This is a genomic window from Actinomadura rayongensis (genome assembly GCF_009831215.1).
Classification (GTDB): Bacteria; Actinomycetota; Actinomycetes; order Streptosporangiales; family Streptosporangiaceae; genus Spirillospora; species Spirillospora rayongensis.
Genome location: NZ_WUTW01000009.1, coordinates 55,896 through 113,566, shown reverse-complemented (window position 1 = coordinate 113,566; position 57,671 = coordinate 55,896). Strand labels below are relative to the sequence as shown.

At 74.5% G+C, this 57,671-nt stretch carries 43 protein-coding genes (2 of these 43 cut by a window edge); 25 read left to right on the top strand and 18 right to left on the bottom strand.

What is annotated here, in order from left to right; genetic code table 11:
* The 5 genes in view from hpnE to hpnH are tightly spaced (each overlapping or abutting the next) and all read left to right on the top strand, a layout consistent with a single transcriptional unit that may run on beyond the window.
* On the top strand, positions 1-378 hold the 3' portion of the coding sequence (hpnE, locus tag GQ466_RS28245; protein WP_337193656.1) for a hydroxysqualene dehydroxylase HpnE. Its footprint begins 939 nt before the window's first position; the window shows 378 of its 1,317 coding nt (coding positions 940-1,317); its start codon lies off the left edge, out of view; the stop codon is at positions 376-378.
* A complete protein-coding gene (locus tag GQ466_RS28240; RefSeq protein WP_161106105.1) occupies positions 375-1,388 on the top strand; it encodes a polyprenyl synthetase family protein in 1,014 nt (337 codons plus the stop codon). Before hpnE ends, GQ466_RS28240 begins: the two co-directional genes overlap by 4 nt.
* Positions 1,388-3,289, top strand: coding sequence for a squalene--hopene cyclase (gene shc / locus GQ466_RS28235; protein ID WP_161106104.1), 1,902 nt, complete (start codon positions 1,388-1,390; stop codon positions 3,287-3,289). Before GQ466_RS28240 ends, shc begins: the two co-directional genes overlap by 1 nt.
* Entirely contained in the window at positions 3,286-3,891 is a 606-nt protein-coding gene (locus GQ466_RS28230; protein WP_161106103.1) for a phosphorylase family protein, read from the top strand. Before shc ends, GQ466_RS28230 begins: the two co-directional genes overlap by 4 nt.
* A complete protein-coding gene (hpnH, locus tag GQ466_RS28225; RefSeq protein ID WP_161106102.1) occupies positions 3,891-4,895 on the top strand; it encodes an adenosyl-hopene transferase HpnH in 1,005 nt (334 codons plus the stop codon). Before GQ466_RS28230 ends, hpnH begins: the two co-directional genes overlap by 1 nt.
* Positions 4,896-4,920: 25 nt before the next feature.
* Here the strand turns inward: hpnH and GQ466_RS28220 are convergent, their stop codons facing one another.
* Entirely contained in the window at positions 4,921-5,709 is a 789-nt protein-coding gene (locus GQ466_RS28220; RefSeq protein ID WP_161106101.1) for an SDR family NAD(P)-dependent oxidoreductase, read from the bottom strand.
* Complete coding sequence (locus GQ466_RS28215; RefSeq protein WP_161106100.1) at positions 5,706-7,697, bottom strand: phosphatase PAP2 family protein; 1,992 nt, start codon at positions 7,695-7,697, stop codon at positions 5,706-5,708. Before GQ466_RS28215 ends, GQ466_RS28220 begins: the two co-directional genes overlap by 4 nt.
* Positions 7,698-7,843: 146 nt before the next feature.
* Here GQ466_RS28215 and GQ466_RS28210 point away from each other — a divergent pair, with 146 nt between their 5' ends.
* The 3 genes from GQ466_RS28210 (at position 7,844) to GQ466_RS28200 (ending at position 12,490) form a co-directional block, all read left to right on the top strand.
* Positions 7,844-9,166, top strand: a complete 1,323-nt coding sequence (locus GQ466_RS28210; RefSeq protein WP_161106099.1) for an MFS transporter — start codon at positions 7,844-7,846, stop codon at positions 9,164-9,166.
* 100 nt (positions 9,167-9,266) lie between these two features.
* A complete protein-coding gene (locus GQ466_RS28205; RefSeq protein WP_202421248.1) occupies positions 9,267-10,028 on the top strand; it encodes an IclR family transcriptional regulator in 762 nt (253 codons plus the stop codon).
* 326 nt (positions 10,029-10,354) lie between these two features.
* Complete coding sequence (locus tag GQ466_RS28200) at positions 10,355-12,490, top strand: ATP-binding protein (protein WP_161106097.1); 2,136 nt, start codon at positions 10,355-10,357, stop codon at positions 12,488-12,490.
* Here the strand turns inward: GQ466_RS28200 and GQ466_RS28195 are convergent.
* Genes GQ466_RS28195 through GQ466_RS28185 form a run of 3 tightly spaced genes read right to left on the bottom strand, consistent with a single transcriptional unit; the run spans position 12,471 to position 15,263 of the window.
* On the bottom strand, positions 12,471-13,400 hold the full coding sequence (locus GQ466_RS28195; RefSeq protein WP_161106096.1) for a carbohydrate kinase family protein: 930 nt from the start codon (positions 13,398-13,400) through the stop codon (positions 12,471-12,473). The genes GQ466_RS28200 and GQ466_RS28195 overlap by 20 nt on opposite strands.
* Positions 13,397-14,041 (bottom strand): hypothetical protein, encoded by a 645-nt coding sequence (locus tag GQ466_RS28190; protein WP_161106095.1) that lies wholly within the window; start codon positions 14,039-14,041, stop codon positions 13,397-13,399. Before GQ466_RS28190 ends, GQ466_RS28195 begins: the two co-directional genes overlap by 4 nt.
* Before the next feature lie 10 nt (positions 14,042-14,051).
* The gene (locus GQ466_RS28185; RefSeq protein WP_202421247.1) at positions 14,052-15,263 is read right to left on the bottom strand and encodes a hypothetical protein; all 1,212 of its coding nucleotides are present in this window, start codon (positions 15,261-15,263) and stop codon (positions 14,052-14,054) included.
* 238 nt (positions 15,264-15,501) lie between these two features.
* On the opposite strand from GQ466_RS28185, the gene GQ466_RS28180 reads away from it, so the two are divergent.
* Positions 15,502-18,615 carry an AfsR/SARP family transcriptional regulator gene (locus GQ466_RS28180; RefSeq protein WP_161106094.1) on the top strand — a complete coding sequence of 1,038 codons (3,114 nt, stop codon included), beginning with the start codon at positions 15,502-15,504 and terminating at the stop codon, positions 18,613-18,615.
* A 329-nt stretch (positions 18,616-18,944) separates the two neighbouring features.
* Here GQ466_RS28180 and GQ466_RS28175 read toward each other — a convergent pair whose 3' ends face one another.
* From GQ466_RS28175 to GQ466_RS28150, 6 genes are all read right to left on the bottom strand, one after another.
* On the bottom strand, positions 18,945-20,195 hold the full coding sequence (locus tag GQ466_RS28175) for an APC family permease (RefSeq protein ID WP_337193655.1): 1,251 nt from the start codon (positions 20,193-20,195) through the stop codon (positions 18,945-18,947).
* A 14-nt stretch (positions 20,196-20,209) separates the two neighbouring features.
* A complete protein-coding gene (locus tag GQ466_RS28170) occupies positions 20,210-21,643 on the bottom strand; it encodes a gamma-aminobutyraldehyde dehydrogenase (RefSeq protein WP_161106093.1) in 1,434 nt (477 codons plus the stop codon).
* On the bottom strand, positions 21,640-22,713 hold the full coding sequence (locus GQ466_RS28165; protein WP_161106092.1) for a beta-eliminating lyase-related protein: 1,074 nt from the start codon (positions 22,711-22,713) through the stop codon (positions 21,640-21,642). The genes GQ466_RS28170 and GQ466_RS28165 overlap by 4 nt, the downstream gene beginning before the upstream one ends.
* Entirely contained in the window at positions 22,698-23,381 is a 684-nt protein-coding gene (locus GQ466_RS28160; RefSeq protein ID WP_161106091.1) for an SDR family NAD(P)-dependent oxidoreductase, read from the bottom strand. Before GQ466_RS28160 ends, GQ466_RS28165 begins: the two co-directional genes overlap by 16 nt.
* Positions 23,378-25,450: a DUF6421 family protein gene (locus GQ466_RS28155; protein ID WP_161106090.1), complete on the bottom strand. Its 2,073-nt coding sequence runs from the start codon at positions 25,448-25,450 to the stop codon at positions 23,378-23,380. The genes GQ466_RS28160 and GQ466_RS28155 overlap by 4 nt, the downstream gene beginning before the upstream one ends.
* A 218-nt stretch (positions 25,451-25,668) precedes the next feature.
* Positions 25,669-26,823: an acyl-CoA dehydrogenase gene (locus GQ466_RS28150; RefSeq protein WP_161106089.1), complete on the bottom strand. Its 1,155-nt coding sequence runs from the start codon at positions 26,821-26,823 to the stop codon at positions 25,669-25,671.
* 88 nt (positions 26,824-26,911) lie between these two features.
* Between GQ466_RS28150 and GQ466_RS28145 the strand changes: the two genes are divergently transcribed.
* From GQ466_RS28145 to GQ466_RS28135, 3 genes are all read left to right on the top strand, one after another.
* Positions 26,912-27,625, top strand: coding sequence for a TetR family transcriptional regulator (locus tag GQ466_RS28145; protein ID WP_161106088.1), 714 nt, complete (start codon positions 26,912-26,914; stop codon positions 27,623-27,625).
* Between the two features lie 116 nt (positions 27,626-27,741).
* Positions 27,742-28,716 carry an endonuclease/exonuclease/phosphatase family protein gene (locus GQ466_RS28140; RefSeq protein WP_161106087.1) on the top strand — a complete coding sequence of 325 codons (975 nt, stop codon included), beginning with the start codon at positions 27,742-27,744 and terminating at the stop codon, positions 28,714-28,716.
* Positions 28,717-28,741: 25 nt separating this feature from the next.
* Entirely contained in the window at positions 28,742-29,500 is a 759-nt protein-coding gene (locus GQ466_RS28135; RefSeq protein ID WP_161106086.1) for a hypothetical protein, read from the top strand.
* Positions 29,501-29,504: 4 nt separating this feature from the next.
* Here GQ466_RS28135 and GQ466_RS28130 read toward each other — a convergent pair whose 3' ends face one another.
* Positions 29,505-30,125, bottom strand: a complete 621-nt coding sequence (locus GQ466_RS28130) for an NAD(P)-dependent oxidoreductase (RefSeq protein ID WP_161106085.1) — start codon at positions 30,123-30,125, stop codon at positions 29,505-29,507.
* Positions 30,126-30,208: 83 nt separating this feature from the next.
* Here GQ466_RS28130 and GQ466_RS28125 point away from each other — a divergent pair, with 83 nt between their 5' ends.
* Positions 30,209-30,562: a winged helix-turn-helix transcriptional regulator gene (locus tag GQ466_RS28125; RefSeq protein WP_161106084.1), complete on the top strand. Its 354-nt coding sequence runs from the start codon at positions 30,209-30,211 to the stop codon at positions 30,560-30,562.
* Between the two features lie 6 nt (positions 30,563-30,568).
* On the opposite strand, the gene GQ466_RS28120 is transcribed toward GQ466_RS28125, so the two are convergent.
* From GQ466_RS28120 to GQ466_RS28100, 5 genes are read right to left on the bottom strand one after another with little or no spacing between them, the layout of a single operon-like run.
* Positions 30,569-31,381 carry a class I SAM-dependent methyltransferase gene (locus GQ466_RS28120; protein WP_161106083.1) on the bottom strand — a complete coding sequence of 271 codons (813 nt, stop codon included), beginning with the start codon at positions 31,379-31,381 and terminating at the stop codon, positions 30,569-30,571.
* A 17-nt stretch (positions 31,382-31,398) separates the two neighbouring features.
* Positions 31,399-32,019, bottom strand: coding sequence for a response regulator (locus GQ466_RS28115; RefSeq protein ID WP_161106082.1), 621 nt, complete (start codon positions 32,017-32,019; stop codon positions 31,399-31,401).
* Positions 31,943-32,611 carry a sensor histidine kinase gene (locus GQ466_RS28110; protein WP_237418461.1) on the bottom strand — a complete coding sequence of 223 codons (669 nt, stop codon included), beginning with the start codon at positions 32,609-32,611 and terminating at the stop codon, positions 31,943-31,945. The genes GQ466_RS28115 and GQ466_RS28110 overlap by 77 nt, the downstream gene beginning before the upstream one ends.
* Positions 32,611-33,303, bottom strand: coding sequence for a class I SAM-dependent methyltransferase (locus GQ466_RS28105; protein ID WP_202421246.1), 693 nt, complete (start codon positions 33,301-33,303; stop codon positions 32,611-32,613). The genes GQ466_RS28110 and GQ466_RS28105 overlap by 1 nt, the downstream gene beginning before the upstream one ends.
* A gap of 12 nt (positions 33,304-33,315) precedes the next feature.
* On the bottom strand, positions 33,316-34,182 hold the full coding sequence (locus GQ466_RS28100) for an SAM-dependent methyltransferase (protein ID WP_161106080.1): 867 nt from the start codon (positions 34,180-34,182) through the stop codon (positions 33,316-33,318).
* 517 nt (positions 34,183-34,699) lie between these two features.
* Between GQ466_RS28100 and GQ466_RS28095 the strand changes: the two genes are divergently transcribed.
* From GQ466_RS28095 to GQ466_RS28010, 12 genes are all read left to right on the top strand, one after another.
* Positions 34,700-34,954, top strand: a complete 255-nt coding sequence (locus GQ466_RS28095) for an acyl carrier protein (protein WP_161106079.1) — start codon at positions 34,700-34,702, stop codon at positions 34,952-34,954.
* Positions 34,951-36,228 (top strand): beta-ketoacyl-[acyl-carrier-protein] synthase family protein, encoded by a 1,278-nt coding sequence (locus tag GQ466_RS28090; RefSeq protein ID WP_161106078.1) that lies wholly within the window; start codon positions 34,951-34,953, stop codon positions 36,226-36,228. The genes GQ466_RS28095 and GQ466_RS28090 overlap by 4 nt, the downstream gene beginning before the upstream one ends.
* Entirely contained in the window at positions 36,225-37,460 is a 1,236-nt protein-coding gene (locus GQ466_RS28085) for a beta-ketoacyl synthase N-terminal-like domain-containing protein (RefSeq protein ID WP_161106077.1), read from the top strand. The genes GQ466_RS28090 and GQ466_RS28085 overlap by 4 nt, the downstream gene beginning before the upstream one ends.
* A gap of 273 nt (positions 37,461-37,733) precedes the next feature.
* Complete coding sequence (locus GQ466_RS28080) at positions 37,734-38,447, top strand: LuxR C-terminal-related transcriptional regulator (RefSeq protein ID WP_161106076.1); 714 nt, start codon at positions 37,734-37,736, stop codon at positions 38,445-38,447.
* A 78-nt stretch (positions 38,448-38,525) separates the two neighbouring features.
* Entirely contained in the window at positions 38,526-39,251 is a 726-nt protein-coding gene (locus GQ466_RS28075) for a cupin domain-containing protein (protein WP_161106075.1), read from the top strand.
* A complete protein-coding gene (locus GQ466_RS28070; RefSeq protein WP_103565112.1) occupies positions 39,248-39,577 on the top strand; it encodes an antibiotic biosynthesis monooxygenase family protein in 330 nt (109 codons plus the stop codon). Before GQ466_RS28075 ends, GQ466_RS28070 begins: the two co-directional genes overlap by 4 nt.
* Position 39,578: 1 nt before the next feature.
* Positions 39,579-39,968 (top strand): nuclear transport factor 2 family protein, encoded by a 390-nt coding sequence (locus GQ466_RS28065; RefSeq protein ID WP_161106074.1) that lies wholly within the window; start codon positions 39,579-39,581, stop codon positions 39,966-39,968.
* 6 nt (positions 39,969-39,974) lie between these two features.
* Positions 39,975-40,874: an MBL fold metallo-hydrolase gene (locus GQ466_RS28060; protein WP_161106073.1), complete on the top strand. Its 900-nt coding sequence runs from the start codon at positions 39,975-39,977 to the stop codon at positions 40,872-40,874.
* A complete protein-coding gene (locus GQ466_RS28055) occupies positions 40,822-41,268 on the top strand; it encodes an ester cyclase (RefSeq protein WP_161106072.1) in 447 nt (148 codons plus the stop codon). The genes GQ466_RS28060 and GQ466_RS28055 overlap by 53 nt, the downstream gene beginning before the upstream one ends.
* A 65-nt stretch (positions 41,269-41,333) precedes the next feature.
* Positions 41,334-54,713 (top strand): type I polyketide synthase, encoded by a 13,380-nt coding sequence (locus GQ466_RS31100; RefSeq protein ID WP_202421245.1) that lies wholly within the window; start codon positions 41,334-41,336, stop codon positions 54,711-54,713.
* Positions 54,710-56,713 carry a type I polyketide synthase gene (locus GQ466_RS28015; protein ID WP_161106070.1) on the top strand — a complete coding sequence of 668 codons (2,004 nt, stop codon included), beginning with the start codon at positions 54,710-54,712 and terminating at the stop codon, positions 56,711-56,713. Before GQ466_RS31100 ends, GQ466_RS28015 begins: the two co-directional genes overlap by 4 nt.
* Before the next feature lie 11 nt (positions 56,714-56,724).
* On the top strand, positions 56,725-57,660 hold the full coding sequence (locus tag GQ466_RS28010; RefSeq protein WP_161106069.1) for an AfsA-related hotdog domain-containing protein: 936 nt from the start codon (positions 56,725-56,727) through the stop codon (positions 57,658-57,660).
* On the opposite strand, the gene GQ466_RS28005 is transcribed toward GQ466_RS28010, so the two are convergent.
* Positions 57,657-57,671, bottom strand: the 3' end of a protein-coding gene (locus GQ466_RS28005) for a vWA domain-containing protein (protein ID WP_161106068.1). Its footprint extends 1,359 nt past the window's final position; only the last 15 of its 1,374 coding nucleotides appear in the window; its start codon lies beyond the right edge, outside the window; its stop codon occupies positions 57,657-57,659. The genes GQ466_RS28010 and GQ466_RS28005 overlap by 4 nt on opposite strands.

The following is a 57,671-nucleotide window of genomic DNA, read 5'->3' as shown; positions in this document are numbered from 1 at the left end:
TTCGACCGGACCGAACCGAGCGGCCTCGAAGACGGCCAGTACCTCGCGGTGTCGGTCTCGGCGGCCGACCGCTGGATCGACCGGCCGGTGGCCGAGCTGCGCGCGGTGTTCGAGCCCGAGCTGCGCCGCCTGCTGCCCGCCGCGCGCGGCGCCCGCGTCCGCGACCTGTTCGTGACGCGGGAGCGGCGGGCGACGTTCCGGCAGCGTCCCGGCTGCGGGGCGCCGCGTCCCGGGGCCGCCACCGGCGTCCCCGGCCTGTTCCTCGCCGGCGCGTGGACCGACACGGGCTGGCCCGACACGATGGAGGGCGCGGTGCGCAGCGGCCTGACCGCCGCCCGCCTGGTCCGTCGCCATCTGGAAGGGGTGAAGGACCGGTGACCACTCTTCCGGTCTCGATGACCGGTACGCGCGAACTCGTGGACGGGGCGCTGCGCGCCGCCGTCGGACGGCTCGACCCGCGCACGTACCGCGTCGCAGCGCACCATTTCGGCTGGGCGCAGGCCGACGGCCGGCCCGTGAACGGCGGGCAGGGCAAGGCGCTGCGGCCCGCGCTCGCGCTGCTGTCGGCGCGCGCGGCGGGCGCCGCGCCCGAGGCGGCGCTGCCGGGCGCGGCGGCGGTGGAGCTGACGCACGCGTTCTCGCTCCTGCACGACGACATCATGGACGGCGACCGCGTCCGCCGGCACCGGCCCGCCGCCTGGACGGTCTTCGGCGAGCCCGCCGCGATCCTCGCCGGCGACGCGCTGCTGGCGCTCGCGACCGAAATCCTGCTGGAGGCGCCGGGCCCGGGCGCGGCGACGGCGGCGCGCAACCTCGCCGCGACGACCCGCCGGCTCATCGCCGGGCAGTCCCTGGACCTGGAGTTCGAGACCCGGCAGAAGATCACGCTGGACGAGTGCCTGGCGATGGTCGAGGGCAAGACCGCCGCGCTGCTGGCCTGCTCCTGCTCGATCGGCGCGGTGCTCACCGGCGCGCCCGAGCCGGTCTGCGCCGCGCTGGACGCGTTCGGCGCCGAACTCGGCGTCGCGTTCCAGCTCGTGGACGACCTGCTCGGCATCTGGGGCGACACCGACACGACCGGCAAGCCGACGATGTCGGACCTGCGGGCGCGGAAGCTGTCGCTGCCGATCGCCGCCGCGCTCCAGGCCGGGACGCCCGAGTCCGCGCGCCTCCAGATGCTCTACCGGCGCCCGGTGCCGTCCGGGACGGCCGAGCTGGAGGAGATCGCGCGCCTGATCGAGGCGTCGGGCGGACGGGCCTGGGCCGAGAAGGAGGCGCGGCTGCGCGTCGAGCGGGCCGCCGCGCACCTGGACGCCGCCGCGCCGCCCGACGACGTCCGGGCCGAGTTCCTGCGCATCGCCGACTTCGTCACCCGCCGGGACCACTGATGACCGCCACCGCACCCGTCGAGCCCGCCGGCGAGCCGCTGGAGACCGGCGCGCCGCGCACGGCCGCCGACGCGCTCGCCGCCGCCCGCGACCACCTGCTCGGCCTCCAGGCCAAGCAGGGCTGGTGGAAGGGCGAGCTGCAGACCAACGTCACGATGGACGCCGAGGACCTGCTGCTGCGCGAGTTCCTCGGCATCCGCTCCGACTACGACACGCGCGAGGCCGCGCGCTGGATCCGCTCCCAGCAGGCGCCCGACGGCACGTGGGCGAACTTCCACGGCGGCCCGCCGGACCTGTCCACGACGGCCGAGGCGTACGTCGCGCTGCGGCTCGCCGGGGACGCCCCGGACGCCGAGCACATGGCCCGCGCGGCGGCGTTCGTCCGCGCCGAGGGCGGCCTCGCCGCGACGCGCGTGTTCACCCGGTTCTGGCTGGCGCTGTTCGGCGCCTGGGAGTGGGACGACCTGCCGGTCATGCCGCCGGAGATGATCTTCCTGCCGGCGTGGTTCCCGCTCAACGTCTACGACTGGGGCTGCTGGGCGCGGCAGACGATCGTCCCGCTGACCGTCGTCGCCGCGCTGCGCCCCGTCCGGCCGCTGCCGTTCGGGCTGGACGAGCTGCACGCCGAGAGCGCGCCGCGCCGCCGCCCGCGCCTCGGCTGGGACGGCGCCTTCCACGCGCTCGACAAGGCCCTGCACCTGTACGAGAAGCGTCCGCGCAAGGGTCTGCGCCGCGCCGCGCTGCTGCGCGCCCGCGACTGGATCGTCGCGCGGCAGGAGCAGGACGGCTGCTGGGGCGGGATCCAGCCGCCGTGGGTGTACTCGCTCATCGCGCTGCACCTGCTCGGCTACGGCCTGGACCACCCGGTGATGCGGCGCGGCATCGCGGGCCTCGAACGCTTCACGATCCGCGACGCGCAGGGACGCCGCCTGGAGGCGTGCCAGTCGCCGGTCTGGGACACCGTCCTCGCGATGAACGCCCTCGCCGACGCGGGCCTGCCCGGCGACCACCCGGCGCTGCTGCGCGCCGCCGACTGGGTGCTCGGCGAGGAGGTCAGGGGGCCGGGCGACTGGAGCGTCCGGCGGCCCGACCTCGCGCCCGGCGGGTGGGCGTTCGAGTTCGACAACGACCTCTACCCCGACACCGACGACACGGCCGAGGCGATCCTCGCGCTGAACCGCGTCCGGCACCCCGGCGCGGAACCGGCGATCGAGCGCGGCGTCCGGTGGATGGCCGGGATGGCGTCCAAGGACGGCGGGTTCGCCGCGTTCGACGCCGACAACACGAGCCGGCTCGTCGCGCGGCTCCCGTTCTGCGACTTCGGCGCGGTGACCGACCCGCCGTCCGCCGACGTCACGGCCCACGTGGTCGAGGCGCTGTGCGCGCGGGGCATGGCCCGGACGCCCGTCGTCCGCCGCGCCGTCGTGTGGCTGCTCAAGCACCAGGAGGACGACGGTTCCTGGTTCGGCCGCTGGGGCGCCAACCACGTCTACGGCACCGGCAGCGTCGTCCCGGCGCTGGTCGCGGCGGGCGTCCGGCCGGACGCGCCGGTGATCCGCCGCGCCGTCGGCTGGCTGGAGCGCCACCAGGGCGCGGACGGCGGCTGGGGCGAAGATCTGCGCTCCTACCGCGACGCCGCGTGGATCGGCCGGGGAACGTCCACCGCCTCGCAGACCGCGTGGGCGCTGCTGGCGCTGCTCGCGGCGGGCGAACGCGGCCCGGCGGTACAGCGCGGGATCGACTGGCTGGTCGCCCGGCAGCGTCCCGACGGCACCTGGGACGAGGACGAGTTCACCGGCACCGGCTTCCCCGGCGACTTCTACATCAACTACCACCTCTACCGGCTCGTGTTCCCGGTGAGCGCGCTCGGCCGCTACCTCGCGGCCCAGGACGCCCGGTGACGCGGCTGGTGGTGTGCGCCGCGCTCGGCGTCGAGGCCCGCGCGCTGCGCGACCCGGCCTACACGGTCGTCCGGACCGGCATGGGCCCGCGCCGCGCGTCCGCCGCCGCCCGGCTGCTGCCCGCGTTCGACGCGCTGGCGGTCGCGGGCTTCGGCGGCGCGCTGGACGACCGCGTCCGGCCCGGCGACCTCGTCGTCGCGACCGAGGTGCGCACCGCCACGGGCGTCCTGCCCTGCCCGCACGCCGACGACCTCGCCGACCGGCTCGCCCGGGGCGGCGCGACCGTCCGGCGCGGCCCGGTCGTCACGGTCGGGCACACCGTCACCGGCCGGGAGCGCCGCGCGCTCGCCGACCTCGGCGCGGTCGCGGTGGACATGGAGTCCGCGCCGCTGGCCGCGTCCGCCGGCGACCGGCCGTGGGCGGTGGTCCGCGCGGTCGTGGACGGCCCCGGCCACCCGCTCGTCTCGCCCGGCACGCTCGCGCGCGGCCTGGCCGCGCGGCGGCGGCTGCGGCGGTCCGCCGCCGCGCTCGCCGCGTGGGCCGCCGCGTCCGCGCCGTGCCGGACGACCGAAACCCATCTTCCTGAGGAGGCTGGTCCCTGATGGGCATGCCACTGCGCCAGAGCCTGCGCATCGGCGGGTACATCCTGCGCAACAAGCTCACCGGCCGGGACAAGTTCCCGCTGCTGGTCGAACTCGAACCGCTCTACGCCTGCAACCTCGCCTGCGCGGGCTGCGGCAAGATCCAGCATCCGGCGTCGGAGCTGAAGAAGCGGATGCCGGTCGAGCAGGCCGTCGCCGCGATCCGCGAGTGCGGCGCGCCGATGGTGTCGATCGCGGGCGGCGAGCCGCTCATGCACCCGCAGATCGGCGAGCTGGTCGCCGAACTCGTCAAGCTCAAGCGGTACGTGTTCCTGTGCACCAACGCAGTGTTGATCCCCAAGCACATCGACAAGTTCACGCCGTCGCGGTACTTCGCGTGGGCCGTCCACATCGACGGGCTGCGCGAGCGGCACGACGAGTCGGTCTGCAAGGAGGGCGTGTTCGACGACGCCGTCGCGGCCGTCCGGATGGTGCAGGAGCGCGGGTTCCGGGTCACGACGAACACGACGGTGTTCAACAACGACACCCCGCAGAACGTCATCGACGTCCTCAACTACCTCAACGACGACCTGCGCGTCGACCAGATGATGATCTCGCCCGCGTACGCGTACGAGAAGGCGCCCGACCAGGACCACTTCCTCGGCGTCGAGGAGACGCGGACGCTGTTCCGCAAGGCGTTCGCGGGCGGCAACCGCAAGCGCTGGCGGTTCAACCACTCGCCGCTGTTCCTGGACTTCCTCGAAGGCAAGGTCGACTTCGACTGCACCGCCTGGGCGATCCCGTCGTACTCGCTCAAGGGCTGGCAGCGGCCGTGCTACCTCATGGAGGACGGGTACGCCGACAGCTACCGCGAGCTGACCGAGACCACCGACTGGAGCGCCTACGGGCGCGGCAAGGACCCGCGCTGCGAGAACTGCATGGCGCACTGCGGGTACGAGCCGACGTCGGTGTTCGCGACGCTCGGCTCCCTGAAGCAGACGCTGCGCGCGATGCGCAGCGCGTGACCCGCGCGGGACCGGGTCCGCGCCGTCAGCCGGACCCGGCCCGCAGCGCGACCGTCCGCGCGCCGAACCGTCCGTCCAGCGCCCGGTAGGCGCCGGGGAACAGGCCCCGGACGACGACCGGCAGCCGCAGCCAGCCCGGCGCGAAGATCTCGGCGCTGCCCGCGACGATGCCCGCGACCAGGGCGTCGGCGACCCGGTCGGCCGGGATCGGACGGGGCCGGCGCCGCGTGTACGGCTCGCCGCGCCGCTCGAAGAACGGCGTGTCGACCACGCCGGGGACGAGCACGCCGACGCCGACGCCGCTGCCGCGCAGCTCCTGCCGCAGGCTGACGGCGAACATGTCCAGGCCCGCCTTGGTCGCCGAGTAGACCGCCTCGCCCGCGACGCCGAGCCGTCCGGCGATGGACGTGACGTAGACGAGCCGTCCGCCGTTTTCGAGCATGCCCGGCAGCAGCAGCCGGGTGAGGGCGACGGGCGCGGCGAGGTTCACCGCGACGAGCCGGGCCGCGTCCGCCGCGGGCATCGCGGTGAACGGGCCGGACCAGCCGACGCCCGCGTTGCACAGCAGGACGTCCACGCGTCCCGCGACCGCGAGCGCCGCCGCCGCGAGCCGTTCGGCCTCCGCCGGGTCGGCGAGGTCGCCGGTCAGCGCCGTCCCGCAGACCTCGCGGGCGACGGCGGCGAGCCGTCCGGCGTCGCGGCCGTGGACGATCACGTGCGCGCCCGCCCGCGCCAGCGCCACCGCGCTCGCCCGGCCGAGCCCCGACGACGCGCCCGTCACCAGGGCGACCGATCCCGTCAGCGGACCGGTCATGCGACCCCACCGCCGTCCAGCTCGGCCACGATGGCGCGGAAGGCGGTGAGCAGCGCGTCCGCGTCGCCGAGCGCCGGGTCCAGCGAGACGCTGACGCACAGCTCCCCGGCGATGCTCAGCGCCCCGACGGCGAGCGGCGCGCCCGGCACCAGCGGGATGACGGGATAGACCTCGTCCAGCGGCGCGCCCGCGAACCGGGGCCGCGTCACCGGGCCCGGCATGTTCGACACGACGCCCTGCAAGAAGCGCGGGCCGTAGACGGCGCGCGCGAACCGCCGGTGCAGCGGCGCGGGCATCAGCCGCGCCACGTCCCGCATGACGAACCACGCGGCCTGCGCCCGGGTGCCGGTGCGCAGCGCGCGGCAGCGGCGGGCGACGCGCGCCAGCCGCTCGTCCTCGGGCAGCGCGCCGATCGGCAGGTCGACCATGACGGCCGTCGTGTGGTTGCCCTCGGCGCCGCTGTCGGGGGAGCGCATCATGAGCGGCACCGCGAACCGGGCGAGCGCGCCCGGCGCGGTGTCCGGGCCGACGCGGTGGACCGCGCCCGCGACCGCGCTCAGCACGACGTCGGTGACGCGGGTGCCGTGCCGCCGCGCGACGTCCCGCAGCAGGGCGAGGGGGAGCGCGGCCGTCCCGAACCGGCGGTCGGCCGTACCCGTGACGGGCAGCCGGGTGCGCGGCGGGGCGTCGGCGGCGAGCTGGGCGAACCCGACGACCGTCGCCGCCGCGCGTTTCAGCACGCCCGGACGGCGCGGGGCGCCGCCGGGCGGCGCGGCGGGCGGCGCGTCCATGAGCAGCAGCGCCTGCGCGACGACCCCGATCCCGTCGGCGACGACGTGGTGCATGAGGAACACGACGGCGGTGCGTCCGGGCGCGACGCCGCGCACGAGCACCATCCGCCACAGCGGCCGGTCGCGCGGCAGCGGCTCGCCCTCCAGCGCGGCCACGATCGCGCGCAGCCCCGCGACGCCGTCGGCCTCGCGCTCCACGACGTGCCAGTCCCAGTCGATCGCGGGATGGTCCGTCCAGACCGGACGGCGCAGCCGCGACGGCGCCACGAGCCGCTGCCGGAACCGGGGCACCCGGTCCAGGCGGTCCAGGACGAGGCCGACGACGTCCGAGCGCCGCACCTCGGCCGCCGAGGTGTCCAGCATCATCACGCCGCCGACGTGCTGCGGCGCGCGCGGCGTCTCGACCGCGAGGAAGAACGCGTCCGTCGCGGCGACGCGTTCGGGACGGTCCGCGACGCGCTCGGTGCGGCGTCCGGCGTAGACCGCGACCGCCACCAGCGGGACGGCCGCCACCGCGTCCAGGACGTAGTGGTTCGCCGTCGCCAGGATCACGTACAGCGTGACGAGGACGTGGGCGGCGTTGAGGAGCTGGATCGACCGCAGCGCCGAGATCCGCGCCAGCTCCACGCCGACCCACAGCGTCCAGGCCATGTGCAGCGACGGCATCGCGGCGAGCTGGTCGGCGTTCTCGACCAGCGGCGAGCCCCAGGAGCCCCACGTCCGGCCGAGCCGTACCGTGTCGATGAACCCGAGGTCGGGCATCAGGCGCGGCGGCATCAGCGGGTACAGGGTGAAGCACGCGAGGCCGAGCAGGTTGAGCAGGACGAACGCGTTGCGCGCCGTCCGGTACTTGTCGGGGTGCTTCACGTACAGCCAGGCCAGCAGCCCGATCGCGCTGGCGATGTAGGTGACGGCGTACTCGTAGTTGGCGAGCACCCGCAGGACGGACTGGTCGGCCAGCCACCCGTTCAGCGTCCGCTCGACGTCGAGGTGGAGGGCTTTTTCCCAGCCGAACAGCGTCTCGGCGTGCGCCCGGGCCGCCCGGCGCCGCGCCCTCTCGGGCAGCATCACCACGAGCGCGTACAGCCCGAACACCGCGAGGCCGAGCAGCACCTCCCGCCAGGCGCGCGCGCCCGCGGCGTTCCCGCTCCCGGGCAGGACCCGATCGGGAGCGGTCACCACGTCCTGTGTCCCCACGTCACGCACCGTACCCACGATGTCACTCCGCCAGACCCCATCGTTGATCTTGCCGTTCACCCGGTGTTGCGACGACCGGACGGGGGGTATCGGACGGGGACGGAAAGATCACCGGACCTGCGGCGATGGGCGGACGAGGGGGCTGAATGCGGGAATTGCTCCGGCTGGACGGCTTTCGCCGCCTGCTCGCCGGGCAGGCGGTCTCCTCCCTCGGCGACTGGATGGGCACGCTCGCGCTGATGTACTTCGTGCTGAAGCTCAGCGGGTCGACCACCGCGATCGGCGGCGTGCTCGTGCTGCGGCTGTTCCCGTCCGCGATCGGCGCGCCGCTCGCCGCCCGCGCGGTGACGCGGTGGAACCGGCGCCGCGTGATGATGGCCGCCGACGTGATCCGCGCGGGAATGGCGGTGCTGCTGCCGATCGTCCCGTGGCTCGGCTGGGTGTTCTTCTGGGCGTTCGCGATGGAGGTCGCGAGCCTCGCGTTCCTGCCCGCGCGCGACTCGTCGGTGCCCGTCCTCATCGGGGAGAAGGACGACCCCGACCATCCCGCCGCCGGGCGGCTCGCGCTCGCCAACGGCCTGGTCATGGGCTTCTACTACGTCATGGTGCCGCTCGGCGCGGCGGCGTTCGGGCTGATCCACCTGATCTCGGGCTCGGCGGCGTGGACGGGCCACCTGGAGTACGTCGCGGTGTTCTGGGTGGACGCCGCGACGTACGTGGTGTCGTTCTTCGCGATCCGCTCGCTGCCCGACCTCGGCCCCGACCCGGCGGCCGTGCGCGCCGCCGAGCAGGAGGCGGCCAAGGACGGCAGGAGCACCCGGCAGGGGCTGCTCGCCGCGATGCGGATCCCGATCGTCCGGGAGATCCTGCTCGCCGTCGGGATCGTGGCGCTCGGGCTCGGGTCGCTGTTCTCGCTCGGCGTGGTGTTCGTCCGGGAGGTGCTGCACGCGGGGCCGCTCGGGTTCGGCGCGCTCGTCGCGCTGTTCGGGATCGGGTTCGTGGTCGGCCTCGCGCTGCTGCGCCGCCGCACGGACGCCAACCTGCCCGCGCAGATGCGGATCGGCATCGCCGGGCAGGGCCTGGTGATCATCGCGATGGGGCTGTTCGCGTCGCTGATCTGGGGTTATCTGGCGGCGCTGCTGTTCGGCATGGCCGCCACGACCGCGCTGGTCAGCGCGATCACCCACCTCCAGGACGGGCTGACGGGCAACGTCCGCGACGTCGCGCTCGCCGCGTTCCACGGCACGCTGCGGTTCGGGCTGGCGGTGGCGGCGCTGATCACCGGCGCGGTCGCGGACGCGCTGAAGGGCGGCGAGTACCACCTCGGGCCGCTCGGCGCGGTGGACCCGATCCAGCTCGTCCTCATCGGGTCGGGGGGCGTGGCGCTGCTCGGCAGCTTCTTCATCCGGTCGCATCCGGACGACGCGGTGCCGGCGTCCGGCCCCGACGACGGCCCGAAGGCGTCCTGACCCACGGCGCGGGAACCTTTTCCGTCCGCCCGCCGCGCGATCCGCAAATTCCCCTATCCTGGTAGGCAAAGTTCTATCCATGATGCGGGAAGGACCGGGGATGTCCGTAGAAGGCGCGCAGGCGGTCCGCCGGGCGCTCACGATCCTGCACTGCTTCCGCGACAACGGCCCGGCGCTCGGCGCGTCCGACCTCGGCCGGCGGCTGGACCTGCCGACCTCGACCGCGCACCGGCTCGCCCGGACGCTCGTCGCGTCGGGCTTCCTGGAGCAGGACCCGGCGACGTCCCGGTTCCGGCTCGGCCCGTCCATCGTCGAACTCGGCCAGCTCTCCTTCCACCAGCGCGGCCTGCACCGCGCGGTGCCCGAACTGACGCAGCTCGCCCGCGTCACGTCCACGACCGTCGACCTCGCGCTGCGCGGCGGCAACGAGGTGCTGATCCTCGTCGGCGACTCGGTGCGCCGCGAGGCGGGCATCGGCCTGCGCCGCCCGCTGCACTCGACGGCGCTCGGCAAGGTCCTCCTGGCGTGGTCGCCCGACCCCGACCTGGCCGGCCTCGGCCCGCTCCCGGCCCTCACCGACCGGACGATCGTGGACCCGTCCGAGCTGAAGTCCGAACTCGACCTCGTCCGCGACCAGGGCTACGCGGTCAACGACGGCGAGTCCGCCGCGGGCGTCCGAACCCTGGCCGTCCCGATCCTCGACCACGCCGGCAACGCCCGCTACGCCCTGGCCCTGCGCGCGACCCCCGAACTCATCACGATCCGCCGCCTCGACTGGTACCTCACCCAGGCCCGCACCTGCGCCAAGGCCCTGGAGATCCTCCTGCTCCCCCCAGAAGAACGCCCCACCCCCGCCCTCTAACGCCGACGGTCCACGCATGGCGTGATCGGAAACTTGGGGCATTCGTTATTCGATGCTATAAGGGTGACGGCGTGGCCGTTTGAGGCCACGGGGCGGCACGCTTTTCGGTCGTATCACGACGACTCGCGAGTTCGCTGCGTCGCAGTTCAGCCATGCTGTAGGCTCGCCCGGCCATCGATCGAAACTTCGCGTGTCACGTGCGGAAGAACTCGCTTAGTTGCGTTGCGTAAATGAATGAGACCTTGACTCAATCCGGTTGCGAAGTAGAGTAAAAGGTGACAATGGAGTCGGATGATCTCTCCGATTCCGCATTGGCTGGTGGGGCGATGAACAGGCCGTCCGGCGACCGCGACTCCCAGGCCAACGAGTTCACGGGAGACGTGACCGGGTCGGTCGTCCAGGCCAGGGACGTTCACGGCGGTCTGCACGTGCATCCGGCGGCGACCACGCGGGTCCCTCCCCGGCAGCTCCCCGGCGTCGGCATGGTGGTCGACCGCGACGACGTTCTGGACGCCTTGGACGACGCGTGCGCCGACGCGGCCTGCGTCGTGGTGAGCGGCCCCGCAGGCATCGGGAAGACCGCCGTCGCCCTGCGCTGGGCGCACGATCACGCCCGGGACTTCCCCGACGGTCAGTTGTACGCCGACCTGCGAGGCCATGCCCCGGTCGCCCCGGCGCCGCCGAGCGAGGTGCTCGGCGGGTTCATCCGCGCGCTCGGCGAGCGCCCGGAGACGATCCCGGACGGCCTGGCCGAACGCGCCGCCCTCTACCGCTCGCTGACGGCGGGCCGCCGCCTCCTGGTCGTGCTCGACGACGCCCATTCGGCGGCCCAGGTGACGCCGCTGCTCCCCGGCGCGGCGACGGGCGCGGCGGTGGTGACGAGCCGCTGGCGGCTCGGCGGCCTGATGGCGCGCGGCGCGCGGGCCGTCCAGATCGGGCCGCTGGACCCCGCGGCGGCGACGAAGCTTCTCGTGAGCCGGCTCGGCGCGGACCGGGTGAACGCGGAGGACGGGGTGGCCGCGCGGCTGGCGGAACTCTGCGCCTACTCGCCGCTGGCGCTCAGCGTGGCCACCGCGCGACTCGCCATACGACCGAACTGGACGCTCGAAAGAATGGCCAGTGCGCTGGACGAGGAACGCCGCAGATTGGGGGTGCTGTCCATGCCGGGAACGCCGGACGAGGACGACGCCGTGACCGTGCGCGCTGCACTGGAACTCTCCTATCGGAATCTTCCGGAACCGATCCGGCGTCTCTACCGTGTGCTGGGACTTTATCCGGGCAGAACTTTCGACCGGTACAGCGCCGCCGCGCTCACCGCGCGGCCGGTCGAAACGGTGGCCGAGGAACTGGAACAATTGACCGATGCGAACCTGGTCGATGATTCGCCGGACGCGCACTATCGATTTCACGAACTGACCCGGTTGCACGCTCTGGAGACCGCCGACACGGACGAGCCCGAGCCCGAGCGCGCGGCGGCGATACGGCGGCTGGCCGACTGGGCGGTCGCGGCGACGCTCGCGGCGAGCCGTGCGGCGGCGCCGTACCGAAGGCTCGCCGTCCCGACGGCGGGACCGGGCGTTCCCGAAGCGCCCCGGTTCGAGGCTCCGGCGGACGCGCTCGCCTGGCTGGAGGACGAACTGGTGAATTTGCGGGCGATCGCCCAACGTGCCCATGAAACGGGGCTCCACCGGCAGGCGTGGCTGATCGTCGACGCCGCGTGGCCGCTCTTCCTCCTGCGCGGACACGGTGATCGGCGTCTCGACTTCGACCGGCTCGGGCTCGCGGCGGCGCGTGCGGGCCGCGACCGTACGGCCGAGGCGAAGATGCTCAATCGCACCGGATTGGCGCTCCGCGAACTCGGACGCCTGGACGAGGCCGCCCGGGACTTCGCGAGCGCCTCGGACATCTGGCGGGACCTCGGGAACCGCGCCCGCATGGCGGGAGCGGACCGGCGGCTCGGCTGGGTCGAGCACGACCGGGGCGACCTCGGCGCGGCGCGCACGCGGTTCCGCGCGGCCCTGGCGGCCTATCGCGACCTCGGTGAGGGTCGGCGCGTCGCTCTGACGCTCTGCGATCTCGCCTCCGTTCTCGTTGAGGACGGACAGACCGCCGGTGCGGTCGCCGCACTGCGCGAGGCCGGCACTCTGCTGGAGTCCGAGGCCGACCCGTATAACCGGGCACGCGTGCTCGTCCTGCTCGCGCGAGCTCATCTGGGGGACGCCGACCCGGCGGTCGCACGCGATCTGGCCGACCGGGCGCTCGCCGCCATGCGCGCGATCCCGTCCGCCGTCGGCGAGGCCGACGCGCTGGAGGTGATCGGTGATCTCGAACTGCGCGCGGGCCGGACGGACGCCGCCCGGGACCTGTTCGAGCGCGCGCGCTCGGCCCTGGCCGACGCCGGAGCGCCGACCAGGGCCATCGACCGGAGGCTGGCGGGGCCGACTAACGATCCCAGCGCGTGACGGCCGTCGGGGCAGCCGATGCGCGCTGCATCTCGTCCAGGTCGCCGGCGTCGAGCGTCGCCTCGACCGGAAGCCGGTGCGCGATCTTCCAGCTCGCGTGCACGACCCCTGATCGCAGCGCCGTGACGGGGTCGCCCGTCCGGAGCAGGACGCTCAGGAACGTCGCGAAGAGCGCGTCGCCCGCACCCGACGTGTTGACGGGTCCCCGCCGGGCCACCGTTCTCACCTCGATCAGCCGTCCGTCCCGGAGCCCGAGCACCGCGCCCCGCGCTCCCATGCCGACGCCGAGCAGACGGATCTGCCGACGCCGGGCGAACATCTCCGCGATCCAGGTCCGCGGATCGCCCATGCGCTCGTGACTGCCGAAAACGATCTCGGCGTGTTCGAGCCACGGACGGTCGTAGTCGTCCCCGAGGCCGGCGATGCGATGGACGTCGACGGCGATCGGCACGCCCAGGCCGGCGGCGCGCCCCACCAGAGGGCGGACGAACCGCGCGTTCGTGAGCACCAGCAGGTCGGCGGCGCACGCCTGACCGCGCAGCACGTCGAACGGATACGGGAAGCCGTCCACCGGATCGAGATGGGGCATTCCCATGCGGCGACCGTCGGTGTCCGCGAGGACCAGGCCCGTCGACGAGACGGGGACGTCCACCGTTCCCGGTCCGACGAGCCCGAGCCGATCCAGCTCGGCGCGGATCAGCGTCCCCGCCAGGTCGCGGCCCACCGGGCAGCACAGCCGAACGTCGTCGCCGAGCGCCCGCTGGATCCGCGCAACGTGGGTCGCCGCGCCGGACACGCTGATGCCCATCCATTCCGGTGCCGTGGACGCCGCGTACTCCAGCGGAAACGCTCTGACCCCCACGGACGCGTACAGGCTCGCGACGCCGATCACCGCGATCGCGGCGCTCATGACGCGGCCCTCCGGACCGACGGGCCGTTCTCGTCCCGCACGGTGAACGCGACCCGTCCCATCACCTCCAGAACGCCGCCCGCGTCATCGGAGGGCGGGCGGAGGCGACCCGCGATGATCACCGCCGCGGTCAGACTCTCCAGCGGCAGGCCCGCCGTGGACCACGCGTAGAGGAAGGACCCGCACAGCGGTGACCAGACGACCCCCGTCGCGTGGTCGCCCACCGCGCGGACGATCGGTCGTCCGCGAACGGCCGCGTGACATCGGCCGGCTTCCGCCGTGACGGCGACGGAGCAGCCCGGATAGTCGTCCAGCACGTGGGGAAGGCGCGCGTGAGGCGCCCGATCGTGGAGGAGGACGTCGGCGGTCTCCGGGTCGGCGGGGTCGGGGGTCGAACCGACGCGGACGACCGTGTGCGCGTCCGCGTCGAGCAGCCGGCCGATGTCCGGGCCCGCCGTGCCGCCCTTCGTCGTGAAGGTCGCGAGCCGGGGCGGGCACGGCCCTCCGCACCGGGGGATGAACAGCACTGACAGGATGCCGCCGTCGAGGCCGTCCTTCTCGGCACCGGACCGCGTGAGACGCAGGAACCGGTCGACGCGGTACAGCCGGGTGTAGACCCGGCCGGTGAGTCCTTCGATCATGACGACTCCCTCACGCGATCAGGAACGGCTGCGCGGCGGGCTGCGCGGTGGGCACGGACGCCGGCTGGCGAAGGCGCAGCAGCCGGTACATCAGGCGGCGCATGTTGCGGTTGAACGCCCCGGGCTCGGACGTGATCCGTCCGACCACCTGCGCGTACGCGTCGGGGTGGAAGTCGGCCGCCGCCTGGAGGAGCTGCCGCCGGAGGGTTCCCCGCCCGCTCAGCCGCGGCGCCGCCGCGCCGAGGACGGCGGCGGGCGACCCCGCGCTGACATCGGCGGCGTGGAACGTGCCGAGCAGGACGGGCGCACCGGCCACGGCGCCGTAGACCGTGGCGGAGCCGTGGTCCCCGATGACCCAGTCGGCCGCCGCGAGGACGGCCCGCCAGTCCGCCTCCGGCGGGACGAGGCTCAACCCGCGGCGCAGGTACTCGGCCATCCACGTCCTGATCTGCCAGTGGCCGTAGGTCGACCAGACGGCCGGATGCAGCATGGTCACGATGCGGAACTCGTCCTCCGGCAGCTCGGTGAGCAGCCTGGCCCACAGCGCGGGCCGCCGCGCGAACAGCGAGTGGGGTCCCCATGTGGAGGTGACGACGACGAGCTTGCGACCGTCGCCCGCCCCCAGCGCCACCTGGTAGGACGACCGACGCGCACGGCTGGCGAGCAGCGTGTCGTGGGCCGGGTCGCCGACGACGTCGGCGACCGGAAGGGCCTCCGGGCACGTCCGGGCGAGCGTCGCGCGGTCGTCCTCGTGCGCCAGGGCGATCGCCGACGGGATGAGCGATCCGTCGTGGACCAGCCGCTGCGGGTCCAGCCCGTACACCATGCGGCTGCCCGCCGCCCGGCCCGCCCCGCGCATGACGAGCTTGTTGAAGCCCGCTCCGTGCGGCATGACGATCAACGGCGCGCGCACCTCGTGGGTGCCGCCGTCGCTCGCCGCGATGGCCAGGTCGAACCGGGTGGCCGTCGCCTGGCTCCACGGGATCGTGATGACCCCGAGCCGGGCGAAGAACTCCCCGACCCCCTCCCCGAAGACGTCGGGTCCGCGCGTGAAGACGACCTGGACCCGGAGGTCGTTCTCCAGCAGTTTCGCCGCGTCCATGAGACGTTGCCCCGACGTCACGGTGTGGACGACGAGCAACACGGTCCGCGACGCTTCCCTCGTCGCCAACCGGTCCGCGTCGGGTCCGATCGGGACCCGGCGCCATTCGATCTCTGACATTCTGCTCCTGCCCCCTGTGGTGTGCCGGCCGCGCGTCGTTTCGCGGCACTCCGCCGATAGTCCGCACCGAGCCTTGCGGCGGGCCTTGCGGAAACCCTCACGGAACCGCTTGCGGTCGATGTTCCGTGCGGCCCATACCGGCCAGGGGAGAGAGGGCTTACTCCTGGAAAGAATCACTTGACAATGAGATCATCGGCAGCGTCAAAGAAAGCGGGGTCTATTTCCGCAGGGAGCGCGGATGGAATTCCGCATACTGGGTCCGATGGAACTGTGGGCGTCCGGCGCGAGCCGGCAGCCGGGCTGGGCGAAGGAACGCGGCGTGCTCGCGGTCCTGCTGATGGCGCCGGGACGCCCGGTGGCGGTCGAAAGCCTGATCGAACGGGTCTGGGAACACGATACGGAGACACGGGTGCGCGCGGCTCTGCACACCCAGATCGCCCGGCTGCGTCGCCGTCTCGAAGCGATGGACGACCAGGTCCGGTTGCATTACCGGGCCGGCGCGTACACGTTGGACGCGGACCCCGAGCAGGTCGACTACCACCGCTTCGCGCGGTTGTGCGCGCAGGCGCGTTCCATCGCCGACAGCGGCGACACGGAACACGCCGCCGCGCTGTTGCGCGAGGCGTTGCGGCTTTGGCGCGGCACACCGCTGTCCGGCATCGAAGGCGCGTGGGCCGAGAGAACACGCCGCACCATCGAGGACGAATTGGTGGGTGGGGCGCTGGACCGTTTCAAAATTGAATTGGCGCGCGGTCGCCATGCCCAGGTGATCAACGAGCTCGATCGGCTCGCCGCCCGGTTTCCCCATCACGAGAAGCTCGCCGAGTCGCTCATGCTGGCGCTCTACAGGGACGGCCGTTCCGGTGACGCGCTGCATGTCTTCCACCGGCTTCGCGAACGTCTGGCGGCCGATCTCGGTGCCGTACCGCATCCCGAGACGAGCCGTCTGCACCGCCGTATTCTCGCCGGAGATCCCGGCCTCACGCTCCCTCGGCGCCCGTACGCCGCGCAAGCCCCGAGCAGCCTGCCCCGTGACCTCCACACGTTCACCGGCAGGACGGCGGAACTCACCCGGTTGACCGCGCTCGCCGAGGGCGGCCCGACCGTCACCGTGATCGCGATCGACGGGATGCCGGGGGTGGGGAAGTCCACGCTGGCCGTCCACCTCGCCCACCGCCTGGCCGACCGGTACCCCGACGGCCAGATCTTCCTGCATCTGCGGGCGCACCACGCCGACCACGAACCTCTTGACGGAGGTCTGGCGCTCAAGCATCTCCTCCTCGCCGTCGGAGTCCCCGCGGACGAGATCCCCACCGATGTCGAGGCGCGGGCGGCGCGCTGGCGCGGGGCGGTCGCCGCGCGCCGGATCCTGCTCGTGCTGGACGACGCGCTCGGCAACGACCAGATCCGATTGCTGCTTCCCGGCACCCCCGGCTGCCTCGTCATCGTCACGAGCCGGCGCCGACTCGTCGGCCTGGAAGCCGTGCGGCCGGTCAGCCTCGGCGTCCTGCCGCCGGCGGAGGCGGTCGCGCTGCTCGCCCGGGTCGCCGAGCGCGCTCTCGATCCGGCGGATCCGGCCGTCCGGGCGGTCGTCGGGCTGTGCGGCGGGCTGCCGCTCGCCGTCCAGCTCGTGGGCGGGCGCCTGCTGCACCGGCCCGGCTGGACGGTCGGCGACCTGGCCGAACGGCTGTCCGGCGGTCGCGGCAGGCTCGCCGAGATCCGCGCCGAGAACCGCGATCTCACCGCCGTCTTCGCGTTGTCCTACGAGGGGCTGGACGAACGCCTGCGCGTCGCCTTCCGGCTGCTCGGCCTGCACCCGGGCCTCGACGTCACGGCGGACGACACGGCGGTGCTCCTCGGCACGGACCGGGCGACGGCCGGGGCGATGCTGGAAGAACTCCTCGACTACCACCTCATCGAGGACCCGAGCCGGGGCCGCTACCGCTTTCACGATCTGATCGGTGAGTACGCGAGCCGGCTCGCGGCCCTCGACCCGCCGCCGGACGCCGAGGCCGCGCTCGACCGGCTGACCGACCACTACCTCGCGACCGCAGCGCGCGCGGACGCGTTGCTGTACCCGCGCGGCGACCGTCCCGCGGTCACCGCCGTCTCGCCGTGCCCGCCCTCGTTCGCGGACGCGGACGGCGCGCGCGGCTGGCTCGACGCCGAGTCGGACAACCTCCTTCGCGTCGCGTCCGATGCCGTGGAGCGCGGCCGGGGCGGGCGTGCCGCGGGGCTCGCCGCCGTCCTCGCGCCGCACCTGGAGTCCACCGGCCGGTGGGCGGACGCCGCGCGGCTGCACGAGCGTGCCGCCGCCGTCTGGAGCGACCTCGGGGAACACGGGAGCCGGATCCGCGCTCTCGCCGACCTGAGCAAGATCTACTGGCGTTCGGGCCGGTACGCGGAGGCCCTGCGCCGTGCGCACGAGGGACTGGAGTCCGCCCGGTCGCACGGCGACGGCCGCGCGGTGGCCGGCTTCCTGTTGCAGATCGGGCAGGTGCACTGGCATCTCGCCGAGTTCGACGTGGCGCTCGGATACCTGCAGCAGGCGCTGGCCGGGTTCCGGGAGTGCGCGGATGAGGGCGATGTGGGGGAAGCCCTGAACAATCTGGGCATCGTCCTGTGCCATCTGGGCCGGTACGGCGAGGCGGCGGACCATTTCCGGGCCGCCCTCGACACGCACACCCGCCTGGGCGCGGATGAAGGGCGCCAGATCGCGCTCAACAACATCGGCGACCTCGAGCAGATGCTCGGGAACTATGACGTCGCCCTGGACTTCTACCTTCGGGCGCGTGATGTCAAAGAAATGCGCCGGCAGCACCAGGCCGTCTGGCTGTCGAACGTCGCGACGGTCTACCGCAGGACGGGCCGCGCCGCCGAGGCGATCGGAGAATACCGCAAGGCGCTCGCCATCTATCGGGAGATCGGCGATCTTCGCGGTGAATGTGATTCGCTCAACCACATCGGCACCTGCTTCACCGCGCTGGGACGCGACGGTGAGGCGCTGATCCACCATCAGAAGGCGCTCCAGTCGGCTCGGGAGCTGTCCGAGCGGTACGAGCAGACGCTGGCTCTGCTGGGCATCGGCGAGCTTCATTTGCGCGCCGGCCGGTACGCCGCCGCCCGCGAGCGTTTCGAGGAATCCCTCGCGCTGGCGCGCTCGATCGCCGACGTCCGCCAGGAGGCGTCCGCCCTGGCGGGCATCGGCGAGGTCGTCGCGCGGACCCGGGGCGCCGCGGTGGCCGAGCCCTACCGGCGGCAGGCACTGGAGCTGTTCTCTTCTCTCGGCGTCCGCGAGGCGGATGTTCTCCAGGACCGCCTTCTCAGCCCGGATGACATTCCGGGTGCCTGATCGTCCGCTTTGGCGGACTTGATGCCCTTTTTGACTTCTAGTTCCGAGCGATCTTCGCGTTTGTCGTTCCGTTTTGATCTACGCTCGACCTTCTGGTACGTTCATACCGGCCGATCGGTGGGCATAGTCGATATTTCTGGAAAAGACGGCGAGGAACACACTATCGTGCGGTTGATTTTTGGGTCCGTCATGTTCATGACGGCTGCACTTGGCACGTGGGAAATGTTCTCTCGCTTCGCGGGATGGCACATCGTCTAGCCGTACGTCACGGCACCGGCCGACGGGAAATCCCGTCGGCCTTTTTCATTTCTCGTGCGCCGGATGTCGGATCAAAAAGCGCTTGCCCGGCGGGTGGTGGCGTAGAGGAGGGCGCCGGTGGCTAGGACGGCGGAGCCTGCCAGGACGGACGTGAGGGGGAGGGCGAAGGCGAGGGTGAGGCAGCCGGTCAGGCCCAGGGCGGGGACGAGGCGGGGTGGGCGGTTTTCGGCGGGGGTCAGGGTCCAGGCTGAGGCGTTCGCGATGGCGTAGTAGACGAGGACGGCGAAGGACGAGAAGCCGATCGCGCCGCGTACGTCGGCGGTGGCGGCGGCTAGGGCCGTGATCGTGCCTACGGCGAGTTCGGCGTGGTGGGGGACGGCGAAGCGGGGGTGGACGGCGGCGAGGAAGCTCGGGAGGTGGTGGTCGCGGGCCATCGCGAGGGTTGTGCGTGAGACTCCCAGGATCAGGGCGAGCAGGGAGCCCAAGGCTGCGATGGCGGCGCCGGTGCGGACTACCGGGGCTAGGGCGGGCAGGCCGGCCGCATGGACGGCGTCGGCGAGCGGGGCGGTCGTCGCGGCCAGGCGGTCGCCGCCCAGGACCGACAGTGTCGCGATCGCCACCGCCGTGTACGTCGCCAGCGTGATCGCCAGGGCGATCGGGACGGCGCGCGGGATCGTCCGGGCCGGGTCGCGGACCTCCTCGCCGAGCGTGGCGATCCGGGCGTATCCGGCGAACGCGAAGAACAGCAGGCCCGCTGACCGCAGGATTCCGCCCGGCGAGGTGTCCGTGCCGAAGGAGAGGCGTGCCGCGTCCGCCTCGCCGGACGTCAGCAGTGACACCGTGACGACCGTGAGGACTATCAACACGATCGCGACGATCGCCCTTGTCACCAGCGCCGACTTGTGGACGCCGACGTAGTTCACCGCCGTCAGCGCCAGCGCCGCGCCCGCCGCGACGGCGTGGGCGTGCGCGGGCCACGCGTACGCGCCGACGGTCAGCGCCATCGCCGCGCACGACGCGGTCTTGCCGACGACGAAGCCCCAGCCCGCGAGGTGGCCCCAGAACGGGCCGAGGCGCTCGCGGCCGCAGACGTACGTCCCGCCGGACGCGGGGTAGCGGGCCGCCAGCCGCGCCGACGACGTGGCGTTGCAGTAGGCGACGACCGCCGCGAGCGCCAGCCCGGCGAGCAGCCCCGACCCGGCCGCGCGCGCCGCGGGGCCGAGCGCCGCGAACACGCCCGCGCCGAGCATCGCGCCGAGCCCGACCAGGACGGCGTCGGACACGCCGAGCCGCCGCCGCAGTTCGCCGGGGGCCGAGGTCACGCGGCGACGATAACTCAGCCGAGCGCGGTCATCACGTGCTTCACCCGCGTGTAGTCCTCCAGCGCGTAGACCGACAGGTCCTTGCCATATCCGGACTTCTTGAACCCGCCGTGCGGCATCTCCGCGACCAGCGGGATGTGGCAGTTCACCCACACGCAGCCGAAGTCGAGCCGGGCCGTGCAGCGCATGGCGCGCGCGTGGTCGCGCGTCCACACCGACGACGCCAGCCCGTACTCCACGTCGTTGGCCAGCGCGATCGCCTCGGCCTCGTCGGCGAACGGCTGGACGGTGATGACCGGACCGAACACCTCGTTCTGGACGATCTCGTCGTCCTGCCGCACCCCGGAGACGACCGTCGGCGCGTAGAAGAACCCGCGCTCGCCCACCCGCGCGCCGCCGGTCTCGACGCGGGCGTGCGCGGGCAGCCGGTCCACGAACCCGGCGACCTTGGCCAGGTGCGCGGCGGAGATCAGCGGGCCGTAGAGGATGTCCTCGCCGGGCGCGCCGGTGCGGGTCCGCGCGGCGACCTCGGTGAGCGCGGCGGTGAACTCGTCGTGCGCGCTCCGCTCCACGAGGACGCGGGTCGCGGCCGTGCAGTCCTGCCCGGCGTTGAAGAACCCCGCCTCGGCGATGGCCTCGGCCGCCGCGCCGAGGTCGGCGTCGGCGAACACGACGACGGGCGCCTTGCCGCCGAGTTCGAGGTGGACGCGCCGGACGTCCGCCGCCGCCGTCCCCGCCACCTCGATCCCGGCCCGCACCGAGCCCGTCACCGACGCGATGCCGGGGACGGGATGGGCGACGAGCGCGCGTCCGGTGTCGCGGTCGCCGCACACGACGTTCACGACGCCCGGCGGCAGGTGCTCGGCCATCAGCTCCGCCATGAACACGGTCGTCGCGGGCGTGAGGTCGGCGGGCTTGAGGACGACCGTGTTCCCCGCCGCGAGCGCCGGAGCCCACTTCCACACCGCCATCAGCATCGGGTAGTTCCACGGCGTGACCTGCGCGGCGACGCCGATCGGCTCGCGCCGGACGAACGAGGTGAACCCGTCCATGTACTCGCCCGCCGACCGGCCCTCCAGCGTCCGGGCGGCCCCGGCGAAGAACCGGATCTGGTCGAGCAGCATCGGCAGCTCCTCGGACGCGGTCAGCCCGAGCGGCTTGCCGGTGTTCGCGCTCTCCAGCCGGACGAGGTCGTCGCCCCGCGCCTCCAGGGCGTCCGCGATCCGCAGCAGCGCGAGCTGCCGTTCGCCGGGCGTCGTCCGCGCCCACCCGGCGAAGGCCCGCTCCGCCGCGCGGACGGCCGCGTCCACGTCGGCCGCCGACGACAGCGGCGCGGTCCCGTTCACGGTCCCCGTCACCGGGTCGACCAGGTCCGTGGTGCGGCCGTCGAGCGTGTCGGTGTAGGCGCCGTCCACGAAGTTGCGGACGGTCAGTTTCTGGTTGCTCATGCGCCGGTCCCTCCCGCCAGTTCCGCGGCGATCGCCGCGGCGAACTCGCCGATGTCCTCCGGTGTCGTGTCGAAGCTCGTCATCCAGCGGACCTCGCCCGTCCGCTCGTCCCAGACGTAGAAGCGGAACCGCTTCAGCAGCCGCGCCGTCACGTCCGGCGGCAGCACCGCGAACACGGCGTTCACCTCGGTCCTCTGCGTGATCCGCAGGCCGGGCAGGCCGTCGACGGCGGCGGCGAGCCGCGCGGCCATCGCGTTCGCGTGCGTCGCGCTGCGCAGCCACAGGTCGCCGCCGAGCAGCGACGCGAACTGCGCGGCGGCGAACCGCGACTTGGACGCCAGCTGCATCGACGTCTTGCGCAGATACGGCACGCCGCGCGCCGCCCGGGGGTTCAGGACGACCACCGCCTCACCGAACAGCAGCCCGTTCTTGGTGCCGCCGAACGACAGGACGTCCACGCCGACGTCGGTGGTGAACGCGCTGAACGGCAGGCCGAGCGCAGCGGCGGCGTTCGGCAGCCGCGCGCCGTCCACGTGGACGGTCATGCCGAGCCGGTGCGCATGGTCGCACAGCGCGGCCAGCTCGTCGGCCGTGTAGAGCGTCCCGAGTTCGGTCGGCTGCGCGACGGACACCACGGCCGGACGCGCCCGGTGGACGTCGTCGAACCCGTACGCCTGCCGGTCGATCAGCTCGGGCGTCAGCTTGCCGTCCGGCGTCGCGACGGTCAGCAGCTTCAGTCCGCCGACCCGCTCGGGCGCGCCGCACTCGTCCACGTGGACGTGCGCGGACTCGGCGCAGATCACCGCGTCCCACCGCTCGGTCATGGACTGCAGCGCGACGACGTTCGCGCCCGTGCCGTTGAAGACGAGGTACGTCTCGGCCTCCGGCCCGAAGTGCGTCCGGAAGATCTCGCGGACGGCCTCGGTGTAGACGTCCTCCCCGTAGGCGACCTGGTGCCCGCCGTTCGCGGCGGCGAGCGCGGCCAGCACCTCGGGGTGGACGCCCGCGTAGTTGTCGCTGGCGAACCCGCGCGCGTCCGGGTCGTGGCGGGGGGTCAGGGCGTCAGCCACAGGCGGGCTCCGTTCAGGTCGGCGGCCGGCTCGGACCACAGGGACGCGATCCGCCCGGCGACCGCGTCGACGTGGGTGAGGGAGGTGAACTTCGCGTCCGGGCGGGCGGCGCGCATCGCGTCGGTCAGCAGGCCCCGGACGACGAGGATCGACGCGGCGGCCGGACCGCCCGTCCAGGACTGCGCGACGGCGAGCGTCCACGCCTCGGCGGCGGCCTTGGCGGCGGCGTAGTGCGCGTTGTTCGCGGTCGGCCTCGTGGCCTCGGCGGCGGAGACGATCGCGAGCCGTCCCGCGTCGCTCGCCGTCAGGTGCGGGTGGAAGGCGCGGGTGGTGTGCTGGAGGGTCCGGACGATCCGGTCCGACAGCCACGTCCAGTCGGCGGGGTCCTCGGCGGTGAACGGCGTCCCGCCGCGCCAGCCGCCGACGAGATGGACGAGCCCGTCCACCCGTCCGTGCCGCTCCGCGACGGACGCGGCGAAGCGCGCGGTCGCCGCGTCGTCCAGCAGGTCCACCGCGTGCCGCTCGGCCGGTCCCGCGACGGCGGCCAGCCGGTCCGCGTCGCGCCCGCAGGCGATCACGACGGCGCCCGCGTCCGCCAGCGCCTGGCACACGGCCGGGCCCGCGGCGCCGGCCGCGCCCGCGACGACCACGACCCGTCCGGCCGTCATCCGGTGATCCCGGACGTCGCGGCGACCACGTCGCGCAGCCTGCGCTGCAGCGCCTCGTAGAAGGTGTTGAGCGGGAACTCGTCGGGCAGCACCGCGTCGACGAGGCCGCGCGGTGGACCGTCCATCGGCAGCGCCGCCGGTCCCTTCGCCCAGGTGGACGCGGGGTTCGGCGCCACGTACGACGCGACCAGCTCGTGCGCCGACAGCCAGTGCGCGACGCGCGAGCGGTCGATGCCGTCGTGGTAGAGCCGTTCGATGGCGGCGCAGAGGTCGAGGACGGCCCCGGACACCGCCCGCCAGTCGATGCGGAGCACGTTGTCGGTCCAGCGCAGGACGCCCGCGCGGTGCAGATGGGCGAACAGGAGCTGGCCGCCGAGCCCGTCGTAGTTCTTGACGCGCCCGCCGGTGATGGGGAAGCGGAACAGCCGGTCGAAGAGGATCGCGTAGCGCACGAGACGACCGTACGGAACTCCGGCGTCCTCCAGCGCGACGGCCTCGCGGTAGGCGTTCAGGTCGCAGCGCAGCTCCTCCAGCGCGTACATCCAGTACGGCATCCGCTGCTTGACCATGAACGGGTCGAACGGGAGGTCGCCGCGGGTGTGGGTCCGGTCGTGGACGAGGTCCCAGAGGACGAACGCGTCCTGCGCGAGGCGCTGGTCGTCCAGCAGCCGGGCGGCGTCGGGCGGGACGGCGAGCCGCAGCGTGTCGACGGCGGCGCGGCCGACGGCCCGGAAGCGCGCGGCCTCGCGGTCGCAGAAGATGCCGCCCCAGGTGAAGCGCGGCACCTCGCGCACGGCGACCGTCTCGGGGAACAGGACGGCCGAGTTGGTGTCGTAGCCCGCCGTGAAGTCCACGAACGAGATCGGGACGAACATCGGGTTGTCGTACTTCGCCGCCTCCAGCTCGGCGAGCCAGCCCGGCCAGACCGCCCGGACGATCAGCGCCTCCAGCCTGCGGTCCGGGCTGCCGTTCTGCGTGTACATCGGAAAGACGACGAGGTGCTCGCGGCCGTCCGCGCGGTCCCGCTCGGGGTGGAACTCGACCAGCGCGTCCAGGAAGTCGGGGACGCCGAAGCCCTCGGCGGCCCAGCGGCGCAGGTCGCCGACCAGCGCGGTCAGGTACCGCTCGTCGTGCGGGAAGCCGGGCGCCAGCTCCTCGACGGCCGCGACGATCCGGTCCACGAGCGCGGTCGCGTCGCCAACGACCGAGCCGTCCGGCCCCTGGAGTTCGCGGAGCGCCGTCACCGCTTCCTTCAGCTCCGGCCAGGCCGGACGGTCCAGGGCGCCCGTCGTCGTCACCGGCGCAACGGCCCGGCCGCCCGCCGCCCACGCGACCGTGTTCGCCCAGAGCGTCCGGTGGCCGAGGTCGTCGATGGAGTCGTCGCCGAACAGGTCGGAGTCGGCGAAGACGGCGATCCGGCCGCGTCCGGCCTCGACCGCGACGGCCAGCGCGGCGCCGGGGACGCTCGCGGTCGCGGCCGTCCGGCACAGCACGCGCGCGTCGTCCGGGACGGCGTCGATCGTCGCGGCGCGGTAGAAGCACACGTCGGCGACGCCCGCGAGCACGTCCGCGCCGGGGCGCGGCCCGTCGAGGTCGGCGCGGACCCAGGTCGCGACGCCCCGCAGGTTGCGCACCGGATCCTGGACGGTCGTGTTCGCGATGTGGACGCCGAACCGTCCGAGCAGCTCGTTGAGGTTGTTGCCGTACTTGTCCTGTTCGCACTCGCCGAGGACGACCAGGCCGCCGCCCGCGCGCACGAACCGCTCGACCGCGTCCAGCTCGTCCGGCGACAGCTTGGGGGAGCCGCCCGGAACGGTCCGCTCCCAGACCGGGTCGGACGGGTGGGCGAGGACGAGCACGTCGCACCGCTCCAGCACGCCGCCCGTCAGCGGCCCGGCCGGGTGCGCGGCGACGGCGCAGCCCCGGCGGCGCAGGTCGGCGGCGGCCTCGACGTACCCGGAGTCGCGGGGGTGCGCGGGGTTCATCCGCGCGACGACGTCGGGCCGGATGCTCCACGCCTGGCCGTGCGCCTCGTCCACGAGCACACGGGGGAACGGGGGATGGGCCATGCTCCTGCCTCCTTCGCGTCCCGCGCGGACCGCCGGGGGACGGCGCGCAGGACCGACGCCGCTCACGCTACCGAAGAATTTTTCGCAGTCAAGGCGACCTGGAGGTAATCCTTTTGTTATCCGGCCACATGACAGCGGATGTTGCCGACAGTTGTTCCGTCCCGGGAACGACGAACGGCCCACCGCCGCGCGGGCGATGGGCCGTGGGCGCCGAGAACCTACTTGAGGAGCTGGCGGGACAGGACGATGCGCTGGATCTGGTTGGTGCCCTCGTAGATCTGGGTGATCTTGGCGTCGCGCATCATGCGCTCCAGCGGGAAGTCGCGCGTGTAGCCGTAGCCGCCGAGGAGCTGGACGGCGTCGGTCGTGATCTCCATGGCCGCGTCCGAGGCGAAGCACTTGGCGGCGGCGCCGAAGCCGGTGAGGTCGGCGTCGCCGCGCTCGGAGCGCGCCGCCGCCGCGTAGGTGAGCTGGCGGGCCGCCTCCAGCTTCATCCCCATGTCGGCCAGCATGAACTGGACGCCCTGGAAGTCGGCGATCGGCCGGCCGAACTGGTGGCGCTGGCGCACGTAGTCGACGGCGTGGTCGAGCGCGCCCTGCGCGATGCCGATCGCCTGCGCGGCGATCGTGACGCGCGTGTGGTCCAGCGTGCGCATCGCGGTCGCGAACCCGGTGCCCTCGGCGCCGATGATCCGGTCGGCCGGGATGCGGACGTGGTCCAGGTTGACGGTCCGGGTGGGGGAGCCCTTGATCCCGAGCTTGCGCTCCTTCGGCCCGAACGACACGCCCGGGTCGGACTTCTCGACCACGAACGCCGAGATGCCCCGGCTGCGCTTCTCCGGGTCCGTCACGGCCATGACCGTGTAGAACTCCGAGACGCCCGCGTTGGTGATCCAGCACTTCACGCCGTTCAGCACCCAGTGGTCGCCGTCGCGGACGGCGCGGGTCTTCATCGAGGCCGCGTCCGAGCCCGCCTCCGGCTCCGACAGGCAGTAGGAGAACATGCCCTCGTTGCGGGCGAGCGCGCCGAGGTAGCGGCGCTTCAGCTCCTCCGAGCCGGACAGGATCACGGGCATCGAGCCGAGCTTGTTCACGGCCGGGATCAGCGAGGACGAGCCGCAGACCCGCGCGACCTCCTCGATGACGATCACGGTGGCGAGCGCGTCCGCGCCGACGCCGCCGTACTCCTCGGCGACGTGGACGGCGTGCAGGTCGTTGGCCGCCAGCGCGTCGAACGCCTCCTGCGGGAACCGGGCCTCCTCGTCCACGGCGGCGGCGTGCGGCGCGATCTCCTTCTCCGCGAGCGAGCGCACGGTCGAGCGGAGCAGTTCGTGCGATTCGGGCACCTGGAACAGGTCGAAGTCCTGGGACATGGGGGTCTCCACCTCGCTATGGCACTGAGTTCCCCTCAATATGGCACTCGGTGCCATCCGATGTCCAGGGCGTGTTAGGGTCCCGGGCATGTCCGGAACGGCACCGAGAACCCGTCCCGCCGCGACGCGGGACGCGCTGGTGGAGGCGGCCTTCGCCCTCTTCCTGGAGCAGGGCTTCGAGCGGACGACCGTGGACGAGATCGCCGCCCGCGCCGGGATCGGCCGCCGGTCGTTCTTCCGCTACTTCCCGTCCAAGGAGGACGTGGTCTTCCCCGACCACGAGCGCAGCCTGGACGACCTGCGCGCCGCCCTCGACGAGCCCGGCGCCGAGCCCGGCGAAGAGGACCCGGTGGCCCGCGCCTGCGCCGCCACGCTCGTCGTCGCCCGGATGTACGCCGCCCAGCCGGACCGCTCGCTGCTGCGCTACCGGCTCACCCGGCAGGTGCCCGCGCTGCGGTCCCGGGAGCTGACCGTCGTCGGCCGCTACGAACGCGCGCTCGCCGAGTACCTGCGGCGGAGCTTCGGCGGACGGCCGGACGGGCGGCTGCGTGCGGACGTCGTCGCCGCGTCCGCCGTCGCCGCGCACAACAACGCGCTGCGCTCCTGGCTGCGCGCGGGCGCGACCGGGGACGCGGTGGCCGAGGTGGACCGGGCGCTGGACCTCGTCCGGACGGCCTGGGGCACCGGGCAGGGCGCCGGGCAGGCCCCCGAGCAGGACTACGTCGTGCTGGTAGCGCGGCGCGGCGCCCCGCTGCCGCGCGTCGTCCGGGACCTGGAGGCGGTGCTCGGCGAGCGCGAGTGACGCCGGGGTCATCCGACGGTCAGAAGACGGCCTGAGTCGGCCGCCCGGGGTGTCATTTGTCGTTATGTCGGAAATGCTGCCCTCAAACGGTCAGCGAACCGACCCGGGAGACCGCCATGACGACCATCGGCACCTGGAATCTGGAGAACCTGTTCCGGCCGGGCGGTGACTTCGGGCCGTCCGACGAGGCCGCCTACAAAGCGAAGATCAAGGACCTGGCCGCGACGATCACCGCGTCCGGCGTGGACGCGCTGGCCGTCGAGGAGGTCGGCGACCCCGACGCGCTCGCCGACGTCGCCGACCGCCTGGACGGGGACTGGCACCACGTGACGTCCGCCGGCTTCGAGCCCGCGCACCCGATCCGCGTCGGCTTCCTGTCCCGGCTGCCGCTGGAGGTCGTCGCCGACCGCTCCGCGTTCCCCGACGAGCTGGCCCCGATCCAGGCCGGCGACGACGGGACGGCCGCGCACAAGACCGGACGCGGCGTCCTCGCGGTCCGGATCACCGAGCGGGACGGTCGCGAGATCACCGCCGTCGCCGCGCACCTCAAGAGCAAGCTGCTGTCGTTCCCGGCCGGTCCGGACGGGCGTCCGCGCTTCCAGCCCCGCGACGAGGGCGAGCGCGCCCGCGTCGCCGCCTACGCCCTCTACCGGCGCGCCGCCGAGGCGGTGACCGTCCGCGCGCTCGCCGACGAGCTGCTGGCCGGGCAGGGCAAGACGCGCCAGGTCATGGTGATGGGCGACCTCAACGACGGCGTCGAGGCGGCCACCACGCAGATCCTGCTCGGCCCGCCCGGCTCCGAACTCGGCACGCCCGGCGCCGACCACCCCGACCAGGGCGACCGGCACCGGCTGTGGAACCTCGCGCCGCGCATCCCCGAGGCGGAGCGGTTCAGCCGCGTCTTCCACGGCCGGGGCGAGCTGATCGACCACATCCTCGTGTCGCACGCGCTGCTCGGCCGCGCGACCGACGTCCACACGTGCCGCCCGCCGAACGCCCCGAAGCTCCCGTCGGTGACCGACGACCCGGCCGCGCGGCGCAACGAGCCCGCGTCCGACCACGCGATGGTCTTCACGCGCCTCGCCGACTGACGGTTCCTGGAATACTGCCGGGATCGTGGACGAACCGGTAGACGTCGCCTGGCTGGTCGGACGCGTGCTGCGTCCGGGCCGCTCGTCCGGCGCGCCCCTCGCCGACGACCCGCGCCGCCGGTTCCGCGCGACGGAACTCGTGGCGTGCCGCACGTGCCGGGGCTCGGGCGCCGTCGGCGGCTACACCGGCGACGACCCTCCCGAATGGGAGGAAGAGGCGTGGACCTGCACCGACTGCGGCACCTACGGCCGCGTCCCGGCGGACACCCCGCTCCTGGACCGGCCGCCCGTCCCCGGCCCGTTCGAGGCCGACCCCGACGGCGTGCGGCAGGCCGAAGAAGCGACCCGGACGGCGGTCCGGCGGCTCGCGCCGTGGGGCGTCCCGGCGGTGGACCGCGTCGTGTGGCGCGTCGGCGGCCCGCTGCTCCGGCCCGTCAAGGCGACCCTGCCGCACCCGCGCGCCGAGGTCCTGCGCCGCCTGCTGTTCCGTGAGTGGAGCGACGAGCTGGGCCGCATCCCGCACCACTACGTCCCGCTGGACGGCCTGACGAGCCTGTTCGCCACCCGCGCCGCCTGGCACGCCCGGCTCGACCGCGCCTGGCGCCGCGCGGCGGACCGGGCGCTGACCGTCCCGGCGTCGGTGGACCGGCCGGACGCGACCGGACGCAGCATGGCCGACCTCCCCAACCCGTTCGCCCCGCTCATCGGGATCTGGGCCGCCGGGTACGCGTTCGCCGACGCCACCGACGACGCCATCCACCTCGTCGCGCCCGAGCCCGCCTAGCCGGTCAGGACACGGCCAGATGGACGCCGCGGTGGCGCGGCGTCTCGGCCTCGTCGAGCAGGACGAGCGCGAAGTCCGCGTAGGAGATCCGGGCCGCCGGGTCGCCGTGCGCGCGGATCCCGTACCGGCCGGTGCGCGGCCCGCCGTGGTCGAAGTCGCCGGCCGGGCTGACGTACACCCAGTCCAGCGCGGCGTCCCGCAGGACGTCGAGTCCGGCGGCGTGGCCCAGGCAGAACGGGCGGAACTCGGCGGGGAACCCGGGCAGGTCCAGCAGGCGCGTCCCGTCCGCGTCCGGCAGCAGCGACGCGAGCCCGACCGCGACCAGCCGCCCCACCCCGGCCTTCGGCAGCCCCCGGACGAGCGCGTGCGCGGCGTCGGCGAAGAACGTGTCCGGCTCCAGCACCGCCGCCGCGTTGATCGCCGCGTCGTGCCCGGCCGCGAGCGCCGCGACGGCCGCCGCGTCGGTGACGTCCCCGGCGGCGACCCGCACGCCGTCGCCGGACGGGCCGGCGTAGCGGGACGGGTCGCGGACCACCGCCGTGACGCGATGCCCGCGCCGCCGCGCCTCGGCCACGGCCGTCCGCCCGGCGCGGCCCCCGGCCCCGAAGATCACGAAGTCGCCCATGATCGGAATACCTCCCGGTGTCTCGATGCTCACCGGAAGGTAGCCGCGCGGGCGGTTACCTCCCGGATACCGAGAAGACGCCCATGACGCCGCTGCCCCCCGACCTGTTCGACGAACTCTGCCCGTCCTCGCTGCTGCCGTTCCGGTTCGGCGACAAGTGGGCGGCGCTGGTGCTGCGGTGCTTGGAGGACGGTCCGCGCCGCTACTCCGAACTGCGCGTGCCGCTCCGCCGCGTCACGCCGAAGGTGCTCACGCAGTCGCTGCGCGGGCTGGAGCGGGACGGGTTCGTCGCGCGCACCGTCCGCCCCGGCCCGCCCCGGAGCGTCGAGTACGCGCTGACGCCGCTCGGCCGCAGCCTGCTGGGGCCGCTGTACGCGGCGTGCGCGTGGGCGGCCGAGCACTGGGACGAACTGCTCGACGCGCGCGACCCCGCCTGACGGCCGTCAGTCGGCGACGGCGCGGACGATCCGGCCGCCGAACAGGTCAGGGAGCGCCGCGTCCAGGCCGTAGCGCTCCAGGCAGGCGGTCCAGGCCAGGTCCTCGATCGCGTCGAAGCCCGCGTCGGCCAGGTCGCGCGCCAGCTTCTCGGGCGTGAAGTACGAGCGCCACGGCTCGCCCGCCTTCGCCATCGCGGCGGCGAGCGCGGCGAGGACGGCGCGGCGCTCGGCGGGCAGCTCCGCGGGCGGCAGGTTGTAGTCGAAGACGATCTCCGTCCGCGCGTCCAGGCCCGCGACGAACCGCAGCGTCGCGAGGATCGCGCTCCGCGTCAGATAGGGGACGACGCCGAGCCACGCGAAGAACGCCGGCGCGCCGGGCGTGAACCCCGCGTCGGCCAGGGCGGCGCCGAGCGTCCCGGCGGCGAAGTCGACCGGGACGTGGACGACGGTCTCCGGCACGGGGATCCCCGCGTCCGCCAGCCGCTTGCGCTTCCACGCCTGCGTGTCGGGATGGTCGACCTCGAACACGCGCAGGCCAGGGTGCGGGTTGCGGTGGGCGAACGTGTCGAGGCCCGCGCCGAGCAGCACGGCCTGCCGCGTCCCGGCGGCGACGGCGGCGGCGAGCGCGTCCTCGGCGATCCGGTGCCGCAGCGCCATGAACAGGCGGACCTCGCGCGGCATGGCGCGTCCCGGCGCGGCGGCCGGGGCGACGCGGACGGCGAGGGGGTCGGGGAAGACCGGCGGGGCGTCCGCCGTCTGGTGGACGGCGCGCGCGTGCGCGGCGCTCATCGCGGTGCGGCTCGGCTGGCCCGGTTCCATGAGGTCTCCTGTCGGGTTCAGGCGGTCAGCCGGAGCCGCCGCGCGCAACTGATCAGCTCGGCGCGCCGGCTCACCCCGAGCTTGACCTTGATCGACGCGCGCTGCGCCTCGATCGTCCGGACGCTGAGGTGCAGTTCCCCGGCGATCTGCTGGTTGGTGAGGCCGTCGGCGATGAGCGCGAGGACGGCGCGCTCCCGGCCGCTGAGCGCCCCGTCGAGCCGCGTCTCCCGCGCGACCAGCGCGGCGCCGAGCGACGGGTCGAGGTACCGGCCGCCCGCCGCCAGCGCGTCCGCCGCCGTGACCAGTTCCCCGGCGGCGGCCTCCTTGCGGAGGAACCCGTGGGCGCCCGCCGCGAGCGCGTCGCGCGCGGACGCGGCGTCGTTGTGCATGGTCAGGATCAGCACCCGCGTGTCCGGCGACACCGTCCGGACGCGCGGCAGCACGCCCAGGCTGGACACCCCGGCGAAGCTCAGGTCGAGGAGCAGCAGCGCGGGCCGGTGCCGGCCGGCGAGCGCGACCGTCTGTTCCAGGTCGGCCGCCTCGCCGACGACGTCGTAGCGGTCATCGGCGAGCAGCGAGCGGATCCCGCACCGCACGACGGGATGGTCGTCGGCGATGAGGATCGTCGGACGTCGCATCGGATCTCCTCTCCGGAGCGGCAGGCAGGACGAGCGTGACGAGCGTCCCCGGACGGCCGGGCGCGACGGCGAGCGCGCCGCCCGCCGCCCGCGCCTGCGCGTCCATCGCCGTCAGGCCGAGGCCGCGCGGCACGGCGGCCGGGTCGAAGCCGCGGCCGTCGTCGCGGACCCGGCAGACGAGCCGGCCGCGCCGCTCGGCGAGGGCGACCCGGACGGTCCGGGCGCCGCTGTGCTTGGCCGCGTTGTGCAGGGCCTCGTGGACGATCCGGTACGCGGCCAGGTCGCGCGGCGTCCACCCGGCCCGGGGACGCGTCCGGTCGTCCAGCTCGGCGCGGATGCCGGTGGCGCGGGCGACGCGCGCCACGTCCGCCGCGACCGCGCGCGCCAGCCCCGGTTCGGCCGGGTCGGGACGCTCCGCCGCGGTCAGGGCCGCCCGCAGGCCCGCGATCTCCCGGTCCAGCAGCTCCCGCAGGTCCGTGCCGAGGTCGCGGGGGAGCGGCCCCGGCGCGGCGAGCGCCCGGTCGATCCGGATGCGGGCGACGGCGAGGCTCTGCAGGACCTCGTCGTGCAGGTGGCGCTCCAGCCAGCCCATCACGCCGCCGGGAACCGCGCTGAGAAGAGGCAGACCGCGCCCTTCACCCGCAGGTCCACCTCGCCGAACCGGGAGGCCAGCTCGCGGGCGAGGTCGTCGAGGCGGTCGTCGGCGTTGTTGAACACGTCGCTGCGGTTGAGCTTGCCCAGCAGCTTCGCGGACGCCTTCGTGTGGTGCGGCCCCGCCCCGAGGACGGTGCTGCCGAACACGCGGGCGCCGGGCGCGAGATGCGGGACGACGTGGTCGAACACGACGGCCTTCTGCGCGACGGTGCCCGGCAGGCAGTGCAGCAGGAAGTTCATCCCGACCGAGTCGAACCGCGCGGCGCCGAGGTCCAGCGGACGGTACACGTCGCGGGCGTGCGTCGCGGGCCGGTAGCGGCGGATCCGCCGGGCGGCGGTGGCGAGCGGGGTCTCGTTGAGGTCGATCAGCGTGACGTCGGGGTTCTTCACCGGGAACCGGCACCGGTCCAGGAACCACCCGGTGCCGGGGCCGATGTCGAGGTGGCGGGCGCCGACCTGCGCGTCGTAGTGCTTCAGCATCGTCCGCCGCGAGCACCGCCACATCCACCGGCTGACGAAGCCGAGCACGATCCAGTCGTAGGCGGCGAGCATCGGGCGCTTGTAGGACTCGGCGGCGGCGCGGACGCGCTCGTCGGCCGGTATCGAGATCCGCGCTTCGTTCGCTTCCATGTCGGCTCCTCGTCAGTCGCGGGTCGCGGTGACGAACTCGCCGCCGGGCAGCCGGACGTCGGGACGGCCGTAGCCGCGGCCGACCTCCGCCCGGTCGTCGGCGCGGGTCGTCCAGCCGGCGCCGGCCAGCCAGTCCCGTCCGGTCGGGCCGAGACCGCCCTTGAAGTGCGCGCCGATCCTCCCGGCGCCGGGCAGCGACAGCGCGCGGGCCGTGGACGCCGCGACGGTCGCCGCCTGCCGGCCCTTGCCGGTGTGCTCGAACGTCAGCCTGCTGCCGGGCGCGGAGCGGTCGCCGACGACGGTGAGCAGGTGCCGCGCCTCGCCGACCGACAGGTACGGCAGGACGCCCTCGGCCACCCACGCCGTCGGGACGGACGGGTCGAACCCGGTCGCGTCCAGCCGCGCGGCCCAGTCGTCGCGCAGGTCGGCCTCGATGATCGTCCGGGGGCAGGCGGGCGTCGCGACCTCCCCGGCGAGCACGCGCTCCTTGAACGCGAACACCGGCGCGGTGTCCACCTCGAACACGCGGACCCCGGCGCGCCACGGCAGCCGGAACGCGCGCGTGTCCAGCCCGGCGCCGAGCAGGACGACCTGCCCGCACGCGCCCGCCGTCGCGGCGGCGAGGTAGTCGTCGATGAAGCGGGTCCGGACGACGCCGCGCGAGTAGAACAGGTCGACCCACGCGACGAGCGAGTCCCACTGGTTCTCCTCGCCGGGGACGTCCAGCCACTCCCGGGCCGCCGCCACGAACGCGGCGGCGTACGGGTCGCGGAACAGCGGGGTCTCGCGGGCGGTCTCCTGCGCGCGGGCCATGGCCACCGCGACGGAGGTGACGCCGACGCCGGCGGGCGGTTTGGTGGCAACGGATGCTGCGTCCATTCGCGTCCCTTCACGCGGCGCGCCGCCCGGGCGGTCGCCCGGCGGCGCGCGGAAAGGTTTCTCGGAATATGCGGCGGCGCCGCGAAATTGCGGCGGGCGCCGCGCGGATCGTCGTGGATTCGGTGGCCGTAAGGCGCACCCGGCACCGCAGTCAGCGAAGCACGGGCCGGACGGCGCTGTCAATGAATGGCGGGAAAAATGCCGTGCCCCACGTTCCATAAATCGACTTTAGAAATGGTGCAACGTGACATGCGTCTCGCCGTCGTCCTGCCGGTTCGCCTCCGCCGCCGGACCCGGTCCACCTCATTCCCGAGGATGAACCGGCGGGCGTCCGCGCATGTCGGACTAGGTCCCTGGTATGACTCCCGGCGTCGCTCACCGAGGTATACCAGCCAAATTTAGATCTGCCCGTTCCGGTGGCCGAACCGATCGCGAATTCATTCTCCCGGCCGAAGATATCCGCGCGGACCATGCGTAGCCTCTCGTTGTTGTGACCGGTGAAATGCGAGGGGAAACAATGGCCGAACCGACATTCACCATGATGGACCTGATGGAGATCCTGGTCGCCAAGGTGGGCCTGCCGCGCGACGCGGTGACCCACGACGAGGGCGCGACCCTCGCCGACGTGGACCTCGACTCGCTGGCCCTGCTGCAGCTCACGGCCGAGGTCGCCGACCGCTACGGCGTCGACATCGGGGACGGGCGGACGGACGCGACCTTCGGGGAGCTGCTGGGGCTCGTCAACGAGGGACTGAGCGAGCACGCGCGATGACCGGCCGGCGGCGCATCGCGGTGACCGGGATCGGGGTGGTCGCGCCCGGCGGCACCACGCGCAAGGCGTTCTGGCAGGCGCTCACCGAGGGCCGCACCGCGACCCGGCGGATCTCGCTGTTCGACCCCGGACGCCTCCGGTCGCAGATCGCGGCCGAAGTGGACTTCGACCCGCTCGCGGCGGGCCTCACCCGGCAGGAGGTCTTCCGCAACGACCGGTTCATCCAGTTCGCGCTGGTCGCGGCCGACGAGGCGGTGGCCGACGCGGGCCTGGACGTCGCGGGCGACGCCCTCGACCGCGACCGGATGGCCGTCTGCCTCGGCAGCGCCGTCGGCGCGAGCACCCGGCTGGAGGACGAGTACGTCGTCGCCAGCGACGGCGGCGAGCACTGGCTCGTGGACCCGGCGTTCGCCACCGACTTCCTCTACCACGCGCTCGTCCCGAGCAGCCTGGCCGCCGAGGTCGCGTTCCGGTTCGGCGCGCACGGCCCCGCGACCGTCGTGTCGACCGGCTGCACGTCCGGGATCGACGCGGTCGGGCACGCGGCGCGGCTCATCGAGGACGGCGCGGCCGACGTCGTCGTCACCGGCGCCGCCGACGCGCCCGTCACGCCGATCTCGATGGCCTGCTTCGACGCGATCCGCGCGACCAGCGCCCGCAACGACGACCCCGAGCACGCGTCGCGCCCGTTCGACGCGACCCGCGACGGGTTCGTGATGGGCGAGGGGTCGGCGGTGCTCGTCCTGGAGGACGCCGAGCACGCCCGCCGGCGCGGCGCGCACGTCTACGCCGAGATCGCCGGGTACGCGAACCGCAGCAACGCCTACCACATGACCGGGCTGCGGCCCGACGGCGCGGAGATGGCCGTCGCGATCACTGCCGCGCTTGACGAGGCCCGGCTCGACCCCACCGCCGTCGACTACGTCAACGCGCACGGCTCGGGCACCAAGCAGAACGACCGGCACGAGACGGCCGCGTTCAAGCGCAGCCTCGGCGAGCACATCTACCGGACGCCCGTCAGCTCGATCAAGTCGATGGTCGGGCACTCGCTCGGCGCGATCGGCGCGATCGAGGTCGCGGCGTGCGCGCTCGCCGTCGAGCACGACGTGGTGCCGCCGACCGCGAACTACGAGATCCCCGACCCCGAGTGCGACCTGGACTACGTCCCGAACGTCGCCCGCGACCAGCGGGTGGACGTCGCGCTGTCGGTCGGGAGCGGGTTCGGCGGGTTCCAGTCGGCGATCGTCCTGGCACGACCCGGGGCGCGGCGATGACCGCCGCCGTCACCGGGCTCGGGATCGTCGCGCCCACCGGCGTCGGCGCGGACGAGCACTGGCGCGCGACGCTGGCGGGCGAGCTGGCCGTCCGGCCCATCGAGGCGTTCGACGCGTCCCGGTACGGCACGACGCTCGCCGGGCAGGTCACCGGGTTCCGGGTCGCCGACCACGTCCCGGACCGGCTCGCCGTCCAGACCGACCGGTGGACGTGGCTGGCGCTCGCGGCGGCGCGGCTGGCGCTGGCGGACGCGGCGTACGACCCGTCCGCCCGCGACCCGTACGCGACGTCGGTGATCCTCGGCAGCGGCTCGGGCGGCAACGAGTTCGGCCAGCGCGAGATCCAGGCGCTGTGGAGCCGGGGCAGCCGGGCCGTCGGCGCGTACCAGTCCATCGCGTGGTTCTACGCCGCGAGCACCGGCCAGGTGTCGATCCGGCACGGGACGAAGGGGCCGTCCGGGGTGCTCGTCTCGGACGCGGCGGGCGGCGTCGACAGCCTCGGCTGGGCCGAGCGGACGATCCGGCGCGGCACCGGCGCCGTCCTCGCGGGCGGGACCGAGGCGCCGCTGTCCCCGTACGCGCTCGCCTGCCAGGTCACCGGCGGGCGGATGTCGGCGGCGGCCGACCCGCGCGCCGCCTACAAGCCGTTCGACACCGCCGCGAACGGGCACGTTCCGGGCGAGGGCGGCGCGGTGCTCGTCGTCGAGGACGCCGACGCGGCGGCGGAGCGGTCCGCCCCCGCGATCTACGGCGTGGTGGCGGGCCACGCGGCCACCCACGACGCCCACCACTACCGCGAGGCCGCGCCGGACGGACGTCAGTACGCCCGCGCCATCGGGCAGGCGCTCGACCGCGCGGGCGTCCGCCCGGACGAAGTGGACCTGGTGTTCGCCGACGGCGCGGGCACGCCCGGCGCGGACGCTGCCGAGGCCGCCGCCCTGCGCGCGGTGTTCGGCCCGTACGGCGTCCCGGTGACCGCGCCGCAGGGCCTCGTCGGCCGGCTGTGCGCGGGCGGCTCGGCGCTGAACGCCGCGACCGCGCTGCTCGCGATGCGCGCCGGGGTCGCCCCGCCCGTGGGCAACCTGGACGACCCCGATCCCGCGTACGGGCTGGACCTCGTCCGGGAGCCGAGGGAGATGCCGATCGGGACCGTCGTGGTCGCCGCGCGCGGCCACGGCGGGTTCAACAGCGCGCTCGTGCTGCGCCGTTCCGGCCGGACGGGCGGGCCATGAGGTTGCGAATCACGTCCCGCCGGGAGGTTTAGCGGCGTTTACGGAAGGCTTCCCCCCGAGCGCGTTACCGAATCGGCCGACCCCGGACAGTCGAGACTCTTGTTCTCCGGGCTGACAACTTGTTGATCTTAAGTGTGGTGGGTCCGGGCGACATGTTCATGCGAGGCTCGAACGGGCGGCTGCGGTAGGCGCCGGGAGCCGTCCCCCGGGGCCTCACGATGCCGCCCGACCGGCACGTTCGCAGGTTCCGAATCTCGCTCCCGGGGTGGTTCGATGCAAATCTCTGGCAGCCCGAACGATGTGCTCTCCGTCGCCGTGTGCGGAGCCCCCGGCGTCTACCGCGCGGGCCTGATGACCGTGCTCCGCGCGATCCCCGGCCTGGACGTCGTCGCCGAATTCGACTGTGCCGGCTACAGCCCGCGGGTCCTGCGCGAACACCGGCCGCGCGTGCTGCTGATGGACCTGGACGGCTTCGACGTCGGCGACCTGCTGGCCCGGCAGATCGTCGGCAGTACCTCGGAGCTGGCGGTCCAGGTGATCGCGCTGTCGTCGGACCGGGACTCGGGCGCCGCGATCGAGGTGCTGCGCGGCGGCGCCCAGGGATTCCTGCACAAGGACACGCCGGTGCAGAGCCTCGTGGAGGCGATCCGGGCCGTCGACCGGGGCGGCGTCGCGCTCGACCCGCACGTCGCGCGGGACCTCGTGACGACGCTGCGCTACGGCGTTCGGGCCGCGCCCGAGCCCGTCGCGCCGGACGTCGGCAGGGTGAAGCTGACGCCCCGGCAGCGGCAGATCCTCGGGCTGGTCGGCCTCGGGCTGACCAACATCGAGATCGCCGACCGGCTGCGGCTCAGCCGGCCCACGGTGAAGACGCATATTTCGTCGCTGCTGCGCGTCCTGGAACTGCGCGACCGGACGCAGCTCGCCGTTTTCGCCTGCACCCACGGATTCCGCGAACTGGACGCGCGCCGGGAGAAGTCCGCGTGAGCCGCTGCGGATTCCCCGCAGCCGTTGTGCGGCAGAGTGCGGATGTGCCGGCGGCGGCGCCGGACGAGCATGGTGCCCATGACGAAGAAACCGGCCCGCATTCGCGCCGACGAGATCACGCCCGGACGCGCTCGCGGCGGCGAGCTGCGCATCGTCCTCGGACCGGGAACGGTCGGGAGCCGCTCCGGCTACATGGGGACGACCGTTCTCCAGCCCGGCGACCGGGTCGTCGAGCACTTCCACCCCTACTCCGAGGAGTTCCTGTTCTGCATCCGCGGCGAGCAGGTTCTCGACATCGAGGGCGAGGAATGGACGCTGTCGCCCGGCGAGGCGATGTACGTGCCGATCGGCCTGCGGCACCGCCTGCGCAACGTCGGCGACACCGAGGCGCTGAACATCTACCACCTCGGCCCGCTCGCCCCCGACCCCTCGCTCAGCCACATCGACACCGAGATCATCGCCGACCCGCAGGCCAGGACGGCGAACGGTAAGTCCGAGACGGCCCGGATCATGTTTTCGATGCGGGTCGCGGAGGAGAAGCGGGCGGACTTCCTCGCCGCCTACGAGAAGGTCCGCTACAGCGTCGCGAACACGCCCGGCCACATCCGCGACCAGATCTGCCAGTCGCCCGACGACCCGGCCCAGTGGATGATCACCAGCGAATGGACTTCAGTCGCGGACTTCTTCGCCTGGGAGAAGTCAGAAGAGCACAAGGACCTCGTCCGGCCCATGCGCGCGTGCTACACCGACCCCGAGTTCCGCAGCTTCGCCGTCGTGGCCGAGACCGCCGGAGTGCACCGATGAGCACCATTTCGGCCGACGCGCGCCTCATGACCTACATCAACATCTTCCACTGCACGCCGGAGAACCAGCAGGCCCTTTCGGACGCGATCCGGAAGGAGACCGAAGAGGTCGTCCGGCACATGCCGGGATTCGTCTCGGCGAACGTCCACCGCAGCGTCGACGGGGTTCGCGTCACGAACTACGCGCAGTGGAGCGACCTCGGCGCCTTCCAGAAGTACATCCAGAGCGAGGCGGGCCGCGCGCTCATCCTCGAAATGCACAAGTACGCCGACGACGTGGACGTCCACGTCTACGAGGTCGACTGGATCATGGCGGAGGGGACCTGACGTGCGCAGCGCCCGCGAACTCTGGGAAGCGGCCTACAAGGCGGTCGAGGCCGCCGACGACGACGCGCTGCGCGATCTGTGCGGCGCCGACATCGAGATCCGCACGTCCGCGAAGCACCAGCGCGGACCCGACGCGCTCGCCGCGCTGTTCGCGCAGCAGCGCGGCCTCTACACCGGGCTGGAGAAGACGGTCGACGGCGTCATCGAGTCGGCCGACGGCCGGGCGATGGCGGCGGAGCTGACGCTGTCCGGCCTGCCCAACGGCACCGACGAGCGGCTGACCTGGGGCGTCGTCGAGACCATCCGCGCCGACGGGGACCGCCTGGTCTCCTGGCACGCGATGCTCGACCGCACCTGGCTCGTTCAGCAGATCCAAGCCAACCAGCGGTGACGGCCGATGGACCTGCCTCCGCAGCGGGAGACCGAGCTGGCCGACGGCGTCGTGGCCCTCGTGCATGGCGATGGTGGTGGCGGCATGTCCAACGCTGCGCTGCTGCTCAGGGAGCCGGTCACGGTGGTGGACACGATGCTGCTGCCGGAGATGGCGCGGGGGATCCGGGCGGCGCTCGCGCGGCGCGGACGTGACGCCGCGCTCGTCGTCAACACCCACAACCACGCCGACCACATCGGCGGGAACGCGGTCTTCGCGGGCGTCCGGACGATCGCGCACCCGCGCACCGTCGCGAGCACGAAGGCGATGCTCGGGCCGCACCTGCCCGGCCTGCTGAGCCAGGTCATGCCGCGGTTCGCGCCAAGCCTGGCCGGGTGGGACACCTCGCCCGCCGAGCCCGTCCAGAATCTGGCCGACGAGTTGCCCGACGGCGTGGAGGCCCTGGCGTTCGAGGACGCGCACTCGGCGGCCGACGTCGCCCTGTGGCTCCCGGGCGACCGGGTGCTCCTGGCCGGGGACCTCTGCTTCACCGGGGTCACGCCGCTGGCCGTCCACGGCCGGATCGGGCGGTGGCGCGCCGCGCTGGACGAGCTGATCGCCCTGCGTCCGCGCACCGTCCTGCCCGGCCACGGCCCGCCGACGGGACCCGAGGCCCTGCACGCCCTGGCCGACTACCTCGACCGCGTCCTCGCCGCCGCCGACGAGGCCCACGCCGAGGGACTGCCCGCCGAGACGGTCGCCGGGCGCTTCGACGCGGGCGCCGCCGCCGGGTGGCTCGAACCCGGCCGGACGCTCGTGAACATCAAGGTCGCACTGTCCGAGAAGAACAGCACACCATTCCAAGGAGAGCACCATGTCGGCACTGACGGCGCGACGCATCATCGAGGAAGGCTTCTCGAAGGGTGACGTCGACGTTCTCGACGAGGTCATGACCCCCGACTTCGTCAACCACAACGCCCCGCCCGGGATGGACACCGGCATCGACGGCGTCAAGCAGGTCATCCGCGTCGAGCGGACCGGGTTCCCCGACCTCAACGTCGAGATCATCCGCGACTTCGAGGTGGACGGGTTCGTCATCCAGCAGGTCCGCCTGACCGGCACGCACAAGGGACCGGTGTTCGGCGTCCCCGCCACGGGCCGCACGGTCGTCTGGAACGAGATCCACATCGCGCGGATCCGGGACGGCCGCGTCGCCGAGCACTGGGCGTGCAACGACCTGCACTCGCTGCTCATGCAGATCGGCAAGATCGACCCGCCGGACACGTCGGCGTTCGCGCTCACGCCCGCCGAGCAGGGCTGATCCCCGTGCGGGTCCCGGCCGGCCGGGACCCGCACGGCTCCCGAGGTTCCACGAGGAGACGCACCATGACAGCGGTCGCGATCATCGGCATGTCCGCCCGGCTGCCCGGCGCCGACGGCCCGGACGCGTTCTGGGAGCTGCTGCGCTCGGGCACGGACGCGGTGGGGGAGCCCCCGCCCGGCCGGGACGCCCCGCGCGCGGGCGGGTTCCTCGCCGACGTCGCCGGGTTCGACGCGGCGTTCTTCGGCGTCGCCCCGCGCGAGGCCGCCGCGATGGACCCGCACCAGCGGCTGACGCTCGAACTCGGCTGGGCGGCGCTGGAGCACGCCAGGCTCGCGCCCGACCGGCTGTCCGGCACCGACACGGGCGTCTTCGTCGCCGCGCCCGGCGACGCGTACGCGACGGCGGTCCGCGACCACCACACGTTCACCGGACGGCAGCGGAGCATGGTCGCCAACCGGCTGTCGTACGCGCTCGGGCTGCGCGGGCCGAGCCTCGTCGTCGACACCGGCCAGTCGTCGTCGCTGGTCGCGGTGCATCTGGCGGCCGAGAGCCTGCGCGCCGGGGACTGCGATCTCGCGCTGACGGGCGGCGTGAGCCTGATGCTGGCGGCCGAGACCGGGCTCGCCGAGCTGGGCGCGCTGTCGCCGGACGGCCGCTGCCACGTGTTCGACGCCCGCGCCAACGGGTTCGTGCGCGGCGAGGGCGGGGGGCTGGTCGTCCTCAAGCGGCTCGCGGACGCGCTGGCCGACGGCGACCGGGTCCTCGCCGTCGTGCTCGGGAGCGCGGTGAACAACGGCGGGCGCGAGCGCGGGCTGACCGTGCCGAGCGCGTCCGCGCAGGCCGCGCTGATCGGACGGGCGTGCCGCCGGGCCGGGGTGGATCCGGCCGCCGTCGGCTACGTCGAGCTGCACGGGACGGGCACGGCGGTCGGCGACCCGGCGGAGGCGGCGGCGCTCGGCGCGGCGCTCGGCACCGCGCCGGGGCGCGTCCGGCCGCTGCGGGTCGGGTCGGTGAAGACGAACATCGGGCATCTGGAGGGCGCGGCGGGGATCGCGGGGCTGCTGAAGACCGTCCTCGGCCTGACGCACCGGCACCTGCCCGCGAGCCTGCACTACGCGACGCCCAACCCGGCGATCCCGCTGGACGAGCTGAACCTGCGCGTGCAGGACGCGCCGGGGCCGTGGCCGGACGGACCGGCGATCGCCGGGGTCAGCTCGTTCGGGCTCGGCGGGACGAACTGCCATCTCGTCGTCGCCGAGCCCGAGCCCCGTCCGGTCGCCGCGCGCGCGGCGGGGCCTTCGACGGTGCCGTGGGTGCTGTCGGCGCGGACCGCTTCGGCGCTGCGCGACCAGGCGCGGAACCTGCGGGGCGTGTCCGGCGACGCCCGCGACATCGGCTTCTCCCTGGTCACGACGCGGGCCGAGTGGGAGCACCGGGCGGTCGTCCTCGGCGGCGACGCGCTCGACGCGGTGGCCGCCGGGATGCCGCACGCGCGCGCCGTCACCGGGCGTTCGCGGGGCCGCAGCCGGACGGTGTTCGTCTTCCCCGGCCAGGGCGCGCAGTGGGCCGGGATGGGTCGCGCGCTCGCGGCGTCCTCGCCGGTCTTCGCCGCCCGGCTGCGCGAGTGCGCCGACGCGCTCGCCGAGTTCACCGACTGGTCGCTGCAGGACGTCCTGGACGACGGCCTGGACCGGGTCGACGTCGTGCAGCCCGCGCTGTGGGCCGTCATGGTGGCGCTCGCGGCGCAGTGGCGGGCGCTCGGCGTCGAGCCGGACGCCGTCGTCGGCCACTCCCAGGGCGAGATCGCCGCCGCGTGCGTCGCCGGGGCGCTGTCCCTGCGCGACGCGGCGCGGGTCGTGGCGTTGCGCGGGCGCGCGCTCACCGAGCTGGCCGGGACGGGCGGCATGGCGTCGGTCGCGCTGCCCGCCGAGGACGTCGCCGGACGGCTCGCGCGCTGGGACGGGCGGCTCTCGATCGCGGCGGTGAACGGCCCGGAGTCGTCGGTCGTGTCGGGCGAACCGGACGCGCTCGCCGCGTTCGCCGCCGCGTGCGAGGCCGACGGGATCCGCGTCCGGACCGTCCCGGTGGACTACGCGTCCCACTCCGCGCACGTCGAGGCGATCCGCGACCGGGTGCTGCGCGACCTGGCGCCCGTCACGCCGCGCGCGCCGGAGGTCCCGTTCCGCTCGGCGGTCCGGGACATGCCGCCGGACGCGCCGCTCGACGCCGCGTACTGGTACGCGAACCTGCGCAGGACCGTGGACTTCGCCCCGGCGGCGCAGGCGCTCGCCGAGGACTCCGACACCGTGTTCATCGAGGTCAGCCCGCATCCGGTGCTGACGACGGCCGTCCAGGAGGCGACCGGATGCGACGCGGTGCCGACGCTGCGCCGCGACGACGGCGACCTCGGCCGGTTCCTGCTGTCGGCCGCCGAGGCGTACGTGCGCGGGGTGCCGGTGGACTGGCGTCCGGCGTGCGGCGCGGACGCCCGCGCCACGGACCTGCCGACCTACCCGTTCCAGCGCACGCGGTACTGGCTGGACCGTCCCGACGAGGCCTCGGCGACCGTCTCCGCACCGGAACCGGATGCGGACCCCGACGTCGCGGACCGTGTGGCCGCGCTGCCGCCGGACGCGGGCCGCCGCCTGCTCGGGGACCTGGTGCGCGCCACGGCCGCCGCCCTGCTCGGCCACCCCGGACCGGACGCGATCGAAAACGGAACATCGTTCCGCGACCTCGGGTTCGACTCCCACACGTCCGTCGCGCTGCGCGACCGGCTGAGCGCCGCGACCGGACGGCCGCTGCCGCGCACGCTCGCCTACGACCGCCCGACCCCGGACGCCGTCGCCGACCACCTCCACGCCGAGCTGACCGGCCGCGCCGCCGCGCCCGCCCCGGCCGCGCCGGGCACCCCGGGCCCCGAGCCGATCGCGATCGTCGGCATGGCCTGCCGCCTCCCCGGCGGCGTCGCCGGCCCGGACGACCTTTGGAACCTCGTCCACGCCGGGACCGACGCGATGGGCCCGTTCCCCGACGACCGGGGATGGGACCTGGCGTCCCTCTACGACCCCGACCCCGACCGCGCGGGCCGCACCTACGTCCGCGAGGGCGCCTTCCTCGCCGACGCGGCGGGCTTCGACGCGGCGTTCTTCGGCATCGCGCCCCGCGAGGCGCTGGCGATGGACCCGCAGCAGCGCCTCCTGCTGGAACTGGCGTGGGAGTCGCTGGAGCACGCGGGACTCGATCCGTCCGCGCTGCACGGCACCCGCACCGGCACCTACGTCGGCATGTACGGCTGGGACGCGAGCGAGTCCGTCGAGGGCTACCGCCTCACCGGCGGCATGTCGAGCGTCGCCAGCGGACGCATCGCCTACACGCTCGGGCTCGAAGGCCCGGCGGTCACCGTCGACACGGCGTGCTCGTCGTCCCTGGTCGCGGTGCACCTGGCGTGCCGGTCGCTGCGGTCGGGCGAGTCCGACCTCGCGCTGGCGGGCGGCGTGACGGTCATGGCGACGCCGAGCATCTTCGTGGAGCTGGCCCGGCAGCGCGGCCTCGCGCGCGACGCCCGGTGCAAGGCGTTCGCCGAGGCCGCCGACGGGACGGCGTGGGGCGAGGGCGCGGGCGTCCTCGTCCTGGAGCGGCTGTCGGACGCGCGCCGCAACGGGCACGACGTCCTCGCGGTCGTGGCCGGGTCCGCGACGAACCAGGACGGCGCGTCCAACGGCCTGACCGCGCCGAACGGCCCGTCCCAGCAGCGGGTGATCCGCGCCGCGCTCGCCGACGCGGGTCTCGCGCCCGCCGACGTGGACGTGGTCGAGGCGCACGGGACGGGCACGGCCCTCGGCGACCCGATCGAGGCGCAGGCGCTGCTCGCGACCTACGGGCGGGAGCGGGAGACGCCGCTGCTGCTCGGCTCGCTGAAGTCGAACATCGGCCACACGCAGGCCGCGGCGGGCGTCGCGGGCCTGATCAAGACGGTGGCGGCGATCCGGCACGGGATCGTCCCGAAGACCCTGCACGTCGACGCCCCCACACCGCACGTGGACTGGACGTCGGGCGCGGTGGAGCTGGCGACGGAGGCCCGTCCGTGGCCGGAGACCGGACGGCCGCGCCGCGCGGGCGTGTCCTCGTTCGGCATCTCCGGCACGAACGCCCACGTCATCGTGGAGCAGGCCCCCGACCCCGAGCCCGTTCCGGAAGCACCGCCGTGGGGGACGGTCCCGTGGCTGCTGTCGGCCAAGACCGAGGACGCCCTGCGCGGCCAGGCCGAACGCCTCCTCGCCCACCTGGAGCGCACCGGCGCCGACCCCGCCGACATCGGTCTCTCGTTGGCCGCGCGGACGGAGTTCGAGCACCGCGCCGTCGTCCTCGGCGCCGACCGGGCCGCGCTGACGGCCGGGCTCGCCGCCGTCGCCGCCGCCGAGCCCGCGCCGAACGTGCTGCGGGACCGGGCGGGGGAGCGGCGCGGCGGGACGGTCTTCGTGTTCCCCGGCCAGGGCGGGCAGTGGCTCGGCATGGCGGCGGACCTGCTCGACCGCTCCCCGGCGTTCGCCGCCGGCATGGCCGCCTGCGCCCGCCACATCGACCCGCTCGTGGACTGGTCGCTGCTCGACGTCGCCCGCGAGACGGCCGACGACGCGTGGCTGGCGCGGGTGGACGTCGTCCAGCCCGTCCTGTTCGCGGTGATGGTGTCGCTCGCCGGGCTGTGGCGCTCGCTCGGCGTCGTCCCGGCCGCGGTGGTCGGCAGCTCGCAGGGCGAGATCGCCGCCGCGTGCGTCGCCGGGGCGCTGCCGCTGGACCAGGCGTGCCGGCTCATCGTGGAACGGTCGCGGATCTTCGCGGCGGAGATGGCGGACACCGGCCGCGTCGCGTCGGTCGGCGCTCCGGTCGCGGCCGTGGAGGCGCGGCTCGCCGGGCATCCCGCGCTGTGCGTGGCGGGCGTGAACGGGCCGTCCTCCACGACGGTGGCCGGGCCGGTGGCGGAGCTGGAGGCGTTCGTCGCGGAGCTGGAGGCGGCGGGCGTCCGGGCGCGGGTCGTGGCGGCGTCGGTGGCTTCGCACTCGCCCGAGGTGGAGCGCGTCCGGGCGCGGCTGGACGACGTGCTGGCGTTCGTCCGTCCCGAGGACACCGACGTGGCCGTCTACTCGACCGTGACCGGCACGACCATCGCGGGCGGCGAGCTGACGACGGCGTACTGGTACGAGAACTGCCGCCGTCCGGTCGCGTTCGAGACGGCCGTCCGGGCGCTGCTCGCCGCCGGTTACCGCGACTTCGTGGAGTGCGGTCCGCACCCGGTGCTCGCGATGAACGTCGAGGAGATCGCCGAGGGCACCGGCGCCGCCGTGGTCGGGACGCTGCGGCGGGGCGACGGGGGCGAGGCGCGGTTCCTGGCGTCCGCCGCCGAGCGGTACGCGCGCGGCGGCCCGACGGACTGGCGGCCGGTGTTCGGCGGCGCGCGCCGGGTCCCGCTGCCCGGCTACGCGTTCGAGCACGAGCGGTTCTGGCTGGAGCCGCGTGCCGGGGGTGACGCGTCCGGGCTCGGGCTCGTCGCGGCCGGGCATCCGTTCCTCGGCGCGGTGACCGACGTTCCCGAGTCCGGCGCGGTGATCCTGTCCGGGCGGCTGTCCCGGACGGCGCACGCCTGGCTGGCCGACCACACGGCGGCGGGCGTCGTCCTGGCGCCCGGCACGGCGTTCGTGGAGCTGGCGCTGCGCGCGGGCGCCGAGGTCGGCTGCGGCGACCTGCGGGAACTCGTCGTCCACACGCCGCTGGCGCTGCCCGAGCGCGGCGTGGCGGTGCGCGTCGTCGTGGACGAGGCGGACGAGCCCGGCTCCCGCGAGGTCGCCGTCTACTCCCGCGCGGACGGGACGGACGAGCCGTGGACCGTCCACGCGCGCGGTCGCCTCGCCGTCCCGGAAACGGTGGAAACCCCGGCGTCCGGCGCGTGGCCGCCGCCCGGCGCGACCGCCGTCGACCTCATCGGCGCCTACGACCTGCTCGCCGGGCGCGGCTACGGCTACGGCCCCGCGTTCCAGGGCCTGCGGGCGCTCTGGCGGCACGGCGACGCGGTGTCGGCCGAGGTCGCGCTGCCCGGCGGCGACCCGGCCGGGTTCGGCGTCCACCCCGCGCTGCTGGACGCCGCCCTGCACGCCGCGCTCCTCGCCGCGCCGGACCGGGAGTTCGCGCTGCCGTTCGCGTTCGAGGACGTCCGGGTGTTCGCGCCGGGCGCCGACCGGCTGCGGGTGACGCTGACCCCGGCGGGTCCGGACGCGGTGGCGCTCGCGGCGTCCGATATGTCCGGGCGGCCGGTGCTCGCGGCCCGGTCGATCACGCTGCGCCCGCTGTCGGCCGAGCAGCGCGCGGCGGTGTCCCGCGCCGGACGGCCCGCGCACCGGCTGCTCGCGCCGGCCTGGCCGCCGGTCGCGGTTCCGGACGCGCCGCCGGTGTCGGTGACGGCCTGGGACGCCCTCGAACCCGGCGCGCCCGTCCCGAACGTCGTCGTGCTGAACGGCGCGTTCACCGGCGGCTCGGGCGATGTCGTCGCCTCCGTTCACGACGTGACCGCGCGCGTCCTCGCCGTGCTCCAGGAATGGCTGGCGGACGAGCGGTTCCTCGGCAGCACGCTGCTCGTCGTCACCCGGAACGCCGTCGACCCGCCCGGCGGCGCCGCGCCCGACCTGGCCGGCGCCGCCGTCTGGGGCCTCGTCCGCGCGGCGCAGGCCGAGGCGCCCGGACGGTTCGTGCTGGTCGACACCGACGCGGACGTGGACGTCGCGTCCGTCGTCGCGACCGGCGAGCCGCAGGTCGCGCTCCGGTCCGGCGTCCTGCGCGCGGCGCGGCTGGCGCCCGTGCGCCCGGCGCCGGGCGGGGGGCTCGACGCGTCCGGGACCGTCCTGGTCACCGGCGGGACGGGCGGGCTCGGCGCGGCGGTGGCCCGGCACCTGGTGTCCGCGCACGGCGTCCGGCGGGTCGTCCTCGCCGGGCGGCGCGGCCCGGACGCCCCCGGCGCCGCCGAACTGCTCGCCGACCTGGCCGATCTCGGCGCTTCGGCGCGGGCCGTGCGGTGCGACGTGTCCGACCGCGCCGCCGTGGCCGCGCTGGTGGGCGGGATCGCGGATCTGTCGGCGGTCGTCCACACGGCCGGCGTCCTGGACGACGGCCTGATCGAGGCGCTGACGCCGGAGCGCATGTCCGCCGTGCTCGCGCCCAAGGCCGACGCCGCCTGGTACCTGCACGAAACGATCCCGGACGCCGCGACGCTCGTCCTGTTCTCCTCGATCATGGCCGTGAGCAGCGGGCCGGGCCAGGGCAACTACGCGGCGGCCAACGCGTTCCTCGACGCCCTCGCGGGCTACCGGCGCGCCGCCGGACGGCCCGCGCTGTCGATCGGCTGGGGCCTGTGGACCCGGACGACCGGGATGGCCGAGCAGCTCCGCGACGCCGACATCGTCCGGCTCAACCGGCAGGGCCTCGCCGAGATGCCCGTCGCGGACGGCCTTGCGCTGTTCGACGCGGCCGTCGCGCAGGACCGCGCCCACGTCGTCGCGGCGGCGCTGGACGCGGCGGCGCTCCAGGTCTCGGCGGGGATCGGGGCGCTGCCGCCCCTGCTGCGCGACCTCGTCCCGGCGGCGCGGGCGGTCCCGGCCGCCGCCGCGCCCGGCGACGTGCTCGATCTGATCCGCGCGCAGACCGCCGTCGTGCTCGGCCACGGCGGCGCGGACCGCGTCGCGCCGGACCGGACGTTCCGCGACCTCGGCTTCGACTCGCTGACGGCCGTCGAGCTGCGCAACCGGCTGAAGGCGGCCACCGGCTTGGCGCTCCCGGCGGCGGTCGTGTTCGACTATCCGACGCCGTCCGCGCTCGCCGCGTACCTGCGCGACCGCGTCGCGGGGACCGAATCGCGGCCGGACGACGCACCTTTGGCCGTCGACGCCGCGGATCCGATCGTCATCGTCGGGATGGGGTGCCGTTTCCCTGGCGCGTCCTCGCCCGAGGAGCTGTGGGACGTGGTCGCGAACGCCCGCGACGTCACCTCGCGTCCCCCGGACGACCGGGGCTGGGACCTCGCCGCGCTGCCGGTCTCCCGGGGCGGCTTCCTGCCCGACGCCGCCGCGTTCGACGCCGCGTTCTTCGGCGTCAACCCGCGCGAGGCGGCGGCGATGGACCCGCAGCAGCGGCTGCTGCTCGAAGTCTCCTGGGAGGCGCTGGAACGGGCCGGGATCGCGCCCGGCTCGCTCGCGGGCAGCCGCACCGGCGTGTTCGCCGGGCTGCTCGGGCAGGAGTACGGCGTCGGCGTGGACGAGGCGGCGGCCGGCGTCGCGGGCTACCGGCTGACGGGCAGCTCGGGCAGCGTCGCGTCCGGCCGCGTCGCCTACGCGCTCGGGCTCGAAGGGCCCGCGGTGACCGTGGACACGGCGTGCTCGTCGTCGCTCGCGGCCGTCCACCTCGCGGCGCAGTCGCTGCGCGCGGGCGAGTGCGACCTCGCGCTCGCCGGGGCCGCGACCGTCATGGCGACGCCGCGCGTGTTCGCGGAGTTCGCGTTGCAGCGCGGCCTGGCGGCCGACGGGCGCTGCAAGCCGTTCGCGGCGGCGGCCGACGGCACCGGCTGGAGCGAGGGCGCGGGCGTGCTCGTGCTGGAACGGCTGTCACGGGCGCGGGAATTGGGGCACCGGGTGCTCGCGGTCGTCCGGGGGAGCGCGGTGAACCAGGACGGGGCGTCCAACGGGCTGACCGCGCCGAACGGGCCCTCCCAGCAGCGCGTGATCCGGGCGGCGCTGGCGAACGCCGGGCTGTCGGCGTCCGAGGTGGACGTCGTGGAGGCGCACGGCACCGGGACCGTCCTCGGCGACCCGATCGAGGCGGAGGCGATCATCGCGACGTACGGGCGGGAGCGGGAGACGCCGTTGCTGCTCGGGTCGGTGAAGTCCAACCTCGGGCACACGCAGGCGGCGGCGGGCATGGCCGGGATCATCAAGACGGTCGCGGCGATGCGGCACGGGACCGTCCCGGCGACCCTGCACGTGGACGAGCCCACCCCGCACGTGGCGTGGACGGACACCGTCGCGCTCGCCCGCGACGCGGTGCCCTGGCCGGAGACGGGACGGCCGCGCCGCGCCGGGGTGTCGGCCTTCGGGATCTCCGGGACGAACGCGCACCTGATCCTCGAACAGGCCCCCGCTTCTCCTTCCGTCGCGGCCGGGCCGCCGTTGCCGGCCGTGCCGCTGGTGCTGTCGGCGCGGAGCGGGTCCGCGCTGCGCGGGCAGGCCGCCCGGCTGCTGGAGACGGTCCGCTCCGGCGCGGACCCGGCGGACGTCGGCGCCGCGCTCGTCACGACCCGGACCCAGTTCGAGCGCCGGACCGTGGTCGTCGGCACCTCCCGGGACGAGTTGGCCGCGCGGCTGGCGAAGGTGGCGGAGGGGAGCGTCCGGTCGTTCGACGCCGCAACAACGACGGTCTTCTTGTATCCGGGCCACGGGAGCCAGTACGCGGGCATGGGCCGTGGGCTCGCCGCCGCGTTCCCGGTGTTCGCGGACGCGTTCACCGAGGTCTGCGACGCGCTGGCCCCGCATCTGGACCGTCCACTGGCGTCCGTCCTGGACGACGAGGACCTGCTGAACCGCACCGAATACACCCAGCCCGCACTGTTCGCCGTCTCGGTCGCGCTGACCCGGCTGCTCGGCGCGTGGGGCGTCCGGCCCGGCCTGCTGCTCGGGCACTCGGCGGGCGAACTGGCGGCGGCGCACGTGGCGGGGGTGCTGTCGCTGTCGGACGCGTCCCGGCTGGTCGCGGCGCGCGGCCGAGCGATGAGCGCCCTGCCGCCCGGCCGGATGGCCCAACTGCGCGCGAGCGCCGACGAGGTCGCGCGGTCGCTGGACGAACTGGACTCGGGCGCGTCCATCGCCGCCGAGAACGCCCCCGACGCAACGGTCGTGTCCGGACCGGCGGGCGAGGTCGAGCGGGTCGTCGCCCTGTGGCGGGAGCGGGGACGCCGCGCGGTGCGACTCCCGGTCGCGCACGCGTTCCACTCGGCGGACCTGGACGACGTCCTGGCCGAGTTCGCCGCCGTCGCCCGCGAGGTCGCCTACCACCCGCCGGAGATCCCGATCGTCGCGAACCTGACGGGCCGGCCGGCGTCCGGCGACGCCCTCACATCAGCCGACTACTGGCTGCGGCAGGCGCGCGAACCCGTCCGCTTCGCCCCCGGAGTCCGCCTGGCCGGGGACAAGGCCGTCTTCCTCGAGGTCGGCCCGGGCCGCGCACTGACATCGCTGGCGGCCCAGTCCGCCACGGCCGCCGCGCTGCCGACACTGCGACACGACCGCCCCGAGCCGGTGACGCTGGTGACCGCGCTGGCCGACCTTTCCGCCCGGGACGTCCCGGTGGACTGGCCCGCCTACTTCGGCACTCGCCCACCCGTGGACCTGCCGACCTACGCGTTCGACCGCCCCCGCTTCTGGCTGCTCCCCGAACCCCCCGCCGCCGACCCGACCGATCTGGGCTTCGACACGGCGAACCACCCCGTTTTGACGGCCCGAATGGAAACCCCCGGCACACTCATCCTCTCGGGACACCTACCGTCCGGCGGCTGGACGTCCGACCACGTCGTAGGCGGCACCCCGTCCGCCCCCGGCACGCTCTTCCTGGAACTGGCCGCCCGAGCATGCGCCGAGGCCGGCGCAGCCGCCATACGCGAACTGGTCCTGCGAAAGCCGCTCGTCCTGCCCCAATCCGGCGTCGCCCTACAAGTCGTAGTCCAGCCCAAAGACCCCAAAACCCAAACCATCACGATCTCCTCACGTGCCGACACCGGCCCATGGACCGTCCACGCAACAGGCACACTTACAACCACCCCCACCCCACCCACCACCCCGGGCGCCAAGCCGCCCGCTATGTCGAGCGCCGCGCCGACCGCGGCGTCGAGCACCGTGCCGGGCGCTGCGTCAGACGCCATATCGAGCGCGGTGCAGGACGTCATGCCGATGACGCACCCGTCCGGCGCCATGCCTGGCGTCACGCCGGTGACGCTGCCGCCAGACGCCGTCCGCGTCGACCTGGACGACGCGTACGCGCGGCTCGCCGAGCTGGGCTTCGCGCACGGCCCGGCGTTCCGGGGCCTGCGGTCCCTGTGGCGCGCCGGCGACGCGGTGTACGCCGAGGTCGGCGCCCCCGACGGCGTGGACGTCACAGGCTTCGGCCTCCACCCGGCACTCCTGGACGCCGCCCTCCAGGGCTGGCTGGCGGCCGGTCCCGGACGCGCCCTCGTCCCGTTCTCCTTCGAGGACGCGGCGCTCCACACGCCCGGCGCCGGTGACCTGCGCGTCCGCTTCACCCCGGCAGGCCCGGACGCGGTCGCGATCACGGTCGCCGACGCGGCGGACCGCCTGCTGCTGACGGTCGGCTCGATGTGGACACGTCCAGTTCCGCCCGGCGGATTCCGCGCGCCCGTCCGCCTGCATGCTCTGACCTGGACCCCCGCCACGTCCCCACCCCCGGACGTGCGGCAGCCGGAAACGCTGGACATCCCGCAGGCGGACGTGCCGGAAGTCCCGCAGCCGGAAGCGATGGACACCCGGCGGGCAGAGGCACCGGACGTGCCGCAGCCTCAGATGCCGGTGTTGGAAGTCGCGTCACCGGACGTCTCGGTGCCCTACGCGTCTGTGGCGGGCGTTCCGGTGCTGGAAGTGCGGGACGTCGGGCTTCATGCGGCGGCGCACACCGCGCTGCGCGCTTTGCAGGACGCGGACAGGCGCCTGGCCGTCGTCACGCGCGGCGCGGTGGGGCTGCCGGGCGAGGACGTGACAGATCTGTCCGGCGCGGCCGTCTGGGGGCTGGTCCGCTCGGCGCAAGTTGAGGAGCCCGGGCGGTTCGTCCTCGTGGACACCGACGGCTCGCTGGATCTCGCCGTCGCGCTCGCCACGGGCGAACCGCAGATCATGATCCGGAACAATGTTCCGCATGTGCCCCGCTTGGGGGCGCTGCCTGGCGGCGGGGCGGGTGCGTTCCCTTCGGACGGGACCGTCCTCGTCACCGGCGGGACGGGTGGCCTCGGCGCCGCGCTGGCCCGCCACCTGGTGGCCGCGCATGGCGTCCGGAAGCTGGTGCTCGTCAGCCGCCGGGGTCCCGAGGCGCCCGGCGCGGACGAGCTTCGCGCCGACCTCGCCGAGCTGGGCGCGACCGCCGCGATCACCGCGTGCGACGTCGCGGACGGCGCGGCCGTGGCCCGGCTGGTGGCCGGGATCCCGGATCTCGCGGCCGTCGTCCACACGGCCGGGGTGCTGGACGACGGCGTCCTCGGCTCGCTCACCCCCGGCCGCCTCGACCCCGTCCTCGCCGCGAAGGCGGACGCCGCCCGGCATCTGCACGACGCGACGCGCGACCGAGACCTGCGGGCGTTCGTGCTGTTCTCGTCCATCGCGGGCACGCTCGGCTCCGCGGGCCAGGCCGGTTACGCGGCAGCGAACGCCTACCTGGACGGCCTCGCCGCGCATCGCCGGGGGCACGGCCTGCCCGCCGTCTCGATCGCCTGGGGCGTGTGGGCGCGGCGCGACGGCATGACCGCCCACCTCCGGGACGTCGACCTGGCCCGCCTCCGCCACCGGGGACTCGAACCCTTCTCAACGGCCGAGGGCCTGGCGATGTTCGACGCCGCCCTCGCGTCCCCCCACCCCGCCGTCGCGGCCATCGGCCCGCACCACGCCCCCGCCCACACGCCGCACCGCGCGCCCGAACGTGTCCCGGCGCCCGCCCCCCAACGTGCTCCGGACACCGCGTCCGATCGCGCGCCCGACCGCGCAACGAGCGGCACGGCGAGCGGCGCGGGGGGCGGCGTGCCGGACCGCGCTGCGGACGGCACGGTGAGCCGAGTGACAGACCGCGCGCTGGGCGGCGCGACGGATCGTGCGGCGAGCAGTGACGCAGGCTGGGCGGCGGAGCGTGCGGCAGGCGCGGGGGACTGGGCTGCGGGCCGTGCGGCGGGTCGGGTAGAGGGCGATGCGGCGCGTTGGGCGGCGGAGCGCGTGGTGAGCGGGGTGGCGGGGGACTGGGACGATCCGGACGTGTTGCGGCGGCAGCTTGCCGCGCTGGATCCCGAGGGGCGGCGGCGCCGGGTGTTGGATTTGCTCGGCCGTCGTGTCGCGGAGGTGCTCGGGCACGGGGACGGGGACGTTGATCCCGACCGTTCGTTCCGCGACCTCGGGTTCGACTCGCTGACCGCCGTCGAGCTGCGCAACGCGCTGACCACGCTGACCGGTGCGCCGCTTCCGGCGACGGTCGTTTTCGAGTACCCGACCCCCGCCGCGCTCGCCGACCACCTGAACCGGACCGTCCTCGGGACGGACGAGGCGGTGGAACCGGTACGGCAGAACCCGGAGGAGCTGATCGAAGCAATGGACGCCGAGCAACTGATCGAGGCCGCGCTGCGCGGCCGGACGGGTCCGCGATGAGCGCGGGCACCGAGGCGCGGCTGGTGGCGGCGCTGCGCGAGGCGCTGAAGGAGATCGAGCGGCTGCGCGCGCACGGCGCGGATGCGTCCGATCCGGTCGCGGTGGTCGGCATCGGCTGCCGTCTGCCCGGCGCGATCGCGTCGCCGGACGACCTGTGGGACGCCGTCGCCCATGGGCGCGACGCCATCTCGGGCTTTCCCACCGACCGGGGCTGGGATTTGGACGCCCTGTACGACCCGGATCCGGATCGTCCGGGCACGTTCTACGTCCGCGAGGGCGGCTTTCTGGACGACGCCGCCGGGTTCGACGCGGCCTTCTTCGGCATCAGCGCCGGTGAGGCCACCGCGATGGACCCGCAGCAGCGGCTCGTGCTGGAGGTCGCCTGGGAGGCGTTGGAGCACGCGGGCATCGACCCGCACGCGCTGGCGGGCACCGACACCGGCGTCTTCGCGGGCGCGATGGCCCAGGAGTACGCGGCCGGTGAGGCCGCAGCCGACGGTCACCGCCTCACCGGGACGGCCGGCAGCGTCGTCTCCGGCCGCGTCGCCTACACGCTCGGCCTCGAAGGGCCCGCGGTGACCGTGGACACGGCGTGCTCGTCGTCGCTCGTGGCCGTCCACCTCGCCGCGCGCTCGCTCCGGACGGGCGAGTGCGACCTCGCGCTCGCCGGCGGCGTGACCGTCATGGCGACGCCGCGCGCGTTCGTGGACCTGGCGCGCCAGCGCGGCCTGTCGCCGGGCGGCCGGTGCCGGTCGTTCGCCGCGTCCGCCGACGGGACGGCGTGGAGCGAGGGCGCGGGCGTGCTCGTCCTGGAGCGCCTGTCGGACGCCGAACGCCGCGGCCACCGCGTCCTCGCGCTCGTGCGGGGCAGCGCCGTCAACCAGGACGGCGCGTCCAACGGCCTGACCGCGCCGAGCGGCCTCGCCCAGCAGCGCGTCATCCGGGCGGCCCTCGCCGACGCGGGCCTCGCGCCCGCCGACGTGGACGTCGTCGAGGCCCACGGGACCGGCACCGTCCTCGGCGACCCGATCGAGGCCCGCGCGATCCTCGCCGCCTACGGCCGGGACCGCGAGCGTCCGCTGCTGCTCGGCTCGGTGAAGTCCAACCTCGGGCACACGCAGGCCGCCGCCGGGATCGCGGGCCTCGCCAAGATGATCGAAGCCATGCGGCACGGCACCGTGCCAAGCACGCTGCACGTCGACGCCCCCACCCCGCACGTCGACTGGACGGGCACCGTAAGGCTCGCGACCGACCCGGCGGACTGGCCCGAGACGGGCCGTCCCCGGCGCGCGGCGGTGTCGTCCTTCGGCATCTCCGGCACCAACGCCCATGTGATCGTCGAGGAGGCGCCCGCGCCCCCGCCGGACGCACCGCGCCGCCCGATGGACGCGATCCCGTGGGTCCTGTCGGCCAGGACCCCGGCGGCGCTCGCCGAGCAGGCCCGCCGCCTGCTCGCCCACGCGGAACGGCACGATCCCCTCGACATCGCCTACTCGCTCGCCACGACCCGCGCCCGGTTCGCCCACCGCGCGGCCGTCGTCGGCGCCACCAGGGACGAACTGACCGCCGGGCTGCGAGAAATAGCCGCAGGTCAAGCGCCCACCCCGCCGGACGGCCCCGCGCGCCGCTTCACCACCGGCGAGGACGTCGACTGGACGGCCGTGTTCGCCGGTTCCGGCGCCCGCCGCGTCGACCTGCCGACCTACCCGTTCGAGCGGCGCCGCTTCTGGCCGGGCACGCCCGCGCCCGCCCCGGCTGACGGCCCGCTCGTGGACCTGGTGCGCGCGGCCGTGCTGGAGGTCGTCCCCGGCGAGCCGCCCGGCCCGGACGACGACCTGGTCGACCGGGGCCTCACCTCGCTCACCGCCGTCGAGCTGCGCAGCCGCCTCCAGGAGCTGACCGGCGTCCGGGTCACGCTGGCCGAGATCTTCGACGACCCGACGATCCGCGCGGTGGCGGCGCTGGCCGAGCGGTCCGCGCCCGCCTACGTCCACGACTGAAGGGCAGGAACATGACCGACCACGCCGTCCACCCCGCGTCCGCCGCGCTCGGCTTCGAGGCGACCGTGCCGCCGTTCGCGGTCAACCGGCGCTCGGCGGCCGAGGTGTTCGTCACCGACGCCGGACGGGTCGCGCCGGACGAGTTCGTCGTCGCGATGCGCGTCCCGCGCGGCCACGTGCTCTGGTCCGACCAGAGCGGCCCGTGGCACGACACCGTCTCGACCGTGGAGGCGTTCCGGCAGGCGTTCGTGCTCGTCCGGAACAAGTACCTGGACGTTCCGCGCGGCACGCCGTCCGGGGTCCAGCGCCTCGACCTGGCCGTGGAAGACCTGGACGCCTACCGCGACGACGGCGTGTCCCCGCTGGACGGCGTCGTCCAGCTCCGCGTCACCCGTCCGGAGGGGCACGGCGACACGTTCGAGATCACCGGCACCTACACCGTCGGGTCCACGCTCGCGATGACGCTGTCGTTCAGCAGCATCATGTTCCCGCGCGAGTCGTACGAGGAGATCCGCGCCTACCAGCGGTCCCGCCGAACGGCCGGAACCGCGCCCGAGGTCCGCCCGGTGGATCCCGCGTCGGTGGGACGCCGCGACCCCCGCAACGTGGTCGTCGGGCGGACGCCGTCCCGGCCGGACCGTTTCCCCGTCGTCCTCGACCGCTCGCACCCGTCGTTCTTCGACCGCGACTACGACCACGTCCCGGGCGCGCTGCTCATCGAGGCGCTGCGCCAGAGCACGCTGCTGACCTCGGCGAACGGCGGCGGCGCCGCGCTGACCCGCGCCGCGCTGGACTTCACGACGTTCGTGGAGCTGGACGCGCCCGTCGCGTGCTCGGTGTCGGTCGCGCGCGGCGCGTCACCGGACGTCGTGACGGCGTCGGCGAACGTCGAACAGTACGGCGAGCGCGTCGCGGGCGGCACGCTCGAACTGACCGCCTACCCCTAGTTGCCCCGTTC

What these genes read in the sequence shown, in the direction of transcription:
- GQ466_RS28195 (WP_161106096.1), bottom strand. Translation starts at nt 13,400, where the DNA reads ATGAGCGCCGCGATCGCGGTGATCGGCGTCGCGAGCCTGTACGCGTCC.
- GQ466_RS28200 (WP_161106097.1), top strand. Translation starts at nt 10,355, where the DNA reads ATGAACAGGCCGTCCGGCGACCGCGACTCCCAGGCCAACGAGTTCACG.
- GQ466_RS28180 (WP_161106094.1), top strand. Translation starts at nt 15,502, where the DNA reads ATGGAATTCCGCATACTGGGTCCGATGGAACTGTGGGCGTCCGGCGCG.
- GQ466_RS28145 (WP_161106088.1), top strand. Translation starts at nt 26,912, where the DNA reads ATGTCCGGAACGGCACCGAGAACCCGTCCCGCCGCGACGCGGGACGCG.
- GQ466_RS28115 (WP_161106082.1), bottom strand. Translation starts at nt 32,019, where the DNA reads ATGCGACGTCCGACGATCCTCATCGCCGACGACCATCCCGTCGTGCGG.
- GQ466_RS28205 (WP_202421248.1), top strand. Translation starts at nt 9,267, where the DNA reads ATGTCCGTAGAAGGCGCGCAGGCGGTCCGCCGGGCGCTCACGATCCTG.
- GQ466_RS28095 (WP_161106079.1), top strand. Translation starts at nt 34,700, where the DNA reads ATGGCCGAACCGACATTCACCATGATGGACCTGATGGAGATCCTGGTC.
- GQ466_RS28090 (WP_161106078.1), top strand. Translation starts at nt 34,951, where the DNA reads ATGACCGGCCGGCGGCGCATCGCGGTGACCGGGATCGGGGTGGTCGCG.
- GQ466_RS28060 (WP_161106073.1), top strand. Translation starts at nt 39,975, where the DNA reads ATGGACCTGCCTCCGCAGCGGGAGACCGAGCTGGCCGACGGCGTCGTG.
- GQ466_RS28075 (WP_161106075.1), top strand. Translation starts at nt 38,526, where the DNA reads ATGACGAAGAAACCGGCCCGCATTCGCGCCGACGAGATCACGCCCGGA.
- GQ466_RS28055 (WP_161106072.1), top strand. Translation starts at nt 40,822, where the DNA reads ATGTCGGCACTGACGGCGCGACGCATCATCGAGGAAGGCTTCTCGAAG.
- GQ466_RS28160 (WP_161106091.1), bottom strand. Translation starts at nt 23,381, where the DNA reads ATGACGGCCGGACGGGTCGTGGTCGTCGCGGGCGCGGCCGGCGCCGCG.
- hpnH (WP_161106102.1), top strand. Translation starts at nt 3,891, where the DNA reads ATGGGCATGCCACTGCGCCAGAGCCTGCGCATCGGCGGGTACATCCTG.
- GQ466_RS28170 (WP_161106093.1), bottom strand. Translation starts at nt 21,643, where the DNA reads ATGAGCAACCAGAAACTGACCGTCCGCAACTTCGTGGACGGCGCCTAC.
- GQ466_RS28080 (WP_161106076.1), top strand. Translation starts at nt 37,734, where the DNA reads ATGCAAATCTCTGGCAGCCCGAACGATGTGCTCTCCGTCGCCGTGTGC.
- GQ466_RS28150 (WP_161106089.1), bottom strand. Translation starts at nt 26,823, where the DNA reads ATGTCCCAGGACTTCGACCTGTTCCAGGTGCCCGAATCGCACGAACTG.
- GQ466_RS28105 (WP_202421246.1), bottom strand. Translation starts at nt 33,303, where the DNA reads ATGGAAGCGAACGAAGCGCGGATCTCGATACCGGCCGACGAGCGCGTC.
- GQ466_RS31100 (WP_202421245.1), top strand. Translation starts at nt 41,334, where the DNA reads ATGACAGCGGTCGCGATCATCGGCATGTCCGCCCGGCTGCCCGGCGCC.
- GQ466_RS28190 (WP_161106095.1), bottom strand. Translation starts at nt 14,041, where the DNA reads ATGATCGAAGGACTCACCGGCCGGGTCTACACCCGGCTGTACCGCGTC.
- GQ466_RS28155 (WP_161106090.1), bottom strand. Translation starts at nt 25,450, where the DNA reads ATGGCCCATCCCCCGTTCCCCCGTGTGCTCGTGGACGAGGCGCACGGC.
- GQ466_RS28220 (WP_161106101.1), bottom strand. Translation starts at nt 5,709, where the DNA reads ATGACCGGTCCGCTGACGGGATCGGTCGCCCTGGTGACGGGCGCGTCG.
- GQ466_RS28120 (WP_161106083.1), bottom strand. Translation starts at nt 31,381, where the DNA reads ATGGAACCGGGCCAGCCGAGCCGCACCGCGATGAGCGCCGCGCACGCG.
- GQ466_RS28130 (WP_161106085.1), bottom strand. Translation starts at nt 30,125, where the DNA reads ATGGGCGACTTCGTGATCTTCGGGGCCGGGGGCCGCGCCGGGCGGACG.
- GQ466_RS28185 (WP_202421247.1), bottom strand. Translation starts at nt 15,263, where the DNA reads ATGTCAGAGATCGAATGGCGCCGGGTCCCGATCGGACCCGACGCGGAC.
- GQ466_RS28210 (WP_161106099.1), top strand. Translation starts at nt 7,844, where the DNA reads ATGCGGGAATTGCTCCGGCTGGACGGCTTTCGCCGCCTGCTCGCCGGG.
- GQ466_RS28010 (WP_161106069.1), top strand. Translation starts at nt 56,725, where the DNA reads ATGACCGACCACGCCGTCCACCCCGCGTCCGCCGCGCTCGGCTTCGAG.
- GQ466_RS28100 (WP_161106080.1), bottom strand. Translation starts at nt 34,182, where the DNA reads ATGGACGCAGCATCCGTTGCCACCAAACCGCCCGCCGGCGTCGGCGTC.
- GQ466_RS28085 (WP_161106077.1), top strand. Translation starts at nt 36,225, where the DNA reads ATGACCGCCGCCGTCACCGGGCTCGGGATCGTCGCGCCCACCGGCGTC.
- GQ466_RS28110 (WP_237418461.1), bottom strand. Translation starts at nt 32,611, where the DNA reads ATGGGCTGGCTGGAGCGCCACCTGCACGACGAGGTCCTGCAGAGCCTC.
- GQ466_RS28015 (WP_161106070.1), top strand. Translation starts at nt 54,710, where the DNA reads ATGAGCGCGGGCACCGAGGCGCGGCTGGTGGCGGCGCTGCGCGAGGCG.
- GQ466_RS28070 (WP_103565112.1), top strand. Translation starts at nt 39,248, where the DNA reads ATGAGCACCATTTCGGCCGACGCGCGCCTCATGACCTACATCAACATC.
- shc (WP_161106104.1), top strand. Translation starts at nt 1,388, where the DNA reads ATGACCGCCACCGCACCCGTCGAGCCCGCCGGCGAGCCGCTGGAGACC.
- GQ466_RS28140 (WP_161106087.1), top strand. Translation starts at nt 27,742, where the DNA reads ATGACGACCATCGGCACCTGGAATCTGGAGAACCTGTTCCGGCCGGGC.
- GQ466_RS28125 (WP_161106084.1), top strand. Translation starts at nt 30,209, where the DNA reads ATGACGCCGCTGCCCCCCGACCTGTTCGACGAACTCTGCCCGTCCTCG.